Below are 57,671 nucleotides of genomic sequence, written 5' to 3' on the forward strand. Positions count from 1 at the left end.
GAACGTTTGGTAACGGGCATTCAGACAAATACAGAAAGACTGAGAACCTCCGGACACGGATTGGCGCTGGGGGTACTCGCTCTCAAAGCGTTACGGCAACGGCCGGAACTCATTACAGCCGAGATCGTGGACGGCCTGGTCCATGTATTGGAATTGACTACGCAGGACAGACAGAACCGATATTGGGGCATCGATAACTACTTTGAAGTAACCGAACCGGATGTCCGGCCATTTGTTCCCCCCTATCGAGACACTGTCGATATGGCGCAACGTGCATTTGAAGAGCTTCATACAGTATCAGCAGGAAGAAAGATCGATGGCGTCATGTACCATTTCGCCGGAGAAACCGAGCACAGCATTACGTTTGCGCAAGCACTTACCGACCTGGAACGCTTCGGTTATAAGGACTTGGTCGATGCAGGCATGATTAACCACCGCATACAAATGTACCTCAATCGCCAAATGCCTGAGGAGGTACGAAGGGACCAAGTGCATGAACCGGAGTTTTCATCTGTTCTTGCACCGGAATATTGGGAGAAGACATACGAAGATCCGCATGCGTTAAAAGTGCCTTACGCCGCGCTCGATCTGTTGAAGCGAATTCCCGAGGGGGACAGGGAGAAGGCTGAGTATGGGGTTTGCAAATTGTTGACCATCATGAAATAATAAGGTGTACGGGATGTGCTGCGGAATCGGCACATCCTTTTTCGATGGATAAAAGCTATGAAGGACTTTTGCCTGCCTATCAGAAAAAGCGCTTTTGTTTTTGCAAGGATCACCCGATGCCGGTATTTAAAAAAGCCTCGGAAATCAAAGGAATGTATCGGAAAGCAATGGAATGCATCGGATTGTACCAGAAAATCCAGCCCCATCCTGTACTGGAGAATCATACTATGGCGGCATGACTTATGCAGGTCCACAAGCAAGCTATTATATGTTACCATGATAAAAATTTATGCTTTTCTGCTTACGGATGGCAGGCACTGTCCACAGAAGGGAGGTTGTTGACCATGATAAATACGAAAGTGTTAGTCGCGGACGACGATCCAAATGTGTGCGAAATTATCCGTCTGTTCTTTTCCAAACAACAAATTGATTTAGTCGTGGCAAACGACGGGAAGCAAGCCTTGGAGCTTGTGGAAAAGGAGATTCCCGATCTCATCGTTCTCGATGTGATGATGCCCCATATGGATGGCTTTGAAGCGTGCAGAGAAATCCGCAAGAAATGGGATACTCCGATTATCATGCTGACGGCCAAAGATGAAGAATTCGACCGGGTGCTTGGCCTCGAGCTGGGCGCCGATGATTATGTAACCAAACCGTTCAGTCCCCGGGAGCTTGTGGCCCGGATCCGGGCGATCTTGAGACGGACGCAGCCGAGAGAAAAGCAGGAAGAGGATACGGCGAAGGTACTTACCTTTGATCGGCTCATGATTGATATTGAAAAACGGGAAGTGCTGGCTGCAGACGAGAAAATCAGTTTTCGTCCAAAGGAGTTTGACCTGCTGGTGCACATGGCGAAGTCACCGGGCACCGTGTTTTCACGTGAGCAATTATTGGAACAGATATGGGGTTTTGACTATTTCGGAGATGCCCGTACGATTGATGTGCACGTCAAAAAAATCAGGCAAAGGCTCCAGGTGCTTCCTTATGAATGCATACACACCGTGTGGGGGATCGGCTACAAATTCGGAGTGGATGAAGCATGATGGGGATGTCAAAAAGCATCTTCCGCCGTCTGCTGTTCAGCTTTTTGGCTACGGTCCTCATCGGCTTGGGCTTTTCCGGCATCCTGATCTCCTTTCTCGCAAAGGAGTACATTTACGGTGCCCAAAAAGAAGAGATGCTTCGTCAGGCGAAGCGAGTGAATGCCGCCATCCAAGACAGCAATGTAATCAACCCGGCACTGCTTGGAAAATTGGCCTCGCTCGATGAGTCCTTTAACATGCGCATCTGGCTGTTTGACCAAAAAGGCAAGATTGTGGCGACTTCTATGAAGGATGAGGTATTTACGGGAAAAGCGGTTGCCCACTCCATTGCCGATTCCGTATTAAAAGGAAAGAATGCGGTTACGGAGTTAAAGATGGAAGGCTTGGAAGATCCGATGCTATCCGTATCTATCCCTTGGGGCAAAGGGGAAAAGGTGTACGGGGGGATCATTCTGCATGCGCCGATTGAGGGAGTGGAGCGGACCTTTGCCCAGATGAGGGAAACGATTCTCTGGGCGACCTTGTTTGGCGTGCTCTTGTCTACGGCGATGGTTTCGTATTTGTCCTGGTCCATTTCCAGGCCGCTCAGAAATATCGAACGGACGACAGCGGAGATCGGACGGGGGAACTACTCCGAACGTGTACAGGTAGACACTGCCGACGAGATTGGCGACCTGGCCCAGACGATCAATACGCTCGCCGGCAAATTGGAGCGTGTAGAACAGGAGCGGCAGCACCTGGAGCAAGTTCGGAACGATTTTCTTGCGAATGTCTCGCATGAATTGCGGACGCCGCTGACGGCGATGCAAGGCTTTTTGGAGGCGCTGCAGGACGGGCTGGTCGAGGAAGAGGAATCCCGTCAGAAATACTACGCGGTCATGTATTCGGAGACCTTGCACATCAGTCGGCTGGTCGATGATCTGATGGACTTGATGAAACTGGAGAACAATGAAGTAACGCTGGCGAAATTCCCTGTTGATGTGGAAACGCTGATGAACAAGGTGGCGTTTTCCTTCAGCCCGGAAGCCGAGGAAAAGGGCATTGAGATCATCGTAGAGCAGCCGAAGGGCCTTCCCAAGGTGTACGCCGATAAAGACAGGGTCGCACAAATTTTGAAAAACCTCGTGAAAAATGCGATCAAGTTCACCGATGAGGGGACGATTCGCCTCTCGGCCCGAAGCAATGGACAGTGGGTGGAAATCTCCGTCAGCGATACGGGGATCGGCATCTCGCCGGACGATCAGGAGCGGATCTGGGAGCGCTTTTTCAAGGTTGACCGCGGCCGTTCCAAAAAGAACAAGGGGACAGGGCTTGGACTTGCGATCGTCAAAGAATTGGTTGAGCTGCACGACGGACAGGTAACACTGGAGAGCGAGCCGGGGAAGGGAAGCGTGTTTATCGTCCGGCTGCCGGCACTGAACTGCGAACGGTCGGTTTCCTGACAGTCTGACAGTTTGAGAAGGTCATCGTTTTTTCATATTTTGTTCATGGTTTTTTCCCACTCTCCTCACAGGATGATCATCTTTCCCAGCTACGATATACATGTGGCCGAAAGAAGTCACAAAGTAAAGACAGGAAAGGGGAGTTCAATCATGAACAAACGATGGATATCCTTAGCGGCAGTCGCACTTCTTCTGTCCGGCAGCTTGGTGGCTTGCTCCAGCCCGACCAGCAACCCGGAACCAGCGACACAACAAGACGGAAGCGCAACGACCCCTGGGTCTTCCTCCACAACCGAAACTGATCAGTCTACAGATAGTTCTGTTTCCCAAGATCAATCGACTCCTGACGCGTCGACGGGAGCTTCGGATTCCACACCGGGGTCTTCTGATGCGTCGACTGGATCGGATTCCACAACCGATTCAACGGATGCGTCGAAAGGTTCTTCCGATGCATCGACAGGTTCGGCTGATTCTCAGTCCGGAGATGCTGATGCAAGCAAAACTGAAGGTGGTACAACCGACCCAGCTGCTTCAACGGGTTCCGGCAACTAAGCTGTACATCTAGTACGACATAACGTTCAAGTCGCGTCTGAGTGCTTTCAAACTACTTCCCTCCCACATTGATATACGGGGTGGCCTATGCCACCCCTTTTTGTTGTCTTCATAAACGAAGAGAGGGCACCTGTGAGATTTATCACAATCTCCTGCTCCAAATTCAATTACCATGAGGGTGTAACTTCCTCAAGGAGGATGAGTGCTCATGGTAAAGAAAATACAATTGCCGCTGCAGACCGCCAGTCTGGTCGTCGGGTTTATGGTCTGGGTGATCCTATCATCATTGATGCCATTTATGAAAGAAAGCTTGTCGCTCGAACAGGGGCAAATCGCCTGGATTACGGCCATTCCGGTTTTGCTCGGTTCCCTTTTGCGGATACCGGTCGGCTATCTGGCGAACCGTTACGGGGCGAGGCTGCTGTTTGCCATCAGTTTTTTGATCCTGTTGGTCCCCGTGTATTACATCAGCGAGGCTACGAGTGCAGCCGACCTGATGATCGGAGGACTGTTTCTGGGCATCTCGGGAGCGGTCTTTTCAGTCGGGGTGACGTCGCTTCCCAAGTATTATCCAAAGGAAAAGCTGGGCTCCGTCAACGGGATATACGGAATGGGCAATATCGGGACAGCGATCAGCTCTTTCGGGGCGCCTGTCATCGCAAGCTATTGGGGATGGTCGGCAACGGTTCAACTGTACATGGTGCTGCTAGCCGGATTTGCGGCGCTGAATCTCTTGCTCGGCGATAAAGCGGAACCGCGGGTAACCGTTTCCTTGAAGGAGCAGATCAAAAGCGTCTACAAAAACGAAAGACTCTGGTTTTTAAGTCTCTTCTACTTCGTTACGTTCGGCTCGTTTGTGGCCTTTACCGTCTATTTGCCTAACTTTTTGGTCGCCCATTTTGAACTGGACAAAGTGGATGCGGGGCTGCGCACAGCAGGATTTATCGTCCTCGCTACGCTGGCCCGCCCGATAGGCGGGTGGCTCGGTGACCGCTGGGATTCGTTCAAGGTGCTGCTGGTCGTCTTTGCCGGAATGACCGCTGCGGGCATACTGCTGTCCTTCTCGCTGTCGATCCATTTGTATACAGTAGGCTGTCTGGTGATTGCGGCCTGCGCGGGTATCGGAAACGGAGCCGTCTTTAAACTGGTGCCGATGTATTTTTCCAAGCAAGCGGGAATTGTAAACGGAATTGTCTCCGCCATGGGCGGTTTGGGCGGTTTTTTCCCGCCGCTGATGCTGACCCTGTTGTTCAATCTGACCGGACATTACGCGATCGGCTTCATGGCGCTTTCCCAGGTGGCGCTCTGCTGCTTCATCATGGTGATGTGGATGTACTACCAGGATCGGCTTACGCTCGCCCTCAGCATCGTGGAAAACACGGTCGAGGCGATCGTCGTTACGGATAAAAAAGGGACGATTACGTTTGTGAATCCTGCATTTGAACAAGTGACCGGTTACAAAAAAGAGGAGGTCATCGGCAAGAACCCCAGCATACTCAAGTCCGGCAAACAAGATCGGGCGTTTTACGACAGGATGTGGAAAGCGATTGAGGAGCAGGGATATTGGGCCGGGGAGATATGGAACAAGCGAAAAGACAACGGTCTGTTTTTGGAATGGCTCACGATCAGCGCGATCCGCAATGACGTCGGTGAGGTGAAATACTATGCCGGGATGTTTAGCGATGTGACGCAGCAAAGAGCAGAAAAGGCTTCCGGGTAGAGGCGGCAGGTGAGGACAGAAGGTGAGGACAGAGGATGTGTAAAGCTGGGCGAAAGAACGATACAGCTTCCATGGAAGAAAGATAAAGCGGTGACAGACAAACAAACAAACAAATACAGGCAGGCGCATACAGGCGGTCGTATGTGCCTGTCTTTTTTCATGTACGGACTTGCAAGTACGAGCCGACCGGTTTGTGAAGAAGTGATGACAAAACGAGCAGGATTCGACAAAAGAGGCCGTCCCGGGCCGACGCAAGTGACAAACATCACAACCGGCAAAAGGCCGGGTTGATAGAATGAAGCCGTCAAGAGAACGAACGCTTTCCCGAAAGAGAAGGAGGGTTTCCCGTGAATCACGCGTTTGCTTCCACATTGGCTCAAAGGGCATTTGTCATCGTCTGTATCCTGTTTGTGTTGAGCTATCTGGGATCTCGATTCTTTACGCATATCGACCTGGCCCTGTACGGCTACATCGTCGGGACGCTGGTATTTATCGGCGGGTTTCTGTACCGTTTCTCCGCCTGGGCGGAGCGGCCGCCCACCAAGCTGATCTTGAAAAAGGGCTTGAAGCTGCTGTTTCGCCGCGGTACGAGCAAAACGTCGGCGGAGCATCTGCTCACGTACCGCTTCATCTGGAATCGCGGCTGGTTTCGCTGGACACAGCATTTCCTGGTGGGGTGGGGCTGCATCCTCTCAGCGCTTGTCACATTCCCGCTGGTATTTGGCTGGATGTACTTCACGATGGAAGACAACGGCTATTACCACGTCGTCGCGATGGGCATCGACGTGATGAAAATCAAAGCAGACGGTCTGCTCGCCTACCTGTTTTACAATGCGCTGAATATTTCCGCCTTCATGGTCATTGCCGGCGTATGCATGGCTCTGTACCGTCGCCTCAAGAACATGCAGGCTCGGGCGGAGCAAACCTTCTTTTACGACTTCCTGCCGCTTTACATGCTGCTGTTCGTCAGTGTGACCGGACTTGCGTTGACCGGCGTCAATATGTTTGCCGGAGGGTTTGGCCATCCGGTGCTCACGATCATTCACCAGTTTGCCGTGATCGTGACGCTGATCTACCTGCCGTTTGGCAAACTGGCGCACATCCCGTTCCGTCCGATGAGCGTTCTCGCCCGCAACTACCGGGAGCATTACGGTGCGCTGGAGCAGAAGGCGTGCAAGGCATGCGGCACAGGCTTCGTTTCGGCCGAGCAGTCTGCCGATGTGGTTGAGGTGCTTGCGAAAAACGACCTTTCATTTCGGACCGAGCACGGGTACCATCTGGCCGAACTGTGCCTCCCCTGCCGACGCAAGTACCGCATGTTCCGGTTTACCGGTATTCCGACACACCAGATAGACGCCAAGGAGGCGAACCAGCATGCAAACGGATAAATTTTTCAAAGAGATACAAAATGTCGTGCATCCTCATGAAAAGCTGGTGTCCACGCATTGCTGCTACTGCGGAATGCAGTGCGGGATGAAGCTGAGGGTGGATACGAATACAAATACGATCGTCGGAGTGGAGCCGCGCTACGACTTTCCGGTCAACCTCGGCAAAATGTGCCCCAAAGGCGTGACGGCTTACCAGCAGGTAAACCATCCGGATCGGATCAAACGTCCGCTTGTGCGGAAGAATCCGGCTTTAAAAGGAACGCCGGATGGCTTCGAGGAGGTCTCGTGGGAAGAAGCGCTCAGCCTGATCACAGACCGGTTCCGGGACATGCAGGGGAAATACGGCAAAGACACCCTGTCTGTCTTCTCCGGCGTTTCCATGACAAATGAAAAGTGCTATTTGACAGGAAAATTCGCCAGGGTCGCGCTGCAAACCCGCTATGTCGATTACAACGGGCGATTTTGCATGTCGTCGGCAGCAGCAGGCCTCAACCGCAGTCTGGGCATTGACCGGGGCTCTACCGTTCCCTGGACCGACCTGCATCAGACAGACTGCCTGTTTATCGCCGGCTCCAATGCAGCGGAATGCCATCCGACCAGCATGTTTCGCATCTGGGAGGTGCAGAATCGGGGCGGCTACCTGATCGTCGCCGATCCGCGCGAGACTCCGCTTGCCCGCCGGGCGGACATCCACCTCGATCTGCGTCCCGGAACCGATCTGGCCTTGGCAAACGGAATCGTCCATCTGCTGATCAAAAACGGCTACGTAGACGAGGAATTTGTGCGCAACCACACCAATGGCTTCGCGGAGACAAAAGAGCTGTTGGAAGCCTACACACCGGAATACGTCAGCGGCATTACCGGGATCGCCACAGAGAAAATCATCCGGGCTGCCGAGATCTACGGCAAGGCACCGGAAGCGATCGTCATGTTCTGCCGAGGAGCCGAACAGCAATCCAAGGGGACGGACAACGTATCGGCCTACACCAACATGGCGCTCGTGACAGGAAAGATCGGCCGGCCGAAATCAGGCGTGGCCACGTTTACCGGACAGGGAAACGGCCAGGGCGGACGCGAGCACGGGCAAAAAGCGGACCAACTGCCCGGGTACCGCAAGATGGACAACCCGGAGCACGTAAAAGAAGTGGCTTGCGCCTGGGGGATCCCCGTGGAGGAGATGCCGCAAAAAGGAGTTTCCGCCTACGAAATGTTCGGGCTGATGCTGGACAAAACGATTCGCGGGCTGTACCTGCTCTGCTCCAATCCGGCCGTAAGCGCGCCCAACCAGAACCACGTCCGGGCCGCACTGCAAAGCCTCGACTTCATGGTCTGCTGCGACTTCTATTTATCCGAGTCGGCTGAATACGCCGATGTGGTGCTTCCTGTGACGACATGGGCCGAAGACGACGGCACGACGACCAATCTCGAGGGACGCATCATCCGCCACGTAAAGGCCCAGGAGTGGTACGCCGAGTCAAAGCCGGACTGGTGGATCCAGATCGAGATCGCCAAACGAATGGGGCGGGGGCAGTATTTTGAACATCTGAAGGACCCGCGGGATATTTTCGACGAGCTGCGTCGCGTCTCCAAGGGTGGGGTGGCCGACTACTCCGGCGTCACCTATGAGAAAATCGAGAAAAACAACGGGGTCTTTTGGCCGTGTGTCTCCGAGGAAGACCAAGGGATGCCCCATCTGTTTTTGGACAAAAAGTTCTACCATCCGGACGGAAAGGCGAAGATATGCGCCCTGCCGTACCGTCCCCCCGCCGAGGAGCCGGATGAGGACTATCCGCTTCGCCTGACGACTGGCCGTGTCGTGTACCATTACTTGTCGGGAAACCAGACGCGTCGCATTCCGTTTTTGCATGCCATGTACCCGGACCCGCTGCTGGAAATTCACCCCGAGACCGCTGAACGCTACGGCCTCCAAAACGGAGAGACGGTTTTGCTGAAAACCCGGCGGGGAGAAGCTCCCTACAAAGTGAAAGTCATCGCGGCAATCCGGCCGGATACGGTCTTTGTCCCTTATCACTGGGGCAAGCATGAATCGATCAACTTATTGACCAATCCAGCGCTTGATCCGTACAGCAAGATGCCGGAGTTCAAGGCATGCGCCGCACAACTCATCAAGCTGGGGAGGGAGGAGCGCCGCCATGGGTAAGCAAGTGCTCTACATTGAAATGGACAACTGCATTGGCTGTCGAAGCTGTCTGGCTGCCTGCACGCAGTGCGGAGGTCATGACAATCGCAACCGCAACTACGTAATGGACGTCGATCCTTTTCACACGCGGCAAACGATCCCGCTGATGTGCCTGCATTGCGTCAATCCGGCTTGTGCCCGCAGCTGTCCGGCGCAGGCAATCCAGATCGCCGACAACGGCGCTGTCCTCTCGGCGCTGGTCGAAAAGTGCATCGGCTGCCAGAATTGTACGATCGCCTGCCCCTACGGTATCCCGAAATTTGATCAGGAGCAAAACCTGATGTACAAATGCGATCTTTGCTACGACCGTACAAAGGACGGCATTCCGCCCATGTGCGCATCTGTCTGCCCGACCAACACCCTGCAGTGGATCGACGAAGCGGAGCTCGCACGGAAACAGGAGCAGCACCTCCTGTCCAACGGCAAATGGGTTGCAAGCCAGCCGTTCAATCCGCTTGAGGGCGAAACAAACGTGAGGATCAGCTTGCCAGGCATTCTGCAGGGAAGGGAGAAGCTCTTTTAGCCGCATGGTGCGGTTCGCGGTATAGGCGACAAGACGACAAGCGCTGCTTGAAGTCCTTGAGTGCGGCGGCTGCCAGGCAACAGAGCCGAACGGAACGATTGCTTTGAAAAGGGGGAAGGACAGGATGAGTGACGACAAAAGAAGGAACGTGCCGGAGCGGGACGACAATTATACGCACAATATCCATCGGTCGAATGAACGTTCGCTGGACCGCAGGGCTTTTATGAAAACGGTGCTGGGCGGTGTCGGATTGTTCGCAGTCTCCACATTGCCTTGGGGGACGCTGGCTGCCAAACAATTGCTGGCGCCGGGAAGCGGGAAATACCCCCGGAAAAAGATCGTCGAAGCGGAAGCTGTGAAAACAGGGGAGGCAGTGGAATTCTTCTATCCAAGCGACCACGAAGGGGCATTGCTTGTACGGGTAGGAGAGGACGAGTGGAGGGCCTATCAAAATGCCTGCACTCATTTAAAATGTCCGGTTTTCTGGAGTACAGAAAAAAACGAGCTGCTTTGCCCGTGCCACCACGGCAAATTTGACGTCATGACCGGCGAGCCGTTAGCCGGGCCGCCGAGAAGGGCGCTGCCCGAAATAGAGCTGGAGATCGAAGGGGGAAGTATTTACGCAATCGGGGTGAAACCGTATGAAACATAATGTCAGAGGCATCATCCTGCTGGCTTTGGTGCTTTTGGGTAGCATCATTTGTACACAGTATACGGTGAATATGTACTTCGCCGAGCGATATGAAGTGAGCGTTATGCTTTCAGTTGTCAATCTTCTGCTGTTTCCGCTTGCATATATGATTTATCGGCGAGAGCGGGGGCGGGAGTAGGAAAAAGAGTCAGAAGTGAGTCAGTTTAGTGAGTCAGAACTGAGTTAGAATAGGTCAGAACTGAGCCGAAAAGTGCGTCAGTAGAGAGTCGCAAGAGACAGACAGCGGCTTGCCAGGCAATCGAACACCCTGCCAATGGAGACGGCAGGGTGCTTTTTGCTTGCAGCTATATTTGGCAAATTTCCGGCGGGCAATCGTCACAGCAAATCGTTTCCTTCAGATAGGTCAGATCCTTGATCAGGATATGTCCATGCGGCAGCAAATCAATCACTTGCTGCTTCTTCAGGTCTGACAGCATCCGGTTTACGCTTTCTCTGGTCAAGCCGATAAAATGAGCAAGGTCACGGTTGGTCAAAGAAAGATTGATATAAATGCCCTCGGACCGCTCTTCTCCGTAAGTATTGCACATGCGAATCAACGTGGAATACAAGGCGCCGACTTTTCCGTTCAACAACAGGTCGCGGAATTTTGATTGCATGCGCCGGTTCATGATTCCCATCCAACGCATGAAGTCTACGCAATACTCCCCGTTTTTTATCAGAATCTGTTCCAGGCCAGCGCGCGGGATCACTCGGACCGCTCCGTCTTCCAGTATGGCCGCGCTGGCAGTGTGGACCAGCTCTGCTTCAAACAAGCCGGCCAACCCGACGAGCTCGCCTGAACCGAATACTTGCAGGGTAAGCTCTTTTCCATCAACCGTGGTCTTCGTCAGCTTTACTTGCCCGGACGAGATGAGATAAAGGTATTCAGCAGGGTCGCCATCCATGTAGAGAACGGCTCCGGCCGGGAAATTTCTCTCCGTGGCGAGAGTATACAGCCTCGCCAGGAAGTCAGGCGAGATCTGCTGGACAAAGGTAAGGCTTTTAGCCAATCGCGCTCCCCCATTTCATACGAGCAGACGTCGATACTTGTTGAGTAGTCCAAACCATTCTATCGGATGGAGCTGTGGAAATGCAGTGACTACAGTCACATTTCAAGAAAAATCATGTATTTTTGAGCAGATTGTGACGATCCTCACTATGGAGGCGAGGAACGGGGTCTATCATGAATGTTGTGGAAAGGGGGGAATGTGCGACATTGCTGCGATATTTTCGCGGGGAACACGACCATTTGTTGCAGCAGCTAGAAACACTGAAAAAACTCCTATACTCCGGTTCCAATTGGGATGCGGAGAAGGAAGAGCAGATTGTGGCCCTTACAGCCGACCTGGTGCAAAATATGCTCCACCACTTTACGGAAGAGGAAGAGATTTTGTTTCCTCTGATCACACAAGCGAACCTTACCCTTGTTCACCCGGTCTCTGCAATGAAAAAGGAGCACGAACGGATTCGCGCCACCCTTCTGCAGCTTCAATCTGAAACGGAATGCTGTCAAAAGACCAAACAGAGCAGCCACCGGCTGATTGCCTTGATGCGTGAGGCGTGGCAGCTCGTTTTGGACCACCTGAGCAAAGAAAATCTGATGTTAATTCCGATGGCCAATCAATTGCTGCATGAAAACGAAAGGGAAGCCGTGTTGAAAAAGGTAGGCAGAAAATAACGTGAGATGATACAGGTTGAATCAGCCCGTACCGGTTATGCAAGGGACGGGCTTTTTGCCGTTATTCATAAGAGTCGCAAGCAGGGTACAGGAGATTGTCGGAGCTGTTCGAAGAAAATAATGTTGCAGACTCGGAAAGATACTGGCGGAACCGAGGAGTAAATGGTATGGCATTATAAACGAAAAGTGCAGACAAAGGCCTTCATAACAAAATGAATCATCCAACATTTTGTGATAATGAAAGCGCAAGATCTTGAAACGTAAGTTCCCCTATACTAAAAATGCAAATTTGAATGGCAATGAGTTGTGACGAAAATGGGGGAACGAGCATGAGTAACAAGGCAGAAGGATTGTTAACGAACACAGATTTTCGCAGGCTCTGGATTGGGCAAACTGCATCACAGTTTGGGACTCAGGTAGCATTATTAGGAATGCCATTAGTGGCAGCTCTCTATTTAGGGGCCAGTCCCATGCAAATGGGGTTGCTTGGTTTTGCCGAGTATGCGCCATTTATCATTTTCGGTTTGCTCGCTGGTGTATGGATAGACAGATTTCCCCGGCGACCCATTCTTGTCGCCGCTAACTTTTTCAGGGGTGCATTACTGCTCATTGTGCCGCTGACAGCCTTGATTGGATTCCTGAATATGACAGTTCTATATTTGGTAGCCTTCATAGTGGGTATCTGTACTGTCTTTTTTGATGTTGCCTATACATCCTTTTTGCCTTCCGTCGTGAGCAAGGAGCAGCTTGTTGATGGAAATAGCAAACTAGAGACAAGTAAATCTGCAGCACAAATTGCTGGGCCGGGTTTATCAGGTGGATTGGAACAGGTAATCACCGCTCCTTTTGCAATATTGTTCACGTCGGTATTCTTTTTTGTATCCGCTGTGTACATAGCCCGGATTCGCAAGTTGGAGAAAGTCGTGACAGATGCGAAAAAACCAAAAAACATGTGGCTGGAAATGAAAGAAGGGCTGCATACGGTTTACACAAAACCGTTGCTGTGGGGAGTGGTGCGCTGCTCAACAGTCTTTAACCTTTCCTGGAATGTTATTTTTAGTGTTTATGTTCTATATGCATCGCAGGAACTCAAAATCAGTGCGAGCATTCTCGGCATCATTTATGGAACGCTAGGAGTAGGGTACCTATTTGGCTCTCTGCTTGCCCAAAGGGCTGTACATCGTTTTGGAGTAGGTCCGACAATTGTGGGTTCCGCTACGATCGCAGCAAGTGGCGGTTTGCTTGCTCCATTAGCAGTAGGATCAGAATTAAGTATTGCGTTGATTATGATGCTCGGACAGCTTCTTTTCGGAATGGGGGTCTCAATGTTTAGCATTAGTACCATCAGTTTACGTCAAGTAATTGTACCCGATGCCCTGCAAGGTCGCGTGAACGCTACATTTCGATTTATCTCGTGGGGTTCTTTACCTCTTGGTTCGTTAATGGGAGGGATGATCGGGGGAGCAATGGGTTTACGGTTCGCTTTATTTGCGGGTGGCATTGGATTGTTAGCTTCGGCTTGTACATTATGGTTCACCCCATTTTTACAGCTACGCGTGAAATCATTTCACGAATTAACATTGGAAAAAGATGTGTCTATAAAGAGCCAAGGAGTGACGTAAGAAGTATCCAACCAACGGGATCGATAGCTTTAATAAAGCTGCGGGAGTCTGGGACTTTGTTTTCTGGTCCGTGGCTTCCGCTGTTTTATTTGGGAGCAAATCAACGGATACAGTCTAAAACTTTATTTTCTGCGAACAGAAGCAGAATACAACAGCTCCTGCCATAATTTAACATGGTCAAACTTTGCCTATATCCTTTATAATATGTTTTCGTATTCAACGGCCCCGACTTTCTTGCGAGGAGAAAGTCAATGTGTTTTTCGGCAAAATCAAAAGCTTGAACGAGACTCGGAAAATTTAGCAGAAAAGAGGTCATGCATTGATTACTTCACAACTGAAAAAGACTTGGCTATGCAACCTGCGGGGTGATGTGCTCGCGGGAGTGACGGTAGCTCTCGCTTTGATTCCTGAAGCGATCGCCTTTTCGATCATCGCCGGAGTCGATCCGATGGTGGGTTTGTATGCGTCGTTTTGCATCGCCTGTGTGATCGCATTTACGGGTGGGCGTCCAGGGATGATCTCCGCTGCGACAGGCGCAATGGCGCTGCTGATGGTGACGCTGGTCAAGGACCATGGCATCGAGTACCTGTTTGCCGCGACTGTGCTGACAGGGGTTCTCCAGTTCATCATGGGCGTGTTCAGGATCGGCCGGTTTATTACCTTCGTGCCGCACTCTGTCATGATCGGCTTCGTCAATGCGCTGGCGATCCTGATATTTATGGCGCAGCTTCCTCATTTTGTCGGCGAATCTTGGATCATGTACGCAATGGTCGCGGGAACATTGGCCATTATTTATTTGCTGCCTCTCGTCACGAAAACGGTGCCGGCTCCATTGATCGCGATCATCGTGATGACGGTTCTGGCCATCTGGGCAGGTCTGGATGTGCGGACAGTAGGTGACATGGGGGAAATAACGCGGACCCTGCCGGTATTTCATGTTGCAGATGTCCCGTTTAGCTGGGAGACCTTGACGATCATCTTCCCGTATTCCTTTGCACTTGCTCTCGTCGGGATTTTGGAATCGCTTTTGACAGCGACCATCATCGATGAGATGACGGAGACGAAAAGCGACAAGAACCGGGAAGTAAAGGGCCAGGGCATCGCCAATATCGTGACCGGATTTTTTGGCGGAATGGCCGGATGCGCGATGATCGGCCAATCGGTGATCAATGTGAAATCGGGAGGCCGCGGAAGACTGTCTACACTGGTGGCTGGACTGTTCCTGCTGTTTTTGATCATGGTGCTGGGCGACGTCGTCAAGCAGATCCCTATGGGAGCGCTCGTTGGCGTCATGATAATGGTCTCCATCAGCACGTTTGACTGGAAGTCTCTCGTCAATTTGCGCCGCGTGCCTTTCAGCGACGCAGTCGTGATGATTGTCACCGTAGCGATTGTGGTCGCTACGCACGATCTGTCCAAAGGCGTTATCGCCGGAGTGGTCATTAGCGCTCTCGTATTTGGCTGGAAGATGGCTCGCTTGAAGACAAATGTCCTGTACGATAAAAACGGTGTGAAGGTATACACCGTCTCCGGACAGATGTTTTTTGGAACGATGAGTCATTTTGTCGAACAGTTCGATGTCCAGTCCGACCCTGAGCGGGTGGTAGTGGACTTCCGCCATTCTCATGTGTGGGATCAATCGGCGGTAACGGCCATTTCCAAGGTAGTGGCTGCTTATCGGCAGGCCGGCAAAGAGATTGTGCTCGAAGGACTGAATGAAGAAAGCCAAAAGCTGATTGAGCGGATCGGGCTCGCTTTGCCGTCTGGGCACTAGGAAATGTATCAGGACGTAAACGAATTTGGAAAAGCTTTGGAAGAAGCTAAGATCACGAATAGTTCAAAAAACCGGCTCTTTGGCCTGCACTATAACCCACAAGACGGACACTTTAAAATGTGCACCTCTTGCGGGTTATTTTTTTATTAAAGTGCCTGTATTAGTCGTAATGGAAAATTGATGACTTATGTTTAGAAAAATTTATGAAACGGTGTGGTTACTCATTCCGTCTTTTTAAAAAAGAGAGTTAGGTGAAATGGTTCATAAATAATATTTTAAAATAATAGTAATAACTTGAATTATATGGTATATAAATGTATCTTTTATGGGAATAAAACAACCCTTTTTTTAGGAGGAGAAGTTTTGTGAAAAAAACTGCTATTTCGACATAGCTATGTACTCTGGCCTTTGCAGCTACGACATACACAGCTAATGCGAATTTTACCCAGTATGATCCTAATAATTACCCTGATCCATGGGGAGACAACAATAGAACTGTTACTGGTGAAAGAAAAACTTATCCGGAGTTTTACGCTGAAGGAATAACAATCATCTCAATATAATGATTTATACGGTATGGTTTATGTTGGGATCTATAGAGATGGAGCTTATTACCAACGGAGAGTCGAGCAAGGTGAATCTTGGGAGGGGAGATGCAACAAAAAAATATACGCAGCTAAGTCATCTAAAGGTGACAATGAAATTACGGCTTTCTCTTACCATAATGGTGGGACGACTCAGGGAAGTTAGTTGCAGATGGGGATACATCTGATTGTTACCCACATTAATCATACGGGAGGATTTCGATATGATGAGTAAATAATCCATCGCATCTTTTCTGGTTTTGAGTGCAATAATAACAAGCTCAACCGGCGCCTATGTCTATGCCAATAAAGACGAACACAAAGTCAATCTTGTTCAATCTAAGGACAGCATCGTGCACAAACGCTCTGACAAATTGAACAAGAAGCTGACAGCTTCATGGGAAGAATCAGCTAAAAAGTTCGATGTTGACATGGAACAATACACTCAGTACGATTACTTCGACCAAGGCATTTTGCTTGATAAATTTCCTTTAGATGATCGGGCGGAATACAGGGACGTCATGTTGCATACGCTCAACAGCGTCAGAGAACCCGGGGATTTGGTGCCGATCCTTTTTTGTAAAAGAAGATTTAAGTGAAACCATTCTCCTTTTTCAGCGAGACGAGGGTAAGGGGAAATCAGTAAAGGTAGTCATCAAAGAAGTAGAGGAAAATACCGCCAAGAAACAGTTATCCTCTCCGGAAGGTATATCCAATACCTCTCAAAGGGATTGGACAGTAGCTTCAGTTGAAGAAAAATAAACCAAATCGGTCACTTGCAGATGGTTCTGCGGGGACTGTTTTTTGTTTGCGCTCACAAGGAGTGGCTCGTCGGAAGAAGAATTGATTCTAAAAAGAGGATACCCTCTAGCTGCATTGAATCCTGCATTTTAGGCACTTCCTGTATTGCTGATGAAACTACTGTCCTTTCTTTGCTGGCATTAAAATTTGTACCCCCTAAAGTCATCATCGGTAAAACGCGGGGGTTTTTCCAATGGGGGACATACATGTGTCGTTATGCAACGATTCCCCGTTCCAGAATGAATTGAACCGCGAATTTGTCAAAGAGGAACCACTGGAAACCGTTGTGAGTGATTTGACTTACGTTCGGGTTGCAAACAAATGGCACTATTTTGCTTGCTCGTGGACTTGTTGAACCAAGATGCAGTCGTGGAGGCTACCTTTAGGCTGATCAAAGCTGAGTTTGTAAAGAATCGACAGTTTGAGTTGTTGGCACAATTAAAGCTAGAACTAGAAAAATCAAGTATATAATTACTTTTTCACCCAAGCACAGAATAGATGACTTGTCGTGTCTCGTAATGAGTTTTGAAGACGATGACTTCATTAATTTGATGTTCAGGATTCAAATTATATAATTCAGTATGAGAAAGATGTTGTTATTTATTCACTCTATTCGGAGTATTAAGTGTATTTTTATGATAAATAACAAGCTCAATACCTCAAGAGGTACTGAGCTTGTTCCTTTGCAAAACTCTAGTAATATAGACGTTTTTTTGTGAAACCGTTTAGTCTTTTGCCTATTTAACGCTGTAACGAAGGCCCATTTCGATAGCTTTGCGAGCGTAGTACTCCCATTCTTTAGAACCAGTGTATGAAACCTCAAATCCGGCTGCGGTTAGTGCCGATGCACTAAAAGATCCTGATGCACTTGAAGAATTAGTACTTGTATACGTAATTGTAGCACTTCCGCTAATCTCAACTGTGTGAGTTGGGAATTTGTCGGTAGTTGAGATTGCCACTACATCTTTGTCTTCTAGCGTAGCTGAATTAGAATTGGTGATCTTCATCTCTGTACTCTCAATTGAATTAATTTGTTTAAAAGAGCCATTAGTGTAGATTTTCAACTTTGCGGACAATTGCGTATTTACTGGACCATCCTTTCTTTCCTTTTTAGTAGTTACAATAGTATAAGTTCCATCAGATGCAAGGACATTCTTTCCTTTGCCAGACGCGGGGATCACTTCTTCGATTACCTCAGAATATGAAGTAGTTACTTCACCAGTTTGTTTGTCAATTAATTCAATTGTTGCAGAGTTTTCAGTTTCGCTCCGAACCATTTCAACTTCAGGGGTCAGTTCAATTTCAACAGAGGTCAATTTAAGTTGGACTTTTTGAACACCATCTGCTGCATGAGTAGATAATCCAGCAGCAGATAAAACTAATGCACCACACAACAAACTTGCAAAAAGCGATTTGAATTTAGTGAGTCTCATAATGCAATACACTCCCAACTTTTTTACATAATTTCCACTCATATGGTATAATTTGGTGGTAGCCCGTGTCAACGAAAATTTCAAATAACTCCCAAATTTTTTAAAAAAAGGATGGTTATCATGGGAAAAAACGAGATTGATTTTACAAACCTACACCAGTATTTGAACGCTTTTTCTGCAAGTATTCGGGAAGCAGGAGACAAAACAAGTAATTCGTTATTAGAAGTTAAAAGTGAAATTGCTTCTTTGAATTCGAACTTAAATACAACGAATTACTTGCTCATTGGATTGCTTATTTTAAATACTGCTTTGCTTATTTTCACTTTGTATAAAAATAAAAAAAGATAAAACTCCAAGGGGAGTTGAATGATCAGTAGCGTTTTGGCATAGTAAAAGAAGTAGCCGCCTTGATCTGAAGATCTAGGCGGCTAACTTATTTATCTATTCTGTTGAAACCCAAAGTTTGTAAATGACTTCATTGTTTACTTCTCTTCCGGGTAAGTGAATGAAGTGAATTCGATTTCAGGTACTCTACGACTTTTGATAGTGCTGAGAATGGAGAAAACGTAACAAACCGCTTCTATGCTTCTATAGACTGAACAACATATTTTTTGTTAACTGAAAACATTTTCAGTTGTTAGAATATAGTCAATATTTTATAATTAAACAAGATCATATAATTGTTATGAAGAGGGGGTCATTTTTTGGAGGCGTTCGTTAACTGGTTAAACGGCATTATTTGGAGCCAGGGATTGATTTATCTTTGCCTGGGAGCCGGCTTGTTTTACTCGCTTGCAACCCGCTTCATGCAGGTCAGGCACATCAAGGACATGGTCAAATTAATGTTCGATGGAAAAAGCTCAGAGGCAGGGGTTTCTTCCTTCCAGGCTTTGTCCATGGCCTTGTCCGGACGTGTCGGTACCGGTAATATCGCCGGTGTTGCAACCGCTATCGCTTACGGGGGTCCAGGGGCTGTCTTCTGGATGTGGCTGATCGCCTTCCTCGGGGCCGGATCAGGCTTTGTCGAAGCGACGCTCGGCCAAGTGTACAAGACAAAGCAAGACGGACAATTCCGAGGCGGTCCTGCTTACTACATTGAAAAGGGTCTCAAGCTGAAGTGGTACGCAGTGTTGTTTGCCATCGTGACGGTTTTTGCTACAGGCATGCTTTTGCCTGGCGTTCAGGCGAACAGCATTGCCGCAGGGATGGAAAACGCTTTCGGGATTCATCCGGCAATTACAGGCATTTTCCTCGTTGCTGTGCTTGCCTTCATCATTTTTGGCGGTGTGAAACGGATTGCAAACGTTGCCCAGATCGTAGTGCCTTTCATGGCTCTCGGGTATATTTTGGTTGCCTTAATCATTGTCATTCTCAATATTTCTCAATTGCCAGCTGTTCTGTCTTTGATTTTTTCAAGCGCTTTCGGAGCGGACGCGGCCTTCGGCGGCATCATCGGTTCTGCTATCGCCTGGGGGGTAAAACGCGGAATCTACTCCAACGAAGCCGGACAGGGAACGGCTCCTCACGCAGCGGCTGCGGCGGAAGTGTCGCACCCGGCGAAGCAAGGGCTTGTTCAGGCTTTTTCCGTTTATGTCGATACCCTTTTCGTCTGTACTGCAACCGCTTTCATGATTCTTTTTACCGGGATGTACAACGTAACGCCTGAAGGTGCTCCCGCGATTGTAAACAACCTGGGCGATGTGGAGCCGGGGCCGGTTTACACCCAACAGGCTGTCGAATCGGTGCTGCCCGGATTTGGGGCTCCGTTCGTCGCGATCGCCCTGTTGTTCTTCGCATTTACAACGATTATGGCTTATTACTACATGGCCGAGACCAATCTGGCCTACTTGAACCGCACGGTGAAACGAATCTGGTCGGATTACGCATTGAAGATCGTGATTCTCGGCGTCGTTTTCTACGGAAGCGTGAAATCGGCCAGTCTTGCCTGGACGCTTGGCGACATCGGGGTAGGAAGCATGGCCTGGCTGAACGTCATCGCCATACTTCTTTTGACGAAGCCGGCGCTGAAGGTGCTGAAGGATTACGAGGATCAGAAAAAACAAGGAAAAGACCCTGTGTTCGATCCGGTAAAGCTGGGAATCAAGGATGCGGATTTCTGGGAAAAGGAATACAAATACCACGATGCGTCTGAGCCGAAGCGGAAATCTTCCTGATGGTTTAGCACGCGAAAAACTGCTCGCTTCTTTGCTTGGGAAAACATCGAATCGTTTGCTGGCATTGCCTCGTGCGATGCCAGTTTTTTGGTGCGCCCAGCATGGGCGATAGCTATAGGGTGAAAGTCCCGAACGGGGGTTGGCTGTACCAACCGTTAGCTCAAGGCAAGGGTGTCGACCGCGAGGTCGAATCTGAAGGAAGCCGGCGGCAAAATCCCGACCTGAGGTACACGAACCCAATTTGAGGCTGTTGTATCCGGGCGAGTCTGCCAAACAAGACAAAGCCCCATACAGCCAAGGGATACAGTAGTAAACTTGGGCAGGTACATGGGATGAAAGTTATCGTTCTTACCTGGGGAGGTCTGCATGAAACGCCTTCAACTGTTGGTAACCGTCTCCGTAAGGAGACGCTGAACATGCAGAAGTCAGCAGAGGCCATAGTACCCGAGTAGAGGACGCTTGAATGGGGAAGGGCCGAACATCAAGCCAGCATGCGATCCATGTCTTTTGATACGGTACGTCGAAGCAGAATTCTGTCAAGGAACTACTTTTGAAGAGCAGGGGTGAAGCCCCGAGGGTACAAAAGAGGGCTGAGTATCGTACAGCAAGCACGGAGTCCGCATGTGCGAAGGAAGGAACATCATTATGGATTTGCTGGAAAAAGTCTTATCACGGGAAAACTTACGGATGGCACTCCAACGAGTGGAGGAAAACAAAGGTGTCGGTGGAGTCGATGGTGTTTCAACCGAACAACTACGCGATTATCTACGTGAACACTGGCAAGCCATCCGCGAGAAGATGGAAAGGGGAACCTATAGACCTTCACCTGTTCGCAGAGTCGAAATCCCGAAACCTGACGGTGGTGTAAGGTTATTAGGCATTCCCACCGTGGTAGACCGCTTTATTCAGCAGGCCATCCTCCAAGTGTTAACGCCGATCTTCGACCCCACCTTCTCGGAATCTAGCTATGGGTTCCGTCCAAAACGTAGCGCTCACATGGCAGTAAGGAAAGCGCAAGCGTATATCTCCGAAGGATATCGTTTCGTGGTGGACATCGATCTAGAGAAATTCTTTGATCGCGTAAATCATGATATTCTAATGAGCCGTGTGGCTCGAAAAGTTCAGGACAAGAGAATTTTAAGACTGATTCGTTCCTACTTGAATGCGGGGATCATGATAAATGGCGTCTGTACAACATCAAGTGAAGGAACACCGCAAGGTGGGCCGTTAAGCCCACTTTTGGCAAATATCCTACTTGATGATTTGGACAAGGAACTCGAAAAGAGAGGCCACCGTTTCTGCCGCTACGCAGACGATTGTAATATCTACGTGAAAACAAAACGGGCAGGGGAACGAGTAAAGAAGAGTATTCAAAACCACTTGGAGAAGGTACTAAGGCTAAAAGTAAATGAGGAGAAAAGCGCGATAGACCGACCATGGAAACGAAAATTCTTGGGCTTTAGTTTTACCTTTGCAAAACAGACAAGGATTCGCATCCACCCCAAATCCCTCCTCAAGCTAAAAGAGAAAATCCGCACGATCACGAATCCGGTGTGGAGCATCTCGATGGAGAAGCGGATTGAAAGAATAAATCAGTACCTCATGGGCTGGATTGGATATTTCGCCCTTGCAGACGCGAAGGGCATTCTACAATCCATTGAGGAATGGACAAGGCGCAGGCTCCGTCTTTGTTTGTGGATGCAGTGGAAACGCGTGAGAACCAGATATCGAGAACTTCGTTCTCTTGGCATATCTCACGTAAAAGCCATTGAAATTGCAAATACCCGCAAGGGTGCATGGCGTACCACAAAGTCTCCGCATATACACAAAGCCCTCGGCATTGCCTACTGGCAACAACAAGGGCTGAAAAGCTTAGTGCAACGATATTCTCAAATTCGTCAAGCTTGGTGAACCGCCGTATACCGAACGGTACGTACGGTGGTGTGAGAGGACGGGGGTTAGTCGCCCCCTCCTACTCGATTGTCTGATTTTCCAACAGAATGCAGCTGTGTCATTTCCGTGTCTCGTGCTCACAGCGGGTAAAATTGTGGTTTAATAGAGATGAGAAACAGGATACAGAGGGATGATCTATGGAGAAAACATTGGTGCCCGAAGTACTGCAAATGATCGGAGAGGTAATACCGGACGGCGTTTCTGTTGCGATTTCGGAAGGCGGACGCTATATCTACTATCAGCCGAGCGCAAGCATTGATCTGAAAATCAAACCGGGAGATCAGGTGCGAGAAGGGTCAGCGACGTACAGAGCGTTGACGGCCAGGCAAAAAGTATCGGAGTATGTGGAAAGCGGTGTTTTTGGCATCCCGTACTACGGGGTTTCCCTTCCGTTGCTGCGCAGCGGCCGCGTAGAAGGATGCATTACAGCGATCTACCCCAAGCAGTTCATGCCGCAGCCGAAAGTGCTGATCGGCAAAGGAGAGGATGGCTGGCTGCCCATTCCGATATCCGATATCATGTACATCCGCTCCCAGGAAGGGAAGACATTGCTGCATACAGCGACGGATTCGTATGCAAACCGCTACAGCCTGTCAGAGCTGGAGCAAATGCTGTCACCCGCCAGCTTTATTCGCTGCCACCGCTCTTTTCTGGTCAATCTGGAGGCGATCGGTTATATCCACCCTCACTTCCATTCAACCTTTCTATTAGAGATGAAAGATAAGCAGCGCACCCGCGTGCCTGTCAGCCAGTCGTATGCGAGTTCATTTCGACAAATATTGGGATTTTAAACGGCAAGCCGGTCATCGGCTTGCTTTTTTACATTCAGGTTGAGGGTGCCTCTCTCGCTGATATCGCTGCAGAAGTGGGGATTAAAAAACCGTCTATTTATAATCACTTCAAAGGCTTATCTGCTGTTGCCGGGGGGATTATTTTTAGCTTCATTTGTTTGACTTTTTCAATGAGAAGTCTTCCTATGGGTACGGCTTACGCGATATGGACGGGGATTGGTACTGTGGGAGGCGCTTTAGTTGGCATGCTTTTCTTCGGTGAATCAAAAGAATGGCGTCGTATCCTGTTCATGGCCATGGTGCTAGCTGCTGCCATCGGACTGAAACTCATCTCTTAAACGTTTGTTTTTCTCTGATTGAAGAAAGCATGAAAGACAATACAAGCTGTAGAGATGAAAAAGCAGAAAACGCGAAAGTCTTTGGGACACCGCCCAGGCGGAACGGAAAGAGCGGAACACGCTCTCAGCGTCCAACTCTGAACAGCTTCCCCCGAAACCGCTGCTTTTGGACGCGGTTCCGCTTTTGGAGTGCAGCCGGACAGTGTTACCCGCAGCAAGTGTCCCACCGTACTGGAGCGTTTTCTGCTTTTTCATCTCCTCCACTAAAGTCCGACCCACAGGCAATAAATGAAACAGCAGAGAGTAATGACAACCAGTTCCGGAATCTATCATTCACCAGCCGAACAACTAACTGCCAAATTTTCTGTTTCACCGCGAATTCTTCTGCTTCGACCCAAATCGAGTGCCCGCTCAGCGACCGTGTGATACTGTAAAGAAAACAAGATCGAAAGTGGCAGGTGGTCATACATGGTATGGGAGCGCTTACGCGATAAACGCCTTCACGATAAAATTGTTCAAGCAGAAGAAGCAGCAAGCTGGATCGAAGACGGCATGACATTGGGTTTGAGCGGCTTTACCCGGGCGGGAGATGCCAAGGTAGTTCCGGTCGCGCTGGCCGAACGGGCAAAGCGGGAAGGAAAACCGTTTTCCGTCAATGTATATACAGGGGCATCGCTCGGTTCCGATGTAGACGCCGTTATGGCCGAGGCAGGCATTGTTCGCAAGCGGCTGCCGTTTCAAGCAGATCCGGTCATGCGCAAAAAAATCAACAGCGGCGAAATGATGTTTATCGATCAGCATTTATCCCACACTGCCGAATGGATTCGTTCCGGCGTGCTGGATCCGATTGATTACGCCATTGTGGAAGCGGTTGCAGTAACCGAAGACGGATACATCATTCCCGCCACGTCGGTCGGGAACTCCAATATATTTGTCGAGTACGCCAAGCATGTCATCATTGAATTGAACATGGTGCAATCTGCCGCTTTGGAAGGCTTGCACGACGTGTATACGCCGGGAAAACAGGGCGAGCGCGAGCCAATCCCGCTGACCAAGGTAGACCAGCGCATCGGCCAAATCGGCATACCGGTAGATCCGGCGAAGGTAAAAGGAATCGTTATCACCAATCAAATGGATTCTCCGTCTACCATCGTCGAACCGGATGAGGAGACGGCGGTCATGGCAGGCCACCTGATCCGCTTTTTGCGCGAAGAGGTGGAAAAGGGCCGCTTGCCGCGCAATCTCGCTCCGCTTCAATCGGGGATCGGAACGGTTGCAAACGCGGTGTTCAACGGATTTTTGGATTCCGAGTTTTCCGACTTGACGGTGTTTTCGGAAGTGCTGCAAGACGCTGTATTCGACCTTCTGGATGCGGGCAAGATCGCTTTTGCCTCGGGCTGCTCCATCACGCTGACGGCTGAAAAAATGAATCACGTCATGGAAAACCTGGACCAGTATCGCGACAAGCTGCTGCTTCGGCCGCAGGAGATCACCAACCATCCCGAACTGATTCGCCGCATGGGCTTGATCTCCATCAACACGGCTCTGGAAGTGGATATCTACGGCAACGTCAATTCGACCAACGTATCCGGCACACGCATGATGAACGGCATCGGCGGATCGGGCGATTTTGCCCGGAATGCCCGCCTCGCCATCTTTGTCACCAAGTCGATTGCCAAAAACGGACACATCTCCAGTATCGTTCCGTTTGTATCCCATGTGGACCACACCGAGCACGACGTAGACATCATCGTGACCGAGCAAGGGCTGGCTGATCTGCGCGGACTGGCTCCCCGCGAGAGAGCCCGCCTGATCATTGAAAACTGTGCGCATCCGCTGTACCGGGATCAGCTCCGCGATTATTTCGAGGAAGCGCTGACCCGCGGCGGCCATACACCGCATGTACTCGAAAAAGCCTTTTCCTGGCATACGCAATATGCCCAGGAAGGCAGCATGCTTGCAAAAGAGACAGCTTCCTCCCGTTAATCGGGGGGAGGCTTTTTTTATGCCAGAAAAGACGGAGCAGACCCCACGCAGGTTATTTTTGCTGAATATACTGTTCATCTTTCATAAACATCCGCCAGAAGAAAACAAACCCGGGGATGAGGATGGCGAAGCCGACCAGATAGCTCACGAACAAAGCCCGGAACGTGTTGGGGTGAGTAAAACCGGATTCGATCGTAACGGTAGGGTACACGATATAGGGCAGACGGGCGGCTCCGTAGGCGTAGCTTGCCAAGAGATATTGAATAATGACGCCGACAACGGCAAGTCGCGGCGCATAGGCAAGCCGTTTTTGCTCCGGCGGGATCAACAGAGCGATATAACCGACCAAAAACCACGCGACGGAAGCAATCAGCCACGGGAGATAGGCAAGCAGCCTCTCATAGAGCCAGCTCGCCTCCGTTTTCATCGTGACGACTGTCAAAACGGCGGCAAGCAAGGTGAGGGGACCGATGAGAATGGCGTCGCGACGGTAGACGCGAAAGGCTTGCTGTGCGTTGGCTACGCGGGAGTAGTCCGCGAGCAGCAGCGAGGAGAGAAAGAGGGTGCTGCTCACAGCCAGTCCTACATAGGCGTATACATGCGGACTCGTCAGCAGCGCTCCCCAGTCCAGTCTTTCCACCCCATCGATCGTTTGAATAAATCCGCCCTGCGTCAGCGGCAGGACCAGGATCAGCAGAGCCGGGATGAAAAGGCCGCTGATTCCGGAAAAGAAGGCGAGCGTTTTATCGTATTTGCGGACGAGATGGGAGAAAACCATAAAGGCGCTGCGGATCAAAATCAGCAGGAGGATGAGGCTTCCGGGGATGAGCAGCACGGTGCCGAGCGTGTAGGTGGCTCCGGGAAAAAACGTGACCAGCCCGACGACGATCAGCACGATAAATACGTTGACAACCTCCCATGACGGGGACAGGTAACGGTTGGCGATGCTTGTCGCCTTTGTATCTATGCGGTTTACATAAACCATCGACCAGAAGCCGGCGCCGAAGTCAAAGGATGCGGCTACTGCGTAAATCACCACAAAGATCCACACCAGCGTAATCGCCAAAATCGTGTCCGTCATGAACAGAAGCCTCCTTGGATCAAATTAGGGGGCTGTTTCTCCCGACGGCCGGTCCGTTGGATGAAGCTCCAGCGGGTGGCGGCCAAAATAGCTGCGAAAGACCAGAATGGTCACGATGCCGAGAAACAGGTAAACGGCGAGAAAGGTGAAAAACAGCGGGCCGATCCCGGCTGATTGGGTGACAGAGTCGGCCGTGCGCATCACCCGGTAGATGACCCAGGGCTGGCGGCCCGTACAGGCAAAGATCCAGCCGAATTCGATGCCGAGCAAAGCCAGCGGGCCGCTAAGGACAAAGATGCCCAGCACCCAGCGCGGAAACACGGAGCGGCGCAGCAGTTTTTTCCAGGCAAAGCCGAGCAATCCGACGACGATCAGAAGGGAGCCGATTCCCACCATGCCGTTAAACAAGGTGTGGATATAGAGGGGAGGCCAGTACTCCCGAGGGAAGTCATTGAGCCCGACCACCACCTCGTCAAAGCGGTTTCCCGCCAAAAAGCTGAGCATCCAGGGAATTTCGATTCCGTATTTCACTTCCTGGGTTTCCGGATCGGTAAAACCTCCGACGGCCAGCGGGGCATAGGCCTGGGTCTGGAAAAGACCTTCGGCTGCCGCCAGCTTCTCAGGCTGATAGCGGTGCAGCAGTTGGGCCGATTCGTGGCCGTTCAAGGCGGTGAGGAGCGAGAAAGACCCGCCGACGATCAAGCCGAGGAGCAGCGCTTTTTGGTGGAAGGCGTATTCCCGGCTCTCCTGATCGGACTTGATCATTTTCCAGGCAGCGACGGATGCGATGGCAAAAGCGCCTGTCATAAAGGCGGAGACGACGACATGGCCCGCAGTGACGAAAAAGCTCGGATTAAAAAATGCCGCCCAGGGGTCCACATCCACGACCTCTCCGTTTTCAATGCGAAAACCGGCGGGCGTACCCTCAAAAGCATGGACATTGGTGATGAGAACCGCTGAAGCAGCAGCCCCAAGCAGGATCATAAAAACGGAAACGAGCCGCATCAGCGGGGTCAATCGATCGGCGGCATAGACGTAGATGGACATGAAGAGCGCCTCCAGGAAAAAGGCGAAAATTTCGATTTGAAACGGCAGGGAGATCACTTTCCCGACTACTTCCATAAAGCCGGGCCACAAAAGGGACAACTGTACACCTGCGATGGTGCCGGAGGGAATGGCCACACCGAGCAAAATGGCCTGTCCTTTTGTCCAGCGTTTGGCCATCAGCTCGTAGTCGCGGTCCCGGGTGCGCTGGAAGAGAATTTCGGCCAGCAAAATCATCAGGGGCAGCCCTACGCCCAAAGTGGCAAAGATGATGTGAAAGGCCATCGTAGTGCCAAATGTGGCTCGCGCCAGTACAAGATCGTCCACCGTATAACGTCCTTTCACTGTGATGCTTTGTCAAACATTCCCTTTTATTGTCTCTTGGGAGGGGCCGGAATATGCAAAGGCAAACAAACAGGCCGCTCCAGTCAGCGGAGCGGCCTGTTCAATCGTACGGTTTGGAAGGTTGCCTAGTTGTTTACTTTCGGTATAGCGGGTAGTCCACCTCTGACGGCACCTGAATCGCAACGAGGCGGAGCGATTCACCGGAAGGGGCGCTAAACCGGAGCTCTCCGGCCTGATCCGAGGACACCACGGCAAAATCGCCGCCGTGAAGGCCACTCGCTCCTTCTGCCAAATGCAGCTCCCCTTTGCCCGAAACGACAACTGCTGCCAGGGAATACCCCTTTGGAAGCTGCCAACGATAGGAATGATTGGCCGGGATGATGATATCTCTCATCAAAGAGTCGGTCACGAGAGAAATCGGCGCATCCGTACCGATCACCCGTTTCACCTGTACGCCGTCAATCACATCGAGCGGAAACTCTTCATGATTGTACTGGTTGTAAGTGGGCGGCACCTTGACCGCCTGGGAGAGATGAGGCTCAAACCAGATTTGAAACATTTCCGTGCCTGTACTCATTTCTTCGGCGTGATAAGCTCCTGATCCGGTCTGCATTACTTGCGCTCCGCCGGTGGATACTTGCTGCAAATTGCCTAGTGTATCGCGGTGACCAACCGTTCCGTTTAGCACGTACGAAACGATTTCAAAGCCGGAGTGCGGATGCAGCGGTATTTCAAACGTCGTCAGCGATTTGGCCCAAGCCCAGTAAAAGAGGGGGCCGACGCGCTTGACAGCCGTTTCCTCGTGGGGAAAAGCAATCGGTTTGCTCTCCACGATTTCGCCATTGCCGAAATGGCCTTTTCCTTGTTGGTCCGGTGTATAGATGGAAATGTGCATAATGGCCTCCTTGTTATGGGACATATATGACATAGAAAGTAGCTTCTATGCTAGCTGTTGTTTTGCATAAGGGCAAGGCATAACATGCTGATTGTTTTTGATTAGAACAGCGTATAGGCACCAGGACCGATCAGAGCAACGCCCAAAGCGACAGCAATCAGGGTCAGATTGTATTCGTAGCCGTTTTGTGTTGCCCAGTATCCGTTAGGGCCGTGGACTTTTACAATCGCTACAAGCATCGTGCCGATGATCAGCACAGCGCCTACCCAGGTGCCGACTCCGGCAGCAAACAGCAGTCCGCCAATCAGTTCACTCAAACCAGCCATCAGAGCCATGGCGACGCCGGGCTTCATGCCGATGGATTCAAACCATCCGCCCGTACCCTTTAATCCGTGACCGCCAAACCAACCAAACAATTTTTGTGTACCGTGAGCTGCAAAAGTAAGACCGACAACAAGACGAATGATCAACAAACCTACATCTACCATCATACATTCACTCCTTGTAAAATAATTTTAAATTAGAGTATTTTGAATTTGAGATATTAGTCCAAAAAAAGGCCGGCGGGCCTTAGAAGGACTCCGCCAGTTTTGCAGCCTTTTCAATGCCTTCTTGAATAAGTGCTTCCGCTTTGTCAGGGGACGCATTGTGGCCTTCTACGATGACAGTGGACATGTCTTTCACGCCCAGAAAGCCCAGAATGGTTTGCACGTATTTAACAGCCATTTCAACATTGGCAGCAGGACCTTCGGAGTATACGCCGCCGCGTGCGTTCAGCAGAGCCACTTTTTTGTTGTTCAACAGCCCAACTGGACCTTCTGCAGTGTAGCGGAATGTTTTGCCTGCTTGGCACAGGTAGTCGAAATACGTGTGAAGGACAGCAGGTACAGTGAAGTTCCACAGCGGGAATGCGATCATCACTTTGTCGGCTTCGATAAACTGGTTCAGATATTTGTTAACCAGCTCAGCTGCTTTTTGATCTTCAGCAGTCATTTCCATTCCTTTGCCTTGTTTGAACATGGCATTGATTTTTTCTACATCGTAGTATGGCAGGTTTTCTGCGAACAAATCCAGTTCTACGATCTCGTCTTGTGGATGGGTCTCCTTATAAGAGTCCACGAAAGCTTGGTACAGCTTTACGCTGACTGCTTGCTCCACGGGACGGTTGTTGGCTTTGATAAATAATACTTTACTCATGCTTTTCTTATTCCCCTTTCAAAAGGAAAGTATATAACCTTGAAATAGTAAATCTTGATTTTAAGATTATTACGTATCGAGGATCTTGTCAAGAGTTTTTACACTTCCATGTTTTTTTATTTATGAAAGCGCTCTTGAGCAGAATGCCCCAACTTTTTTAACAGCTCGATTGCGCTTCTCTTTTCCTCCGGATTGAGGCCACTGACGGCTTGCTCAATGGCTATTTTATGGGAGGGAAAGATGGAAGCCAGAAACTGTTGACCTTTTTCCGTCAGTTCTGCGTAAATAACCCGCCGGTCTTCGGCACATGGCTTGCGGACCAGAAGCTGCTTCTTTTCTAGTTTGTCCACGACGTACGTAATGTTACCGCTCGAGATCAGGATCTTTTCGCCAATTTGCTGGAGAGGCTGGGGACCTTTATGGTACAGCACCTCAAGTACGCCAAACTCGGTGGGATTCAACCCATGCTGGCGGATTTCCCGCGTGGTATGTGCCGTTACCCAGTTATAGGCACGGGCCAAAACCACCATCAGCAAAAGCGAGTCGTCACGATGTTGCTGTTCTTCGGGCATGCGTGCACCCCCTGTAGGATTTAGTTCAGTACATATCTCAAATTTAAGATAATTATACACCTCTTAGTGGTGCTTGTCAAAGAAGCGGACAAAACGGCAGCAACGTATCCCGCATCGCAATGTAGAAAGGGAAAGCAGGAAAAAGCTCCGGCCATTTGTTTTCATAGCCGGAGCCGGTTCCAGGTTGATTTTAATATTCCACTTTTGTTACCTCTTCCAGAGGTCCAAGAGGATTTTCGTGACCTTCCTTCAATTCCTTTTCCAAGAGCTTCTCATGGTGCTCGTCTGACAGATCAAAGTAGAAGAACTCGCCTTCCTGCTTGTCTTCGCCTTTTGCCTGCGCGTTGTTGTATCGTCCGTCTGTTTGATTCGACACCATCATCCCACCCATTTTTTTCGGTAGTATGTGCCGATGGACAGCAAATCATCCTTTCGCCGGGGGAATCGGCAAGCGGGGACAGCTTCCAAGACTTTTTCAGCAAGATGCAGACAGAGGGCGTTCAAACATGACCATGTCCCATGCCCGGATCCCGTTTTCAATCACGGGCTCGGGATAGGAACAGAAAAAATCCTTGCGAATTTCTGTCATGCGGAAGCCCGCCTTTTGGTAAAAAGCCAGATTGTCGATGCTGGAATTGGCGGTGCCTACTATGATCCGTGAAAAGCCTTTGGAGGCGAAGCGGCTGCAAAGCTCTTCAATTATGGCCTTCCCCACTCCCTGTCCGCGGAATTCCGGCCGGACGGCGAGGTTCTTGATCTCCGCTTCCTCGGGGGACAAAGCGTGCATCAGACAAACGCCCAGCACTTGGTCCTGCTGATCCTGGGCGATATACAGCTCTCCTTCGTACATGTACTGGTCAACGGCCTCGGCCCAGTCATCTGCCAAAAGCAAAAGAGAGCGGTATGCCTTTCTTTCTTCATTCGACTCAATCAGGGAAAGCTTTAGCGAGGGTTTATTCATCAGTCGTCTCCTTTGTTTGCTTTTTCCAGTTGGCGTGCTACCTCATGCATGGGTCTGAGCCAGTTTTGCGTCATCGCTTCGACAGCGGCCGCCGCATTTTTGTCGCGGAGGGCCTGAATCAGTAGACGATGCTCTTCTACTGAAGTGCGGGCAGGCAAAAAATGCTGGAAGAAGACAAATTTTAACCGGCGCAAATGCATGTGCAAGAGGGAGGTAAAGGATGATATGTACGTATTTCCGGCCGTTTCGTGGATCAGCTTGTGAAACGCCTCGTCCAGCTCCATGGCGGCATATGACTGGCTTGTCTCGATCGCTTCGGAAAACTGCCTGTTCAGCTCGGTCAATTCGTCCAGCACCGCATCGGTGATCTTGGGCACGACCAGCTCCGCAGCCAGCGCTTCCAAGGCGATGAGCGGCCGGTAGATGTTGGGGACGTCTTCGGGAGCCAGCTTGGTCACTCGCGTCTCCACACCGGGCTGCATCTCTACAAAGCCCTGCAGCTCCAGGATTTGCAGCGCCTCCCGTACAGGCGTCCGGCTGACTCCTATCGCGTCGGCCAGCTCCGTATCCAATATTTTTTCGCCCGGCTGCAGGGTACCGTCTATGATCCAGGTCTGCAGCTGCTGCAATACCTTGTTTTTCGCGGAGGTTCGTTCGACCTTTCGCAAATTGGGGGGAAGAGGCATGGCAAGTCCTCCTTAGAAGGCGTTTTGGTAAAAGAAGCATCTTCTTGTATTTTACAGCAGAATGCGATATATTGCATAATATATTGGATGGGAGAGGAGAAAAAACACCATGTTTTCTTCATTGCGCGTCCGCGGCTTTACAATGGTGATTGTCGCTTCGATCTTATGGGGAGTCTCAGGCACCGTGGCCCAATCGCTCATGCAGCATTATCAGTTTCAAACGGATTGGCTGGTAGCGTCACGGTTGCTCGCCTCCGGATTGATCCTGCTCGCGCTGTCATTATGTGGGCCGCATCGTCAGAATGTTTGGCGGATTTTGTTCTCCGGCGGTGATTTGGCCCGGCTCCTGCTGTTTTCGATCGCAGGCATGCTCGCGGTCCAGTATACGTATTTTGCCTCGATCGAAGCGGGCAATGCGGCGACTGCGACGCTGCTGCAGTATTTGGGGCCCGTTTTTCTGGTTGTGTATCTCGTCATCAAACTTCGGCAGTTGCCTTCAGCAGCACAGGTGACGGCTCTGATCCTGGCTCTCGGGGGGACGTATCTGCTCATCACGGGAGGAAATCCGGGGAAGCTGACGATTTCCGCTGCCGCCGTTATTTGGGGGCTGGCCTCGGCGCTGGCGCTTGCTTTTTACACCGTATACCCGAAGCCGCTTTTGGGGCGCTGGGGGTCTACAGTCGTCCTTGGCTGGGCGATGCTGATCGGGGGCATCGGTCTTTGCCTGGCAAAACAGCCTTGGCAAGCAACTGACATGATCTGGTCGGTTCCATCGGTTCTGGCTGTTGTCTTCATCGTCTTGTTTGGGACCTTGATTCCCTTTTATCTGTACGTAGACAGTCTGAACTATATCCGCCCGACAGAAACCAGCCTGCTTGCCTGCGCGGAACCATTGTCTGCCGTGATTACGACCGTTGTTTGGCTGCATGTGTCGTTCGGGATGTTTGAGTGGATCGGCGGTTTGTGCATTATCGGGACGATTTTTGCCCTGTCCCGCCATCGGGAAAAAGCGAAGGAGCCGGCGCTGCAGAATGCCGTAGGATCGTAAAAAAAGGCGGGCATAGAGGTCGGAAAATGCAGGCGATCAAAAGCGATCAACCATGGATTAGCAAAAAAGCAACATAACACAGCATAGCCGTTATAGAAGCGCATTCTTGTGACCATCTTTTCGCGGATGGTCAAAGAATGCGTTTTTTCTTGCGGCACCATTATTTTCTCTTTGAAAACTTTTGTCTATGTGATAAACTTTTGTTTGTAAAGAGAAGCAGTTCGAGTTGCAAATGCTACTAAGGCAGAAAGGAGGAGGGCCGTGGACAAAGAAAAACAAATCCTCCGCTACATTCGTGAAAATCCGTTCGTCAGCCAACAGGAGCTGGCTGACAAGATGGGCATTTCCCGGTCGGCGGTGGCTGGCTATATCGCGCAGCTGACCAAGCGCGGCGAAATCAAAGGACGGGCCTATATTCTTCGCGACGAAGAGCTGATCGTCTGCATCGGCGGAGCCAATCTGGACCGGAAAGCGCGGGCCAAGCAGCAAGTACGGCTCCACTCATCGAATCCGGTAACCATCTCTGAATCATGCGGAGGGGTCGGCCGCAATATCGCGGAAAATCTCGGTCGGCTTGGCTGCAATGTCTCGCTGATCAGCTGTGTCGGGGAAGACAAGGAAGGCGACTGGATTTTGCAGGAAACGAAAAAGCACGGGGTCGATATCAGCCAGGTGTGGCGGTTGCCCACTCAGCGAACCGGTACGTACACGGCGCTTTTGGACAAGGAAGGCGAAATGGTCGTCTCCCTGGCGAATATGGATATTTACGATACGCTCACGCCGCAAATGTTTGCGGAACGGTGGTCCCATATCGCAGCCGCCCGGGCCGTTTACCTCGATACGAACCTTCCTGCAGACTGTTTGGCATACGTGATCGGACGCTGCCGGGATGAGGGCATCGCGCTGTTCGTCGATCCGGTTTCTTCTGCCAAGGCGGAAAAACTGCCCGAGCGTTTGGACGGAGTCGAAGCAATCCTGCCGAATCGAGAGGAAGCCGAGCTTTTGTCAGGCATGGAGATCAAAACCATGCAGGACTGCGAAGAAGCGTGCCGGAAAATCAGGGCACGAGGCGTGAAAAGTGTCGTGGTGACGCTCGGCGAACAGGGCATTTATTATCAATCGGAGGACCAGGCGGAGAAGCTGGCCCCCTACCCGACAGAGGTAGTGGACGTGACGGGAGCGGGCGACGCTTTTGCCTCCGGTCTTTTGTACGGGGTCGTAAACGGTGAGCCGCTGGGCAGAGCGTGCCGGCTCGGCATGGCTGCTTCGGCCTTGACGCTGCAGACCGAGTATTCGGTATCGCCGCTGCTGAAGCCGGAGGAACTGGAACAAACGATAAACCAATACGAAGAGGAGCGATAACGGATGAAACAATACCTGACTTTTACAGATGAAGTGCGCCATGCATTGGACAATAACTTGCCAGTTGTAGCCCTGGAAACAACAATCATTTCCCACGGGATGCCGTATCCGCAAAATATCGAGATGGCGAAGGAAGTCGAGCAGATCATCCGTGACAACGGCGCGGTACCGGCAACGATCGGGATTATGGACGGAAAAATCAAGATCGGGCTGTCGGAAAGTGAACTGGAAGAGTTCGCGACGAACAAATCCGTTGAAAAAGTAAGCCGACGCGATTTCCCGTACATTCTCGCCAGCGGCAAAATCGGGGCGACGACGGTAGCCGGTACGATGATCGCAGCCCAGCTGGCAGGCATCCGCGTTTTTGCCACAGGCGGCATCGGCGGTGTTCACCGCGAAGGCGAAATCACCTGGGACGTGTCTGCTGACCTGACCGAGCTGGCGCAAACGGGCCTCGCAGTCGTATGCGCCGGATGCAAGTCGATTCTCGATATCGGCCGTACCCTCGAATACTTGGAGACACAAGGGGTGCCTGTCGTCGGCTATCGCACGGATGAGTTCCCTTCCTTCTTCGCAAGAGAGAGCGGCTTTGGCGTCGATTTCCGTCTGGATGCTCCAGAAGAAGTCGCAACCGTGATGGATACGAAGTGGAAGCTCGGTCTGGACGGCGGTCTTGTCATCGCCAACCCGGTACCGGAGAAGGATGCGCTTGATCACGGCAAGATCGAGGCAGTCATTCTGCAAGCGCTGAAGGAAGCGAAAGAAAACGGAATCGCCGGCAAAAAGGTAACGCCGTTCTTGCTCTCGAAAGTAAAAGAACTGACAGAAGGCAAAAGCCTGCAAACCAATATTGCCCTGGTGAAGCACAATGCAGCCGTGGCTGCGCAGATTGCCGCCGCTTATCATAAAAAGCAAGGGTAAATAAATACGCAAGGCTAATGAATATGCAAGGCTCAAAAGCAAATGCGGGAAGCCCTGTTCCGAATGGGAGGAGCAGGGCTTTTTGCCATTTCAAAAAGGTGACAAACTGACAACAACGGGCTTGCGATTTCAAGGAAGAGGGTCCGAAAACATTTACAAGTGAACCTTGCAGCTTTATGATGTAGCGGAGTACGTCTGCCATGCTGATCGCCCGTGACGGGGTCGCATGTGGCATACTAAGAAAGCAGAAGGCGTGAGAGTGTGTTAAAAGATTTCGGTACCAATCTGGCTATCTTGATTTCGTGCTTCTTGATCATCGGTCATATTTACAAAGGAAAGCTGGTCGTACCCCAGTCCCCCATCCGCATCCGTCTGGTGTATGGCGGTTTGCTTGGCATGGTAGGTGTCTTGCTGATGCTGTATGCGATCAGAGTCTCTCCTTCTGTGGTGGCGGATTTGCGACATATAGTGATTGTGTTGTCAGCTTTTTTCGGAGGGATGCCTGCGGCCCTGGCTTCAGCCGTCATCATCGCGGTCGGACGGGTGGGATTGTATGGTGTAAGTGCCGCCTCGCTGACTGCTGCATTTTTTGCCATCCTGATCGGAATCGGGTGTGGCGCCCTGTCCTATTTCCGAATGCAGCCCTGGAGCAGGATTATCCTTTTGAACTTCTACGGCATTGTCGTGGCCACATCTTCTCTGTACATGAATCTTCCCGATACATCTTTGTTAATGCAAGTGGCGATGTATCAGTGGCCAATATCCCTCATGGGGGGGATCCTCAGTTATTTGGTCATGACGTATATTCGCCGGACCAATCACCTGCTTTACGAGCTTGAGGAGAGCGAGGAGCGCTACCGGCGCTTGGTGCAGCTCTCTCCAGACGGAGTCCTTGTGGTGTCGGAAGGCAGAGTTGTGTTGACCAACGACGCTGCTTTAAAGCTTTTGGGACTGGAAAAAAGGGAGCAGCTGCTGGGAAAACCGCTGTATACCTTTACGAAAGAGGAGTGGCGAGCCGAAGCCTGTCGCGATACGTATGCGCATAAGCATATGGAGTCTGTCACGGATCTGATCGAGACAAGGTTTCGCCGCCAGGATGGCAGCGAGGTCGATGTCGAGACGGCGAGTACATGGATTTCCTATCGAGGCGAGCCGGCCCAATTGATTCATTTTCGCGACATTACGCTTAGGAAGCGGGCAGAGGAGCAGCTGATGTCAGCCAACCAGCTTTTGCGCGATTTGACCAATATGGACGGATTGACTGGCGTAGCCAACAGGCGCTGCTTCGACGAGCGAATTCGCGCGGAGTGGGAAGCATGTCAATCGAGTGGGGTTCCGTTCTCGCTCATTATGTTTGATCTCGATTATTTTAAAATGTACAACGATACCTACGGGCATCAACCGGGAGACAGGTGTTTGCGGGAAGCAGCAGGAGCAGCTGCAGCAGCCGTATCTGCGCTGAAGCTTCAGGGAGCGATGGTCGCCCGTTATGGTGGAGAAGAATTTGCGGTGCTGCTGCCGGGTACAGACGCAGATCGGGCCCTTGGAATAGCGGAGGATGTGAGGGAGCGAATCGTATCTCTGGCCATTCCGCACAGCGGCTCAAAGGCAAGCAGTGTGGTGACGGTGAGCGTAGGCGTCTCAACGCTCCTGCCTGCCGAGGCAATCTCCCCGGAAAATGCCATAGAGCGAGCCGACCAGGCTCTTTATGAAGCAAAAAAAGCAGGGCGCAACTGCGTTCGGATGGCTTCGCAGACCCCGTTTTGCTGAAATGGACAAGCGGGGAATTTTTTTTTGAAAAAAACGCTTGATATACCCTATGGGGGTACTGTATACTGAAGTTGCGATAAGAAAAGACGTAAGGGGAATACTAATAAAAATATACCCCATATGGGTATTTGGTTCGGAGGAATCAACATGAGCGGCAAAGTAAAAGAAGCGACAGTCGCCATATCCGGCATGACATGTGCAGCGTGTGCCATTCGGATCGAAAAAGGTCTGCAAAAGCTCGAAGGCGTCGAGTCCGCAAGCGTCAACCTCGCCCTGGAAAAATCGACAGTTGTCTATGACGCCGAAAAAATGAGCTTTCAGGACATCCAGAAAAAAATCGAGGATTTGGGGTACGGAGTGATCACCGACAAGGTAGAGCTCAACATCTCGGGAATGACCTGCGCTGCCTGCGCGACCCGGATTGAAAAAGGGCTGCAAAAGGTACCGGGCGTCATCCAGGCGCATGTCAACCTCGCCTTGGAAACAGGCTCTGTCGAGTACGACGCGAGCCAGGCGAGCGTCGCCGACCTGATCAGGCAGGTGGAAAAGCTGGGGTATCAGGCCGTACGCAAGGATGAGCAGTCCGAGGCGGAAACGGCGGACCGCCGGGCCCAGGAAATCGAACGGCAGACCGGAAAGTTTCTCTTTTCCCTGATCCTTTCCCTGCCGCTTCTGTGGGCGATGGTGAGCCACTTTTCCTTTACCTCGTTCATCTGGCTGCCCGATATGCTGATGAACCCGTGGGTGCAGCTGGCTTTGGCGACACCGGTTCAGTTCGTTGTCGGTAAACAATTTTATGTTGGAGCATACAAGGCTTTGCGCAACAAAAGCGCCAACATGGATGTGCTGGTCGCACTCGGCACCTCGGCCGCTTACTTCTACAGTTTGTACATGGCGATCCAATCCATCGGCACAGGGGCCCACATGATTGAGCTGTATTTTGAGACCAGCGCGGTATTGATTACCTTGATCCTGCTCGGCAAGCTGTTCGAAGCCAAGGCAAAGGGCCGCTCCTCGGAGGCGATTCGCAAGCTGATGGGCTTGCAGGCCAAGACGGCAGTGGTCATACGGTACGGAGAGGAAATGACGATTCCGGTAGACGAAGTGCGCCCGGGGGACATCGTCTATGTAAAGCCAGGAGAAAAGGTGCCGGTAGATGGCGTCGTTTTGGAAGGACAGTCGGCTGTCGATGAATCGATGCTGACTGGTGAAAGCATTCCGGTGGATAAGACTGTCGGAGACAACGTGATCGGCGCGACACTGAACAAAAACGGTTTTCTCCAGATTCAGGCGACCAAGGTCGGAAAAGAAACGGCACTGGCTCAAATCATCCGCGTAGTCGAGGAAGCGCAAGGCTCCAAGGCTCCGATCCAGCGCCTGGCGGACAGCATATCCGGCGTGTTCGTTCCGGTTGTAGTCGGGATTGCCGTCCTTACCTTCGTGATCTGGTACTGGTTCGTTTCGCCGGGCGATTTCGCCTCGGCATTGGAAAAGGGAATCGCGGTGCTCGTCATTGCCTGCCCGTGCGCATTGGGACTGGCTACGCCTACTTCGATCATGGCCGGTTCGGGCCGCGCGGCAGAGCTGGGCATCCTGTTTAAAGGCGGAGAGCATCTGGAAACGGCGCACCGATTGGATACCATTGTACTGGACAAAACGGGTACCGTAACGAAAGGCGAACCCGAGCTCACGGACGTCTTTGCTTATGACATGGACGAAAGCGAGCTGCTGGCACTGGTCGGAGCCGCCGAGAAAAATTCGGAGCATCCGCTGGCCCAGGCGATTGTCAAAGGGATTGGCGAAAAAGGAGTTTCACTGGGGGCTGCTGAAGCGTTTGAAGCGATTCCCGGATTCGGGATCCGCGCGGTCGTAAACGGCAGGGAGGTTCTCGTCGGAACGCGCCGCCTGCTTGCCGAAAAATCGATTTCCTATGAACAGGCCGCAGATGTCATGTCTTCCTTGGAGAAGGAAGGAAAAACAGCGATGCTCGCTGCTGTCGATGGACGCCTGGCTGGTATGGTCGCCGTGGCAGACACGATCAAGCCGACTTCCCGCGAAGCGGTAAAGCGGATGAAGGAAATGGGCCTGACTGTCATCATGATGACCGGGGACAACAGGCAGACGGCAGAAGCGATTGCCCGTCAGGCGGGGATTGACCAGGTGATTGCCGAGGTGTTGCCGGAAGGAAAAGCGGACGAAGTGAAAAAGCTGCAGCAGCAAGGCCGCAAAGTAGCGATGGTGGGAGATGGCATCAACGATGCGCCCGCACTGGCTACAGCCGACATCGGCATGGCCATCGGCACCGGAACGGATGTGGCGATGGAAGCGGCGGACATCACGCTGATGCGCGGAGAGTTGACCAGTGTCGCCGACGCGATCGTGATGAGCCACAAGACAATCCGCAACATCAAGCAAAATCTGTTTTGGGCATTCGCCTACAATACAGTCGGGATTCCGTTCGCAGCACTCGGTTTTCTCGCGCCGTGGCTGGCCGGGGCCGCAATGGCCTTCAGCTCTGTCTCTGTCGTGCTGAACGCCCTGCGCCTGCAGCGGGTGAAATTGTAATGGGAAAGGGGAAACGAGGATGAATCTCAAAACAAAATGGGCGCTCTCGGCAATCGTCTATCTGCTGCTCGTCATCGGCGGCTATCAGCTGTACACAGTCTGGGCCGGTCCCGACGAGGCTCCTCACCAGCAACCGGCTGGCCATGCCATAGAACAAGGCAAGACCCATCTGTCTCATCCCCAGGGTTGACCTTGGGAGCGGTGAGGCGGCATGGTTATCATATAAAAAGGAAAATTGAGAAGGAGAGATCATGATGCAAAACGTAACGCTGAAAGTAGAAGGAATGTCCTGCAACCACTGCGTAAACTCGATTGAAAAAGCGCTGAAGGAGCTGGGTGCGGCAGGCAAAGTTGACCTGGCGGCAAAAACGGTCGAGGTGTCTTTCGACGAAGGCAAACTGACTGTGGATGCGATCAAGGAAGCGATTGAAGATCAGGGCTACGATGTTGTAGCGTAAAACGGTTTTTGGAAGTAAAGAAGCCGCGTATCGGGTGATGGCAAACGTCACTCGCATACGCGGCTTTTTTGTATTTTTGGGGTGGATGAACGCTGCTGTGACAAACCTCACTTGCTTCCATTGCCATCTTCCACGGGAATATAGGCGTCATAACCGATGCTGTCCACAGAATCGGAAATAAGCGTCTGCCGGTCATACTTCCGCAGTGTCCACAGGATGTAAACATCGCCAAAGCTGCCGGCTATCATAAAAAAGCTCCACAAGTACCAAAAAAGCGAATGTCCCATAAGGGAAAGACAAAAAGGGACCAATCCCAAGATCAAGCCGGGCAGCAGTACTGCGAACCGGTAGCGGGATACCGCAATCGGTTTTGCGCAGCAGCAGTAGAAAACCAGTTTCTTCGGTACAAATCCAAAGCGGATGTCGGAGAACGAGACTTCCCTGCTGAGCAAAAAGCCAATCCCGTGCAAGCATTCATGGACGACAATCCCGGCGACCACCAATAGCAGAAAGAGAAAAAGACCTTGGATCGACACGGAAAACGTCACCTCGCCGCCGTACAGGAAAAGGGCAGCGATGAAAAAAGCGATGGAAAAGAAGATACTGTAAATGTTTGCTTTCAGAGGATCGAGCACCACCTGCTGCCTCCGATACTTTTCGTTCAAGCTTTGTTCCCTCCAAACGGCGATGACTCACTAGAGTTTAGCTTTTCATGTCCAACAGCGCCTTCTCCAAATCCTTGTTCAGCACGTAAACCTCGATCCGCTCGCCCATTTTTGTGCTGATATCGCTGTGGCTGGAAAGCACCCTGCAGCCGGTGATGGTTTCGACGATCTCCTCGCACTCCTTGCTGTACATCTCGCGCAGGACCTCTCGCATTTCCTTGACCACGCGGCGTCCCTTTTCATGATGAGCCAAATGCTTTTCCTCGACAGTGAGGACGCCTTTGAAGCGGCAGATCACCATATCGCCGACGATGTACGATTTTCCTTCCTGCGGGCCGCGTCCGATCAGTTCGCGCTGAAACTTGATAAACGCTTCGCTGATCTCGGCTTCCATTTTCTTCTTGTGGGAAACAGCCAAACCAATTCCTCCCTATCTTGTCATTGAGCCCTATCTTACTGAGCGCCAGAGAGGCTGTCAACGCGAGAATGGAGAAAAAAGGAAACGGGAGATAACGGGCAAAATAATTTGATCGCTTGAGAGAATGAACGATTTATCCGTTTTCATTCCGATTTTTCTCCCAAAAGAATCGGAAATCGGTCAAAATCAGCCGTTCACAACCAATCGCGTCCGACTTATAATGACACATAACAACCAATTGCAAATCTGGCCTAGTCCCGGGGCGCCCGGGAGCGGAGGACCCAATCAGTAGGGGTTAATTCCACGGTTTTTGTGGAAGGGATGAGAAACTCTTTCGCCATCCTACCCGTCAGCTAACTTCGTCGGCTAAAGCGAGGGAGGTCAAAAGACCGCCTGTTCGAGGAGGCTTTTTTTGTTGCCCAAATGCGGCAGCAATCCGCCTGTTCGATCTGATTTGCAGGTCTTTTCGTTTTTCTGTCAGTAAAAATCGTCTGTTTTGGAAAAAGGAACAGGGAGACAGAGCGCAAAGAGGGCAATGGATTGCCGGCTGGGCGTTAGGTAGACCAATGAGTACTTTTTCCCCGACAAGGCAAAGCAAGAGACACAACCGGCGGATCGAAGGGAGAAGCGATTCTGGATGAATCGCCGTCCGGCCCGATCCGTTTGCGAGCGGCTGTTTTTTTGGCTGCCCGCAGTGGCCTGTGCTTGTTTGTCGCCTGGGGAAGGAGTAAGCATTGGTCTATTTTTTTACCCAAAGGCACCGCTCCGGGCATCGCTTGGGAGAGGGGCAGAGGCGTAAGCGAAAGAGTCCGCTCGGCTCATACACGACAAGTCAAAGGGAGGATGAAAGCAAGCAAGTATTCCGGGTGGATTGGACTATAAGCAATTTCCTGAGCATGGAGGGAGGCTCGAAGATGGACGCGGTTTCCGTATTGCTGATCGCCTTGTCGTTTGCGATTTTTTACGGCGTCGTCAAGTTTTGCGAGGCAGTAGCAGAAGAGCAGGAGGGGAAGAAGGAATGAGCGTTTTGCTGTTGATCGCCGCCGGGCTGATCGTATACCTGTGCCACGCCCTTGTTTATCCGGAGAAATACTAGAGTCCGTCTGTTTGAAACATGTGAGGAGGAGCTTGTTGTGGACTTCATCCAAATTTCGTTGTTTTTGGCCTTGCTGCTTGCGGCCGCCATCCCGATGGGCCGTTATCTGGAGAGGGCCTTTGCCCTTGAGAGGACCAGGATGGACAAAGTGTTCGGCGGCGTAGAGCAGGCCCTCTATAAGGTGTCCGGCATTCGGACAGGGGACATGAACTGGAAGCAGTATGTTGTGGCTCTGCTGGCCAGCAACCTGGCGATGGCCGCCATCTGCTATCTGATTTTGCGGCTGCAGGGGATTTTGCCGGGCAATCCGGCGGGCATCGGCGCGATGGAACCGCTGCTGGCATTCAATACCGTCACATCCTTTCTGACCAATACGAACCTGCAGCATTACAGCGGGGAGACAGGACTTTCCTATCTGTCGCAAATGGCTGTCATTATGTACCTGATGTTTACTACGCCAGCGACGGGAATCGCCGCCGTGATGGCATTCATGCGGGGAGTGACCGGCCAAAGTAGCCTCGGCAACATTTACGTCGACCTGGTGCGTGCCCATACACGGCTGCTGATCCCGCTGGCTGTCGTCGTCACGCTGGTACTGGTCAGCCAGGGAGTACCGCAGACGCTGGAGCCGGCGGCGACCGCCCATACGCTCGAAGGCGTGGAACAGCAGATCGCGCGAGGGCCTGTAGCTTCCCTGGTTGCGATCAAGCATCTGGGAACGAACGGAGGCGGCTTTTTCGGCGTCAACTCGTCCCATCCGTTTGAAAACCCGACGCCGTTTACCAATGTGCTGGAAATGCTCTCGATGTTTGTCATCCCGGCCGCGCTGCCGATTGCGTTTGGGCACATGGCGAAAAGCAGCAAGCAGGGGTGGATTTTGTTTGCCGCTATGGGGCTGATGTTCCTTGCCTTTTTAACCATGGCGTACATCAGTGAAACGAACGGCAACCCGGCTCTGGCAAAAGCGGGCCTCTCTCAGGAGATGGGCAGCATGGAAGGAAAGGAAGTGCGCTTCGGCATCGTGCAAAGCGCCCTGTTTACCGCAGTGACCACAGCCGCCACGACCGGCACGGTCAACAACATGCACGACACCCTGACGCCGCTGGGCGGCCTGGTTCCGCTCGCGCAGATGATGCTCAACTGCGTCTTTGGCGGCGACGGAGTCGGCATGGTCAACATCCTGATGTACGCCTTGCTGGCGGTGTTTCTGGCCGGGCTGATGGTCGGGAGGACGCCCGAGTTTCTGGGCCGCAAGATCGAGGCAAAGGAGATGAAGCTGATCGCGCTCACGCTTCTCGTCCACCCGTTGATCATTTTGGCGCCGTCCGCCGTGGCTCTTGCCACCGGGATGGGCAGCACCGCCATCTCCAATCCCGGCTTTCACGGCATTTCGCAGGTCGTCTACGAATTCACGTCCTCGGCTGCCAACAACGGCTCGGGCTTTGAAGGGCTGGGGGACAACACGCCGTTTTGGAATATTTCGACCGGCTTGGTCATGCTGTTTGGGCGGTACATCTCCATCATCACGATGGTTGCGGTAGCCGGGTCGCTGCTCAGAAAAACGCCGGTGCCGGTGACCTTGGGCACGCTACAGACCGACAGCAGCGTCTTTTTGCTTATTCTCTTGGCGACAGTCCTGATCGTCGGGGCGCTGACCTTTTTCCCGGTCGTTGCGCTGGGTCCAGTGGCCGAGTGGCTGACGATCCGATAGACACGTGTATGTAATTGATATGGCTGACCTTGGATTATTGCCGACCCGGAGTATAAACAAAGCGGCTCCGGGGGAAGGAGACTTTCGATGAGTACACAGCGCAAAACCGCGCTTTCCCATGATTTGTACAAACGGGCTCTGCTGGATTCATTCCGGAAGCTGGACCCGCGCGTGATGTGCAAAAATCCGGTGATGTTCGTCGTCGAAGCAGGATTTTTGATCACGCTGCTCTTGGCTTTTTTTCCGACCTCTTTTGGCGGCCAGTCCGATCCGGGCTACAATGCGGCCGTCAGCTTGATCCTGCTGTTCACGATCCTCTTTGCCAACTTTGCCGAGGCGCTCGCCGAAGGCCGGGGCAGGGCGCAGGCGGACAGCCTGAAAAAAACGAAACAGGATGCGGTGGGCCGGCTCGTCCAAAAGGATGGAAGCGTCAAAGCGATCCCGGCCACCAAGCTGCGAAAGGGCGATCTCGTCATCGTCGAGGCGGGCGAAATGATCCCGGGCGACGGCGAAATTGTCGAAGGCGTCGCGTCGGTGGATGAATCGGCGATCACCGGAGAGTCCGCCCCCGTGATCAAGGAGGCGGGCGGGGATTTCAACTCGGTCACCGGCGGAACGCGGGTCGTCAGCGACACGATCAAGGTGCGGATCACTGCCGATCCGGGCGAATCGTTCCTGGATCGCATGATCAGTCTCGTAGAAGGGGCCAAGCGGCAAAAAACGCCGAACGAAATCGCATTGAGCACGCTCCTCGTCACGCTGACGCTGATTTTTCTGATCGTCTGCACGACGCTTTTGCCGATCGCCGGTTACGTGAATGCAGCTATCCCCATGGCGACGCTGATCGCGCTGCTGGTCTGCCTGATTCCTACCACCATCGGGGGGCTTTTGTCAGCCATCGGCATCGCCGGCATGGATCGCGTCACGCAGTTCCATGTGATCGCCAAATCGGGGAAAGCGGTAGAGGCCGCAGGCGACATCAACACGATTATTTTGGACAAAACCGGAACGATTACGTTTGGGAACCGGATGGCCGCGGCCTTTTTCCCGGTCGGGAATGCGAGCGAGGAGGAATTGAGCCTGGCTGCGGCGCAAAGCTCCATCTTTGACGAGACGCCGGAGGGAAGGTCTATTATCGAACTGGCAAAGCGGCAGGGAGTTTCTTCGCCTGTTCTGGATATCCCTCGGGCAGTGGGAATCGAATTTCGGGCGGAGACGAGAATGAGCGGCACGCTGCTTCCGGACGGGCGTGAAATACGCAAAGGAGCTGTCGATGCGATCAAGGCGCATATCGCAGAAAAAGGCGGTCAGATTCCCGCGGAGCTGGAGGAGAAAATGCGGCTGATCGCCACAGAGGGCGGCACGCCTTTGGCTGTAGCCGTGGACGAACGCATCCTCGGGCTGATCTATCTCAAAGATACAGTCAAGCCGGGTATGCGGGACCGCTTCGAGGAGCTGCGGCGGATGGGCATCCGCACCGTCATGTGCACGGGCGACAATCCGCTGACGGCGGCGACGATTGCCCGTGAGGCGGGGGTAGACGACTTCGTTGCGGAGGCGAAGCCGGAAGACAAGATTTCCTTGATCAAAAAAGAGCAGGCGCAAGGGAAGCTGGTCGCTATGACGGGAGACGGCACCAACGACGCTCCGGCGCTGGCCCAGGCGGACGTCGGGCTGGCGATGAACAGCGGTACCGTGGCGGCGAAGGAAGCAGCCAACATGGTGGATCTCGATTCCGATCCGACCAAAATCATCGAGGTGGTAGCGATTGGCAAGCAGCTTTTGATGACCCGCGGAGCATTGACGACGTTCAGCATCGCCAACGACGTCGCCAAGTATTTCGCGATCATCCCGGCGATGTTCATGCTGGCAATTCCGCAGATGTCGGCGCTCAACATCATGCAGCTGGCTACACCGCAAAGCGCCATACTGTCCGCGCTGATCTTCAATGCCGTCATCATCCCGATCCTGATTCCGCTGGCGATGAAAGGGGTCAAATACGTCCCGATGAGCGCAAGCAGGCTGCTTGGCCGCAATCTTGCCTTATACGGATTGGGCGGAATCGCCGCTCCGTTTGTCGGCATCAAGCTGATCGACTTGGCGCTGGTCTCGCTGAGCCTGGTCTAAATCGTCACGACACCCATAATGGAAAGGAATAGGTGAATGTCCATGCTGCAAAATGTTCGTCTCAGTGTCGTTCTGCTTTTGATCTGCGGGCTTGCCTACCCGCTGGCGATGACCGGCATCTCCAAGCTGGCGATGCCCGCCAAGGCGAGCGGCAGCCTGATCGTGGATGACAAGGGAAACGTGATCGGTTCAGAGCTGATCGGCCAAGCGTTTACAGACCCGAAGTATTTTGCGGGACGCATTTCTTCTATTGAATATAATGCGGCAAGCTCCGGCTCCAACAACTACGCCCCGTCCAATCCGGCTTTGGCCGGGCGGACGACAAAGGACATAGAGGCTTTTCTGAAGGCCAATCCGACAGTCAAGCGGGAAGAGATCCCCGCCGATCTCTTGACCAACTCCGGCTCCGGGCTGGACCCGCACATTTCCCCCGAGGCGGCTCGCGTACAGGCAGAGCGCATCGCAAAAGCGAGGAATCTCGATCAGGCTAGGCTGAACGCCTTGATTGACGAGTATACCGAGGAGCGGAGTCTGGGTGTCTTTGGACAGCCCCGGGTGAATGTACTCAAGCTGAATATTGCGCTCGACCGGATGAAGTAGAGGGCAGGCCAAAGGAGCTGGCAGACCAAAATGAACTGGCAGATAAAAATGAGTGGCAGGCCAAAATGAGCCGGCAGGAAAAAAGGAGCGGGAAAGACCGTGAAGTCTGCTTCTTTTTTCCTTCAGGAAAGCAGGCTTGCCAGTGACTTGCCGCAAGTCAGCTACCGTGTGCATTCCCGGAAGCTGACCCGGAAAGGAGCGCCAATTAAACGATCGATTAACAAGGCGGTAAGAGGCAGGCGGCGTTCCTCCATGATCGTTTCGTGAACAATTGCCGGTGCCACTCGCGCAGCCATCCAGCTTTTGCTACACTGGATATATTAGCGTTCGTTTATTTGATAAGGAGGAAACCGTCATGTTCAAAAAGTTGATGGCCAAATTCGGCGTAGGCGCAGCAACCGTGGATCTTCGGCTGGATCAGCCGGCTTATCGCCTGGGTGAAACCGTGACCGGACACATTCATATCGAAGGCGGGAACGTGGAGCAGCGGATTACAGAGCTGAGCGTTCTTTTGATGATGAACGCCCGGGTCAAAGGGCAAATCGTAACCCGTCAGGTGCATTCCGTCCAGGTTGCCCACAGCTTTAAGGTACTGCCAAAGCCTTACACAGTGGACATCCCCGTTTCCTTTGAGCTTCCGCAGGGGCTGGCGATCTCGTCGCCGTCTATCCAGTACGGCTTGCAGACAAAGCTGGACGTGGAAATGGCGCTTGATCCGACTGACATGGATCGGGTGGAGGTGCTGCCGCCGGAGCCGGTGGAGCGGGTACTGAACGCCCTGAACCGGCTGGACCTGCGGCAAAAGCCGGACTCCGGCGGTCTGACTCCTTATGGACAAGAGTTTTCGTTCTTTACAGGGCAGTCGCTGGGGATACCGCTGCGCGAGCTGGATGTCGTCTTTTTCTCCACGCCTGGCGAAATGCGGCTGCTGCTCGAGCTCGACTTGACCGTGCCGGGCATGCTGATGGGACGCCAGAAGGAGTACAAGGCAGAGCTCATCGTGCCGCAGGAGCTGCTTGCCGCAGAGAAGGAAGAGGAGCTGTCCCGTTTTTTGCTGGAAAAACTGCGCGAGTACGCGGAAAATCCGCAAGCCATCCCGTATGTTTCCATGGCTTCCTATGGGCAAATGCATGGAGGTCGTTCCGGCATGGGCGGCATGATCGGCGGAATGGCTGCGGGCCTCCTGGGAGGAATGCTCTTGGGCGAGCTCATGTCGGATGCGGGTGAGCTTGCCTTCGGGGAGTCGGGCGAAGAGTCCGGCGGCGATGAAGGCGGAGACGATTTTGACTTTGGCGGCTTTGATGATCTGTAAACACGCAAGTTTTTGGCCCGGGGCATACCCTCCGGGCTTTTCTTTTTGCTTGAAACATATCGTGTTTACAGATGAGCGAAAGCTGCGGGAAAACGCCCCTGGTCAAAAAGGGCACATCGGATAAGCGCGGAGCGTATTCTAAAGGGCAACGGGAAAGAGAGGTGATGGCATCATGAGCGGCTGGCTCTCGCTTCTTCTTGTGTCCCTGGCGATTAGCATGGATAGCGTCACCGTTGGATTGACATACGGTCTTCGGAATATGCGGATTCCTCTGATATCCCTTGCCGTCGTCGCCGGTTGTTCCTTTGCCGTGGTGTATACGGTAATGGCAGTAGGTTCGACGCTTGTATTCTGGCTGTCACCGGAGTGGGGCAAACAAATCGGAGCGGCTGTACTGATCGGGATGGGCTCATTTACCTTGTGGCGGCTGGTCTCTGCCCGTTCAGCCAAAAAGGACCAGACAAGTGCAGGCGAGTCTGAACAAAGCGGCGATCCGGCGCTCGTATCCCAATTCCGCATTTTTGGGCTGATCATCCAGATCCTCAGAGACCCCTCTTATGCGGATGCCGACAAATCGGGGCATATTACGGGCAGGGAAGCGGTTTTGCTGGGATTGGCGCTGTCGCTGGACGCTTTTGGCGCGGGGATCAGTTTGACATTCTTAGGCTATTCTCCCCTGACGGTAGCTGCATGTATCGCCGCGATGAGCGGTGGCCTGCTGTATCTTGGCGTGGTATTGGGGCAACAGGCCGGAAGGTGGAAGTGGCTGTCGCGGCTTACCTGGTTTCCCCCCATCCTGCTCATCTGTATCGGTTTGTTCAAAAGCTTCACGTGAGATCGTAAATCGACCCGTCCTTTCTGCAAGCAAGGACGGGTTGTTTGTGTGTTCCCCGGACAAGTGGGTTATTTTGGGGCCTGTCTGCATACATATGAGATGAAGTGTGAACGGGATGGAGGAGATTCAGGTGGACACAAGGCCCAATCAAAAATGGTACACGCTTGCGGCTGCTGATGTGACGAGAGCGCTGAACAGCGACGCCAGAGAAGGACTGTCCCAGAGTGAAGCGGAGCGCAGACTGGCCAAGATCGGCGCCAACCAGTTGGCCGCGAACAAGCGCAAGCCGCTGTTTACGGTCTTGCTTGACCAGTTTAAAGATTTCATGGTGCTGATTCTGTTCGTTGCCACGTTGATTTCTTATTTTCTCGGAGAGTATCTCGATGCCATCACGATTATCGCCATCATTTTCATTAACGGGGTGCTGGGCTTTATTCAGGAAGCCAAGGCAGAACGGTCCCTGCAGGCCTTAAAGGATTTGGCCTCCCCGATGGCCCGCGTGATGCGCGACGGCCAGCTTTTCCTGATCCCGGCATCCCGGCTCGTTCCCGGCGATCTGGTGCTGCTGGAAGCAGGGGATCGGGTCCCGGCTGACCTGCGTCTGTTTTCAGCCAATCGGCTAGAGATAGAGGAGTCGGCATTGACAGGGGAGTCTGTTCCGGTTTCCAAAACCGCGGGGGCGCTCTCGGCTGTGTCCGATGATGCGGTGCCGCTCGGAGACCAGAAAAACCTTGCATTCATGGGCACGATGGTGACCGGAGGGACCGGGCAAGGGCTGGTCGTCTCCACAGGAATGGATACCGAGATCGGAAAGATCGCCCATATGATGAATCAGGCGGAGATAGCCGAGACTCCTTTGCAAATCCGCTTGGAGCAAATGGGGAAAATCCTCGTAGTCGTCGCCGTTCTGCTCACGCTGGTCGTGATCGGAGCAGGGGTATGGCATGGGCATGAGCTGTTTACGATGTTTCTCGCCGGTGTGAGTTTGGCGGTCGCCGCGATCCCGGAAGGTTTGCCGGCCATCGTGACTGTTGCCTTGGCTTTGGGGGTACAGCGGATGATCAGGCGAAACGCAATCGTCCGCAAGCTGCCGTCCGTAGAAACGCTTGGATGTGCCTCAGTCATTTGCTCCGACAAGACAGGAACTTTGACGCAGAACAAAATGACTGTCACCCACATCTGGCATAGCAACACGACCTATCAGGTAACCGGCAGCGGCTACGAGCCGCATGGCGCCTTTCTTCTGCAGGGCAAGCAAATTGCTCCCGACCGCGATCAGGCGCTGGTTCAGTTGCTGCAGATCGCCCAGCGCTGCAACAACGCCCAGCTCTCCTGCGAAGAGGAGAAGGCGCGCAGACTGCTTGGCATGGGGAAAGCGGTGAAGCGGTGGCAGGTGGTGGGAGATCCTACGGAAGGCGCACTCAAGGTACTGGCGGCCAAGGGCCTCGGCTTCGATCCGGAGACAGGCAAAGGGCGTCAGGAGGGTGTTCGCGTAGACGAACTGCCTTTTGACTCCGACCGCAAAATGATGTCGGTCGTGGAGCAAAAAAGCGACGGAAGCTATGTCCTGTTGACCAAGGGGGCGGCGGAAGCGCTGCTTTCCAGATGCAGCCACATCATGTGGAACGGCCAGGTGCAGCCCCTGTCCGCCACGATGCGCCACCGGATTTTGGACCAGACAGAGGAAATGGCCGCCCAGGCTTTGCGGGTCCTGGGATTCGCCTACAAGCCGCTGCAAGGCTATCGCAGGGGTCAATCGGCCGAAATAAAGGAAAGCGACCTGATCTTTGTCGGACTGGCGGGCATGATTGATCCGCCGCGCGAGGAAGTGCGTCCGGCGATTAACCTGTGTCATCAGGCCGGCATCAAGACGGTGATGATTACCGGCGACCATCGCATTACCGCTGAGGCGATTGCCCGCCAAATCGGGCTGATGCGCGGCTACGGAGAGATCATGGAGGGGCGCGAGCTGGATCGATTGACCGACGAAGAGCTGGCCGAACGGGCCGAGCGGGTCGCGGTCTATGCCCGGGTCTCGCCGGAGCACAAGCTTCGGATCGTCCGCGCCTTGCAAAGCAACGGGCATGTAGTGGCGATGACTGGCGACGGCGTAAACGACGCGCCTGCGATCAAAACGGCAGATATCGGGATTGCCATGGGGATTACCGGTACCGATGTGACCAAGGAAGCCGCCGATCTCGTTTTGCGTGATGACAATTTTGCCACGATCGTTGCTGCGGTCGAAGAGGGCCGCAACATTTACGACAACATCCGGAAATTTATTCGCTATTTGCTCGCCTCCAACGTGGGTGAGATTCTGGTCATGTTCTTCGCCATGATTTTGGGGATGCCGCTGCCCCTGGTGCCGATCCAGATTCTCTGGGTGAACCTGGTGACGGATGGGCTGCCGGCGATGGCGCTGGGGGTCGATCCGCCCGAGGCAGACACGATGTACCAGCGGCCGCGCAACAAGCATGAGAACATTTTCGCCAGGGGATTGGGATGGAAGATTGTCAGCCGCGGCTTTTTGATCGGCCTCATGACGCTTCTGGCCTTCTGGCTGACCTGGCGGGAGAACCCGGATGACCTCGTCCACGCGCAGACTGTCGCATTTGTCACACTCGTCATGGCCCAGTTGATCCACGTCTTTGACTGCCGCAGCCAGCACAGCGTTTTCCATCGCAATATTTTTGAAAACAAGTATCTTGTATGGGCCGTGCTTTCCTCGATCGTGCTCGTGCTTGGGGTCGTGTATCTGGATGCGCTGCAGCCGATTTTCAAAACGACCGATCTGTACTTCCGCGATTGGGCACTGATTATCGTAGCGGCCGGCATACCTACATTCGTCGCGGGTATGGGAGGTGTGCTGCGGCGCGGACGTCCGCGCCCAGCGAACAAATCGACTGCAGGGACAGTGCGTTCCTGATCCCTCTGCAAGGCAGATGTCAAAAAGCCGGGAGAGAGCGAAATCGTGGTTCGCTATAGAAAAGGAGGCTGGCGGCGGAGGGGGAGACGATTCTTCCTGACGCTTGTCGCGCTGCTTATCGCGTTTATGGTCCTGTTCGTGATCGTCGAGAAACGGATCGAACCGACCTTGCTGTTGATTGCGACCCAGAAAGCGGATCAGGTGGCGAAGCTCGCGATCACGGACGTGGTTACCAAGCGGCTGACCCAGCAGGGAGTGGACTTCAACGAAATTATCGTCATGGAAAAGGACAACGAGGGAAACGTCAAGGCGATGAATTTCAATTTTGAACAGTACGCCCGGATTGTGGGGGAAACGACCACCCGGATTCAAAACCGGATGAAGGAGTTCGAGGAGGAGAACGTCAAGATTACCGTCCCGCTTGGCCTGGCGACCAAAAGCGTGTTTCTCGAGCATTACGGTCCTGAAATCCCTGTCTCTTTTGTCCCGGTTGGTTCGGTAAAGACCAGGCTGGAGACGGGGATGAAGCAGGCCGGAATCAACATGGTGCTGGTCACGGTCTACATCCAGGTGGAGGTTACGCTCAGGATTGTCATCCCTTTTGCCACCGAGGAAAAAACGGTAGTGACCCAGATCCCGATCACGGAAGCGCTCGTCGTGGGCAAGGTGCCCGATTATCTGTACAACAACCCCGCCGGCAAGCCGGATGTGCCGTATCCGCGGGCTCCGCAGGGCGTAGCAAACCCTTAAATCAGGGGAGAAGCTTGAACTATAAACACTCCGTTTTCAAAAATCGTGAAACGTTTTTTTCTTTGCTGTCGTCCCAATAGCAGGACAACATCCAAACAAGAGATGAATGGGAGATGACAGCATGAAAAAAATGAAATCTGTTTCCATAACTTTGTTGGCAGCAGCAGTCCTCACGATGAATGGAGTCAGCGCATTCGCTACGTCTGAGCCCGTACGCGAACTGTCCGTACAGGTAAAAGGACAGGAAATTGGCAAGCTCGCCATTGACGATAAGCAGCAACAGACGATTCTGGTACCGCTTCGGGAAGTAGCGGAGTCGCTCGGATATGAAGTAAGCTGGAACAGCCAGACCAAAGCGGCTGAAGTGAAAAAGGGGGCCGTTTGGAGCTATGCCAAAGCTGGCGAGGACCGTTATCCCTTTGCCCGCATGTACAAATCGGTGGGAGCGACGCCAAAGCTGATTAACGGCAACACCTATGTGCCGGTCGCCTTTGTGGAGCAAATTTTGCAAACACCGGTGCAGGTGTCCGGAAACTCTGTCAGTGTTGCGGCAGAAGAGGAGCAGGATTATACAAAGAAGGCGGGAACGATCACCAGTATCCGCAACACGGACGGCAAAGTATCGATTTTGCTGAATGGCTATCAGCGGGGCATCCTGCTGTATGTAGCGGATGAAACGAAAATCGTCACAGCGGACGGCAAGGAAGCCAAGGCAGCAGACTTGAAGCTGGGCATGGAAATCGAGGTTGTCCACGAGAAATTCATGGCGATGAGCCTGCCGCCGCAAACGGCGGCGAAAGAGATCGTCATCAAGAACAGCATGCAGACCGAGGACGTTCTCGGAACATTCGGGTCTGTCGCCAGTGTCGAGGACAACAAGGATGGCGGAGTGCGAATCGCTGTCGAGGGCGAGCGTCTGACCGACAATTCGTTTGAAAAGATCCACCTGCTCGTAAACGACCAGACGAAGATTGTCACTACAGATGGCAACAAGGCGCTTGCGATCGCGGATCTGAAAAAGGATGCGAAAGTATTTGCTTTCTACAGTCCAAAGCTGACCCGCAGCGCCATTCCGCAGGGCGTGGCAGAGAAAATCGTCGTGGAGCCGGCTGACAACCTGGTGACCGTGGAGCCGGCGGCAGCTGATGAGCCGAAAAAATAAGAGTGAAAACAAAGAAGCGGTCCAGCTTGTCATGCTGGCCCGCTTTTCTTTTTGGGGCTGAGAGGGCTTCCCGGTACGGTTTTTGAGTCGGATCAGTTAGGCACTGAAACCCCGCCAGCTAGGCACGTCTTTGCTGAGGAGCATGCCGACAGTATTGCCGATAAATTCAAACACAAAGATAAACAGCTCCATGCATCCCACCCCATTTTTTCCATTTGATGGAGAATGCGGAGGCCGCAGAAAATAGTTTCGGAAAATGGTGCAAGAAGCAAGATCGGTGATTGCAACATCGATTTTTCATACAAGGGCTACAGGGCTAAAGCCATGTAGTCTTCGTCCGAATAAACGCCGTTTTGCTTGAGGGCATTCTTTTCCGTGCCGAATACTTGAAAGCCCAAGGAGAGGTAGAGATGGCGCGCAGCCTCATTGTCGCTGGCTACGGTCAGATTGATCTGTTCAAGACCGTCCAGCTCTTTTGCCTTCTCGATAATGGCTGAAATCAGCTTTTTGGCGATGCCCTTCCCGCGCTGGGCAGGGGTGGTGTAAACGCCTGCCAGAGAAGCCTTGTGCCGCAGTTTTACATACGTTTCCCGTTTGAGCGTGGCTACAGCGACCAAGGTATCGCCGACAAATGCGCCCATCGTGAACAAATCCAGGGTGGGGGTCAAGCGGGTTTTCCATGTGTCCAACAGGTTTTTGTCCTGGATCGTTTCTTCATAGGTGGTCGAGAAAGCTTCCGGATTTGCTTTCAAAGCCTCCAGGCGCAAGGCTATGAATCGTTCGGCATCTTCTGGTCCGAGTGTTCTGATCGTGATATTATGTAACTCGCTCATCGATCTTCCTTCTTTCGAAAAGAATTTGCTAAATTATAACACGCAAAATACAGAAAAACAGATTTCATTTTTATAGGTGATCAGGGGGCGCATTCCTCACCTGTTTGCCTACAAATCCCATGCTCAACACTCCGGCCCCCAGCGCAAATCCTCCGCAAATCAGCGCCAGCGCAGTAAACCCCCATAGCTGATAAACCGGTCCGCCCAAATAAGAACCGAGCGTCATCCCGATGTACATGCCGGTAATGTTCCAGGACATGATTCTGCCCGTTTCGCCCGGATACTCATTGGACAAGCGCGATTGGTAGGACGGCACGAAGGCATACCCGACCAACGCCCACAGAAACAGGAGCGGATAAAGCCAATTTGACGAGGGAAGCGTACCGACCAGAGATAGAAAGGGGACGAGCACAAGCAGGCTGGCAGTAGAAACGGGACGCTCTCCAATCCAGTCGGCGAGCCTTCCGCCGCTCAAGCTCCCCAGCATCGCTCCGACTCCGTATGCCGTCAGCGATACGGCAAGCTGTGCGGACGTAAACTCGTTCTGCTGGGCAAGGGCCGTTCCCAAAAAGGTATACACCCCGTACATCGCCATCGACCACAATATGGTTACCACGACAGAGCGCAGGACATCGCAGAGAGGGCGGCGCTTTGTCTGGGGCATCAGAGTGTTTTTCCGCATCTTTGGCCATACGCGCCCATTCAGGAGTGCAAGCAGCAAGCTTCCTGCGGCTATACAGAGAAACGGCAAGCGCCAGCCTTCCCAGCCTGCAAGCAAAGTGCCGAGCGGCGTACCGACCCACAAGCCGGTGAGATTGCCGGAGACGACAACAGACAGCCATGCCGCCCGCCGGTTGGCAGGAGCGAGACCGCTGACAAAGGCGTAGACGGAAGGGGCGATAGCGGCCAGCGAAAGTCCGGCTGCCAACCGGCTGCCGAGCAGTAGCAGAAAGCTGTCGGCAAGCGCTGTTCCCAGATTGGCAAGCGCAAAACAGACTAATCCTGCCACCAATACATAGCTGCGCCTTTCCTGAAGCCTGTCAAATAATGTACCGGCCCAGGGAGAGCCGCATGCATACATGACCGCCATGACCGTTACCAGCCAGCCCGCGGCAGCCGGTGTCACACCAAATTCAGCGGATATAGCAGGCAGCAGCGGCGACATGATAAAGACATCGGTTCCGACCAAAAACAGAGTAGCGGCTCCAGTAAACAGCCAGATTGCTTGATTCCCTGACATGCATAGCTCCCCCGGTGTGCCAACGCACAGTTGTTTTTATCAGCTATATGGCGTGCAAGGAAGGAGGTGCCGGGTTGCTCATGTTTTCCCGCAAAGAAAGCCGCCCAGTTTTTGCTTAGGCAAGACAGTGGAGCGTCGCCCGGTGCATAAACCGTGCCTCCAGTCCCATTAACAGGTGGATGGAGGGCGGAGGTTAAGGGAATTCCCTGATACACTTTCCCCGGCCCACAGCCTACAATAGCAATATGGATGTTTGTCTGCGAGGAGGAACAAGGTGAACGCGTGGAAGGAAGAACGGGGTACGTCTCAAGAGACCGTCTCGCTGCTGCAGTCGATTTTTACGAACATCAGCGATGCTGTTCTCGTCGTCGATCACAGCGGGATGATCGTGACCGTCAATGCCGCTATGGAACGGATATCCGGATGGTCGCAGGACGAACTGGTCGGGAAAAAACATATATGCGAAGTATGTCTGGGCATGGCGACATGTCAGGAGGAGAGCACCTGTACAGACTGCTTTTTCAAACGCTCGCAAATGCCTTCCTTTGAGATGCGGCTCAGGACAAAAGAGGGCCGGGAATATCCCGTGGCTGCCAGTTCGACCAGACTTCCGGAAGGGGCGCCAGGCAAAATGGTGATGATCCTCCGCGACATGACTGATCAACAGCGGGCGGAAAAAGAACGGTACCAGCATAAGTTGACCAATTTCGTCATCCAGGCTCAGGAGGAAGAGCGGAAACGCATCTCCCGGGAGCTTCACGATGGCGTAGGGCAGGCTTTGTACAGCATTCTTGTCGGCTTGAACGTCCTTGGACAGAGCAAGCTGAGCGGGGCGATGAAGCAGCATGTCGCGGATGTCCAGCAACTGACGGCCAAAGCGATGGAAGAGGTAAAGCGGATGGCTCTGGAGCTGCGCCCCTCAGCCCTGGATGATCTCGGGCTTTTGCCGGCTCTGCGCTCCCTGATCAAACGGGTGGAAAAGAGCTTTGGCCTCACCGTGGATCTCCATGTGCAGGGTGCAAGGCGCCGCTACCAGGCAGCGATGGAAACAGCTCTCTACCGCATCGTCCAGGAGGCGATGACGAATACAGCCAAATACGCCCAGGCGGAAAAGCTGGGTATCGTCTTTGAAGACAGAGAAAAAGAAGTGGTGGTTACTATCGTGGACGACGGTGTCGGCTTTGACGTGGAAGCAGCCGAGCACAGAGGCTCCGGGCTGGGATTGTTCGGGATGAAGGAAAGGGCCCAACTGCTGGGAGGAAGCGTCGATGTCCGTTCTGCGATCGGGGAAGGCACCACTGTCATTGTTCGCATACCATTGCCAAAGGGGGAAGCAGAACATGGGGATACGCGTCCTGATCGCTGACGACCATGCCGTGGTCCGCTCCGGTCTGGGCATGCTGATCGACGCCCAGCCGGATTTGGAAGTCGTAGGCTATGCCGCAGACGGGAAAGAGGCTTTTGACAAGGCCTTGGAAATCAAGCCGGATGTGGTTTTGATGGATCTCAGCATGCCGCCGGGCGAGAATGGGCTTTCTGCCACGGGGAGATTGAAGGAGGCCGCTCCCGACATCCAGGTGCTCGTGTTGACCATGCATGACGACGAAGAGTACCTGTTCCGGGTGCTGCAGGCAGGGGCTGCGGGCTACATTTTAAAGAGCGCTCCCGATCTCGACCTGATCGCCGCCATCCGGACCGTGTCCAAAGGGATGGCGTACCTGTATCCGTCGGC

Annotated in this window: 51 protein-coding genes, 1 pseudogene and 1 riboswitch (2 of these 53 only partly in view); of the genes and pseudogenes, 37 read left to right on the forward strand and 15 right to left on the reverse strand. The window is 52.6% G+C overall.

Features of this window, described 5'->3' with window-relative positions:
* The 10 genes from NST96_RS02550 to NST96_RS02595 all read left to right on the forward strand — a co-directional run.
* Window positions 1-666: the 3' portion of a hypothetical protein gene (locus NST96_RS02550; protein ID WP_039070368.1), read on the forward strand. The gene continues 240 nt to the left of window position 1, outside the view; the window shows 666 of its 906 coding nt (coding positions 241-906); its start codon lies beyond the left edge, outside the window; the stop codon is at window positions 664-666.
* 344 nt (window positions 667-1,010) lie between these two features.
* Window positions 1,011-1,709 (forward strand): response regulator transcription factor, encoded by a 699-nt coding sequence (locus NST96_RS02555; protein WP_003389952.1) that lies wholly within the window; start codon window positions 1,011-1,013, stop codon window positions 1,707-1,709.
* The gene (locus NST96_RS02560) at window positions 1,706-3,151 is read left to right on the forward strand and encodes an ATP-binding protein (protein WP_172920771.1); all 1,446 of its coding nucleotides are present in this window, start codon (window positions 1,706-1,708) and stop codon (window positions 3,149-3,151) included. Before NST96_RS02555 ends, NST96_RS02560 begins: the two co-directional genes overlap by 4 nt.
* Window positions 3,152-3,539: 388 nt before the next feature.
* Window positions 3,540-3,716, forward strand: a complete 177-nt coding sequence (locus tag NST96_RS02565; RefSeq protein WP_155808001.1) for a hypothetical protein — start codon at window positions 3,540-3,542, stop codon at window positions 3,714-3,716.
* Between the two features lie 195 nt (window positions 3,717-3,911).
* Window positions 3,912-5,423, forward strand: a complete 1,512-nt coding sequence (locus NST96_RS02570) for a nitrate/nitrite transporter (RefSeq protein ID WP_172920770.1) — start codon at window positions 3,912-3,914, stop codon at window positions 5,421-5,423.
* 347 nt (window positions 5,424-5,770) lie between these two features.
* Entirely contained in the window at window positions 5,771-6,811 is a 1,041-nt protein-coding gene (locus tag NST96_RS02575) for a hypothetical protein (RefSeq protein ID WP_003389949.1), read from the forward strand.
* Window positions 6,798-8,972 (forward strand): molybdopterin oxidoreductase family protein, encoded by a 2,175-nt coding sequence (locus tag NST96_RS02580; RefSeq protein WP_003389948.1) that lies wholly within the window; start codon window positions 6,798-6,800, stop codon window positions 8,970-8,972. Before NST96_RS02575 ends, NST96_RS02580 begins: the two co-directional genes overlap by 14 nt.
* A complete protein-coding gene (locus NST96_RS02585) occupies window positions 8,965-9,534 on the forward strand; it encodes a 4Fe-4S dicluster domain-containing protein (protein WP_003389947.1) in 570 nt (189 codons plus the stop codon). Before NST96_RS02580 ends, NST96_RS02585 begins: the two co-directional genes overlap by 8 nt.
* 124 nt (window positions 9,535-9,658) lie before the next feature.
* Window positions 9,659-10,186, forward strand: coding sequence for a Rieske 2Fe-2S domain-containing protein (locus tag NST96_RS02590; RefSeq protein ID WP_031932617.1), 528 nt, complete (start codon window positions 9,659-9,661; stop codon window positions 10,184-10,186).
* Window positions 10,176-10,364 carry a hypothetical protein gene (locus NST96_RS02595; RefSeq protein WP_003389944.1) on the forward strand — a complete coding sequence of 63 codons (189 nt, stop codon included), beginning with the start codon at window positions 10,176-10,178 and terminating at the stop codon, window positions 10,362-10,364. The genes NST96_RS02590 and NST96_RS02595 overlap by 11 nt, the downstream gene beginning before the upstream one ends.
* 166 nt (window positions 10,365-10,530) lie before the next feature.
* Here NST96_RS02595 and NST96_RS02600 read toward each other — a convergent pair whose 3' ends face one another.
* Window positions 10,531-11,235, reverse strand: a complete 705-nt coding sequence (locus tag NST96_RS02600) for a Crp/Fnr family transcriptional regulator (RefSeq protein ID WP_003389943.1) — start codon at window positions 11,233-11,235, stop codon at window positions 10,531-10,533.
* A gap of 173 nt (window positions 11,236-11,408) precedes the next feature.
* Between NST96_RS02600 and NST96_RS02605 the strand changes: the two genes are divergently transcribed.
* The 4 genes and pseudogenes from NST96_RS02605 to NST96_RS02620 all read left to right on the forward strand — a co-directional run.
* Complete coding sequence (locus NST96_RS02605; protein ID WP_003389942.1) at window positions 11,409-11,903, forward strand: hemerythrin domain-containing protein; 495 nt, start codon at window positions 11,409-11,411, stop codon at window positions 11,901-11,903.
* A 329-nt stretch (window positions 11,904-12,232) separates the two neighbouring features.
* A complete protein-coding gene (locus NST96_RS02610; RefSeq protein WP_339167212.1) occupies window positions 12,233-13,525 on the forward strand; it encodes an MFS transporter in 1,293 nt (430 codons plus the stop codon).
* A gap of 322 nt (window positions 13,526-13,847) precedes the next feature.
* On the forward strand, window positions 13,848-15,299 hold the full coding sequence (locus NST96_RS02615; protein ID WP_338463493.1) for a SulP family inorganic anion transporter: 1,452 nt from the start codon (window positions 13,848-13,850) through the stop codon (window positions 15,297-15,299).
* 1,623 nt (window positions 15,300-16,922) lie between these two features.
* Window positions 16,923-17,053: pseudogene (locus NST96_RS02620) on the forward strand (IS3 family transposase); the annotation flags it as partial.
* Window positions 17,054-17,421: 368 nt separating this feature from the next.
* Here the strand turns inward: NST96_RS02620 and NST96_RS02625 are convergent.
* Window positions 17,422-18,117 carry a hypothetical protein gene (locus tag NST96_RS02625; RefSeq protein WP_024983042.1) on the reverse strand — a complete coding sequence of 232 codons (696 nt, stop codon included), beginning with the start codon at window positions 18,115-18,117 and terminating at the stop codon, window positions 17,422-17,424.
* A 120-nt stretch (window positions 18,118-18,237) separates the two neighbouring features.
* Here NST96_RS02625 and NST96_RS02630 point away from each other — a divergent pair, with 120 nt between their 5' ends.
* The 6 genes from NST96_RS02630 (at window position 18,238) to NST96_RS02655 (ending at window position 25,359) form a co-directional block, all read left to right on the forward strand.
* The gene (locus NST96_RS02630; RefSeq protein WP_024983041.1) at window positions 18,238-18,465 is read left to right on the forward strand and encodes a hypothetical protein; all 228 of its coding nucleotides are present in this window, start codon (window positions 18,238-18,240) and stop codon (window positions 18,463-18,465) included.
* A gap of 356 nt (window positions 18,466-18,821) precedes the next feature.
* The gene (locus NST96_RS02635; RefSeq protein ID WP_003389938.1) at window positions 18,822-20,291 is read left to right on the forward strand and encodes an alanine/glycine:cation symporter family protein; all 1,470 of its coding nucleotides are present in this window, start codon (window positions 18,822-18,824) and stop codon (window positions 20,289-20,291) included.
* Between the two features lie 645 nt (window positions 20,292-20,936).
* Window positions 20,937-22,202 carry a group II intron reverse transcriptase/maturase gene (gene ltrA, locus NST96_RS02640; protein WP_024985202.1) on the forward strand — a complete coding sequence of 422 codons (1,266 nt, stop codon included), beginning with the start codon at window positions 20,937-20,939 and terminating at the stop codon, window positions 22,200-22,202.
* A 179-nt stretch (window positions 22,203-22,381) separates the two neighbouring features.
* Window positions 22,382-23,035: a LytTR family DNA-binding domain-containing protein gene (locus NST96_RS02645; RefSeq protein WP_024983303.1), complete on the forward strand. Its 654-nt coding sequence runs from the start codon at window positions 22,382-22,384 to the stop codon at window positions 23,033-23,035.
* 20 nt (window positions 23,036-23,055) lie between these two features.
* Entirely contained in the window at window positions 23,056-23,373 is a 318-nt protein-coding gene (locus tag NST96_RS02650; RefSeq protein ID WP_081924363.1) for a multidrug efflux SMR transporter, read from the forward strand.
* Window positions 23,374-23,841: 468 nt separating this feature from the next.
* Window positions 23,842-25,359 (forward strand): acetyl-CoA hydrolase/transferase family protein, encoded by a 1,518-nt coding sequence (locus NST96_RS02655; RefSeq protein ID WP_342405534.1) that lies wholly within the window; start codon window positions 23,842-23,844, stop codon window positions 25,357-25,359.
* Between the two features lie 52 nt (window positions 25,360-25,411).
* Here NST96_RS02655 and NST96_RS02660 read toward each other — a convergent pair whose 3' ends face one another.
* The 9 genes from NST96_RS02660 to NST96_RS02700 form a co-directional block, all read right to left on the reverse strand.
* Window positions 25,412-26,440 (reverse strand): cytochrome d ubiquinol oxidase subunit II, encoded by a 1,029-nt coding sequence (locus NST96_RS02660; protein WP_003389932.1) that lies wholly within the window; start codon window positions 26,438-26,440, stop codon window positions 25,412-25,414.
* 24 nt (window positions 26,441-26,464) lie between these two features.
* On the reverse strand, window positions 26,465-27,811 hold the full coding sequence (locus tag NST96_RS02665) for a cytochrome ubiquinol oxidase subunit I (RefSeq protein ID WP_003389931.1): 1,347 nt from the start codon (window positions 27,809-27,811) through the stop codon (window positions 26,465-26,467).
* 151 nt (window positions 27,812-27,962) lie between these two features.
* Window positions 27,963-28,724: a pirin family protein gene (locus tag NST96_RS02670; protein ID WP_122958082.1), complete on the reverse strand. Its 762-nt coding sequence runs from the start codon at window positions 28,722-28,724 to the stop codon at window positions 27,963-27,965.
* Between the two features lie 101 nt (window positions 28,725-28,825).
* Window positions 28,826-29,212 (reverse strand): DoxX family protein, encoded by a 387-nt coding sequence (locus NST96_RS02675; protein ID WP_003389929.1) that lies wholly within the window; start codon window positions 29,210-29,212, stop codon window positions 28,826-28,828.
* An 82-nt stretch (window positions 29,213-29,294) separates the two neighbouring features.
* Window positions 29,295-29,921, reverse strand: coding sequence for an FMN-dependent NADH-azoreductase (locus tag NST96_RS02680; RefSeq protein ID WP_003389927.1), 627 nt, complete (start codon window positions 29,919-29,921; stop codon window positions 29,295-29,297).
* 116 nt (window positions 29,922-30,037) lie between these two features.
* The gene (locus NST96_RS02685; RefSeq protein ID WP_003389926.1) at window positions 30,038-30,493 is read right to left on the reverse strand and encodes a MarR family transcriptional regulator; all 456 of its coding nucleotides are present in this window, start codon (window positions 30,491-30,493) and stop codon (window positions 30,038-30,040) included.
* A 190-nt stretch (window positions 30,494-30,683) separates the two neighbouring features.
* Window positions 30,684-30,869 carry a hypothetical protein gene (locus NST96_RS02690; protein ID WP_024983307.1) on the reverse strand — a complete coding sequence of 62 codons (186 nt, stop codon included), beginning with the start codon at window positions 30,867-30,869 and terminating at the stop codon, window positions 30,684-30,686.
* 99 nt (window positions 30,870-30,968) lie between these two features.
* Window positions 30,969-31,454, reverse strand: a complete 486-nt coding sequence (locus tag NST96_RS02695; RefSeq protein WP_227277755.1) for a GNAT family N-acetyltransferase — start codon at window positions 31,452-31,454, stop codon at window positions 30,969-30,971.
* Window positions 31,454-32,140, reverse strand: coding sequence for a GntR family transcriptional regulator (locus tag NST96_RS02700; protein ID WP_003389923.1), 687 nt, complete (start codon window positions 32,138-32,140; stop codon window positions 31,454-31,456). Before NST96_RS02700 ends, NST96_RS02695 begins: the two co-directional genes overlap by 1 nt.
* A 109-nt stretch (window positions 32,141-32,249) precedes the next feature.
* On the opposite strand from NST96_RS02700, the gene NST96_RS02705 reads away from it, so the two are divergent.
* From NST96_RS02705 to NST96_RS02735, 7 genes are all read left to right on the forward strand, one after another.
* A complete protein-coding gene (locus NST96_RS02705) occupies window positions 32,250-33,188 on the forward strand; it encodes an EamA family transporter (protein ID WP_227277756.1) in 939 nt (312 codons plus the stop codon).
* A 261-nt stretch (window positions 33,189-33,449) separates the two neighbouring features.
* Complete coding sequence (locus NST96_RS02710; protein WP_003389921.1) at window positions 33,450-34,550, forward strand: carbohydrate kinase; 1,101 nt, start codon at window positions 33,450-33,452, stop codon at window positions 34,548-34,550.
* 3 nt (window positions 34,551-34,553) lie between these two features.
* Complete coding sequence (locus NST96_RS02715; protein WP_003389919.1) at window positions 34,554-35,471, forward strand: pseudouridine-5'-phosphate glycosidase; 918 nt, start codon at window positions 34,554-34,556, stop codon at window positions 35,469-35,471.
* Window positions 35,472-35,732: 261 nt separating this feature from the next.
* Window positions 35,733-37,241: a diguanylate cyclase gene (locus tag NST96_RS02720; RefSeq protein WP_122958079.1), complete on the forward strand. Its 1,509-nt coding sequence runs from the start codon at window positions 35,733-35,735 to the stop codon at window positions 37,239-37,241.
* Window positions 37,242-37,388: 147 nt separating this feature from the next.
* Window positions 37,389-39,806 (forward strand): heavy metal translocating P-type ATPase, encoded by a 2,418-nt coding sequence (locus NST96_RS02725; protein ID WP_003389917.1) that lies wholly within the window; start codon window positions 37,389-37,391, stop codon window positions 39,804-39,806.
* Window positions 39,807-39,825: 19 nt separating this feature from the next.
* Window positions 39,826-39,996: a hypothetical protein gene (locus NST96_RS02730; protein ID WP_155807946.1), complete on the forward strand. Its 171-nt coding sequence runs from the start codon at window positions 39,826-39,828 to the stop codon at window positions 39,994-39,996.
* Window positions 39,997-40,060: 64 nt separating this feature from the next.
* Window positions 40,061-40,264, forward strand: a complete 204-nt coding sequence (locus NST96_RS02735) for a copper ion binding protein (RefSeq protein ID WP_003389916.1) — start codon at window positions 40,061-40,063, stop codon at window positions 40,262-40,264.
* 107 nt (window positions 40,265-40,371) lie between these two features.
* Here the strand turns inward: NST96_RS02735 and NST96_RS02740 are convergent, their stop codons facing one another.
* Both NST96_RS02740 and NST96_RS02745 read right to left on the reverse strand, forming a co-directional pair.
* Window positions 40,372-40,929: a DUF3267 domain-containing protein gene (locus NST96_RS02740; protein WP_003389915.1), complete on the reverse strand. Its 558-nt coding sequence runs from the start codon at window positions 40,927-40,929 to the stop codon at window positions 40,372-40,374.
* A 37-nt stretch (window positions 40,930-40,966) separates the two neighbouring features.
* Entirely contained in the window at window positions 40,967-41,347 is a 381-nt protein-coding gene (locus NST96_RS02745; RefSeq protein WP_003389914.1) for a DUF2294 domain-containing protein, read from the reverse strand.
* Between the two features lie 238 nt (window positions 41,348-41,585).
* A riboswitch (cyclic di-AMP (ydaO/yuaA leader) is annotated at window positions 41,586-41,730 on the forward strand.
* 750 nt (window positions 41,731-42,480) lie between these two features.
* On the opposite strand from NST96_RS02745, the gene kdpA reads away from it, so the two are divergent.
* The 8 genes from kdpA to NST96_RS02785 all read left to right on the forward strand — a co-directional run bounded on the left by kdpA (window position 42,481) and on the right by NST96_RS02785 (window position 53,866).
* Window positions 42,481-44,154, forward strand: coding sequence for a potassium-transporting ATPase subunit KdpA (gene kdpA, locus NST96_RS02750; protein ID WP_342405535.1), 1,674 nt, complete (start codon window positions 42,481-42,483; stop codon window positions 44,152-44,154).
* A gap of 87 nt (window positions 44,155-44,241) precedes the next feature.
* Complete coding sequence (gene kdpB / locus NST96_RS02755) at window positions 44,242-46,281, forward strand: potassium-transporting ATPase subunit KdpB (protein WP_172920764.1); 2,040 nt, start codon at window positions 44,242-44,244, stop codon at window positions 46,279-46,281.
* 42 nt (window positions 46,282-46,323) lie between these two features.
* Window positions 46,324-46,881: a potassium-transporting ATPase subunit KdpC gene (gene kdpC / locus NST96_RS02760; RefSeq protein WP_172920763.1), complete on the forward strand. Its 558-nt coding sequence runs from the start codon at window positions 46,324-46,326 to the stop codon at window positions 46,879-46,881.
* A 355-nt stretch (window positions 46,882-47,236) separates the two neighbouring features.
* Window positions 47,237-48,193, forward strand: coding sequence for a sporulation protein (locus NST96_RS02765; protein WP_003389908.1), 957 nt, complete (start codon window positions 47,237-47,239; stop codon window positions 48,191-48,193).
* A gap of 172 nt (window positions 48,194-48,365) precedes the next feature.
* Entirely contained in the window at window positions 48,366-49,028 is a 663-nt protein-coding gene (gene ytaF, locus NST96_RS02770; protein ID WP_003389907.1) for a sporulation membrane protein YtaF, read from the forward strand.
* A 130-nt stretch (window positions 49,029-49,158) separates the two neighbouring features.
* Complete coding sequence (locus NST96_RS02775) at window positions 49,159-51,954, forward strand: calcium-translocating P-type ATPase, SERCA-type (protein WP_035990035.1); 2,796 nt, start codon at window positions 49,159-49,161, stop codon at window positions 51,952-51,954.
* Window positions 51,955-51,999: 45 nt separating this feature from the next.
* Window positions 52,000-52,704 (forward strand): sporulation protein YunB, encoded by a 705-nt coding sequence (gene yunB / locus NST96_RS02780; RefSeq protein WP_024983318.1) that lies wholly within the window; start codon window positions 52,000-52,002, stop codon window positions 52,702-52,704.
* Between the two features lie 121 nt (window positions 52,705-52,825).
* On the forward strand, window positions 52,826-53,866 hold the full coding sequence (locus NST96_RS02785) for a copper amine oxidase N-terminal domain-containing protein (RefSeq protein WP_031932605.1): 1,041 nt from the start codon (window positions 52,826-52,828) through the stop codon (window positions 53,864-53,866).
* 308 nt (window positions 53,867-54,174) lie between these two features.
* Here the strand turns inward: NST96_RS02785 and NST96_RS02790 are convergent, their stop codons facing one another.
* Both NST96_RS02790 and NST96_RS02795 read right to left on the reverse strand, forming a co-directional pair.
* Window positions 54,175-54,699, reverse strand: coding sequence for a GNAT family N-acetyltransferase (locus tag NST96_RS02790; protein WP_152562223.1), 525 nt, complete (start codon window positions 54,697-54,699; stop codon window positions 54,175-54,177).
* 70 nt (window positions 54,700-54,769) lie between these two features.
* Complete coding sequence (locus tag NST96_RS02795) at window positions 54,770-55,939, reverse strand: MFS transporter (protein WP_024983321.1); 1,170 nt, start codon at window positions 55,937-55,939, stop codon at window positions 54,770-54,772.
* 274 nt (window positions 55,940-56,213) lie between these two features.
* Between NST96_RS02795 and NST96_RS02800 the strand changes: the two genes are divergently transcribed.
* On the forward strand, window positions 56,214-57,305 hold the full coding sequence (locus NST96_RS02800; RefSeq protein WP_003389900.1) for a PAS domain-containing sensor histidine kinase: 1,092 nt from the start codon (window positions 56,214-56,216) through the stop codon (window positions 57,303-57,305).
* Window positions 57,280-57,671, forward strand: partial view of a response regulator transcription factor gene (locus tag NST96_RS02805; protein ID WP_003389899.1) — the 5' portion only. The gene runs 265 nt beyond the window's last position; 392 of the gene's 657 nt are visible here — the first part of the coding sequence; it begins with the start codon at window positions 57,280-57,282; its stop codon lies off the right edge, out of view. Before NST96_RS02800 ends, NST96_RS02805 begins: the two co-directional genes overlap by 26 nt.

The organism is Brevibacillus sp. FSL K6-2834 (genome assembly GCF_038592925.1).
Lineage (GTDB): Bacteria > Bacillota > Bacilli > Brevibacillales > Brevibacillaceae > Brevibacillus > Brevibacillus borstelensis.

Bases quoted from the DNA above. Each gene is read 5' to 3' on its own strand.
- kdpC (WP_172920763.1), top strand. From the start codon at position 46,324: ATGCTGCAAAATGTTCGTCTCAGTGTCGTTCTGCTTTTGATCTGCGGG.
- NST96_RS02730 (WP_155807946.1), top strand. From the start codon at position 39,826: ATGAATCTCAAAACAAAATGGGCGCTCTCGGCAATCGTCTATCTGCTG.
- NST96_RS02785 (WP_031932605.1), top strand. From the start codon at position 52,826: ATGAAAAAAATGAAATCTGTTTCCATAACTTTGTTGGCAGCAGCAGTC.
- NST96_RS02630 (WP_024983041.1), top strand. From the start codon at position 18,238: ATGGGAAAAAACGAGATTGATTTTACAAACCTACACCAGTATTTGAAC.
- NST96_RS02605 (WP_003389942.1), top strand. From the start codon at position 11,409: ATGAATGTTGTGGAAAGGGGGGAATGTGCGACATTGCTGCGATATTTT.
- ltrA (WP_024985202.1), top strand. From the start codon at position 20,937: ATGGATTTGCTGGAAAAAGTCTTATCACGGGAAAACTTACGGATGGCA.
- NST96_RS02585 (WP_003389947.1), top strand. From the start codon at position 8,965: ATGGGTAAGCAAGTGCTCTACATTGAAATGGACAACTGCATTGGCTGT.
- NST96_RS02735 (WP_003389916.1), top strand. From the start codon at position 40,061: ATGCAAAACGTAACGCTGAAAGTAGAAGGAATGTCCTGCAACCACTGC.
- NST96_RS02685 (WP_003389926.1), bottom strand. From the start codon at position 30,493: ATGCCCGAAGAACAGCAACATCGTGACGACTCGCTTTTGCTGATGGTG.
- NST96_RS02595 (WP_003389944.1), top strand. From the start codon at position 10,176: ATGAAACATAATGTCAGAGGCATCATCCTGCTGGCTTTGGTGCTTTTG.
- NST96_RS02695 (WP_227277755.1), bottom strand. From the start codon at position 31,454: ATGAATAAACCCTCGCTAAAGCTTTCCCTGATTGAGTCGAATGAAGAA.
- NST96_RS02670 (WP_122958082.1), bottom strand. From the start codon at position 28,724: ATGCACATTTCCATCTATACACCGGACCAACAAGGAAAAGGCCATTTC.
- NST96_RS02645 (WP_024983303.1), top strand. From the start codon at position 22,382: ATGGAGAAAACATTGGTGCCCGAAGTACTGCAAATGATCGGAGAGGTA.
- NST96_RS02555 (WP_003389952.1), top strand. From the start codon at position 1,011: ATGATAAATACGAAAGTGTTAGTCGCGGACGACGATCCAAATGTGTGC.
- NST96_RS02570 (WP_172920770.1), top strand. From the start codon at position 3,912: ATGGTAAAGAAAATACAATTGCCGCTGCAGACCGCCAGTCTGGTCGTC.
- NST96_RS02680 (WP_003389927.1), bottom strand. From the start codon at position 29,921: ATGAGTAAAGTATTATTTATCAAAGCCAACAACCGTCCCGTGGAGCAA.
- NST96_RS02660 (WP_003389932.1), bottom strand. From the start codon at position 26,440: ATGACGGACACGATTTTGGCGATTACGCTGGTGTGGATCTTTGTGGTG.
- NST96_RS02675 (WP_003389929.1), bottom strand. From the start codon at position 29,212: ATGGTAGATGTAGGTTTGTTGATCATTCGTCTTGTTGTCGGTCTTACT.
- NST96_RS02565 (WP_155808001.1), top strand. From the start codon at position 3,540: ATGCGTCGACTGGATCGGATTCCACAACCGATTCAACGGATGCGTCGA.
- NST96_RS02715 (WP_003389919.1), top strand. From the start codon at position 34,554: ATGAAACAATACCTGACTTTTACAGATGAAGTGCGCCATGCATTGGAC.
- NST96_RS02790 (WP_152562223.1), bottom strand. From the start codon at position 54,699: ATGAGCGAGTTACATAATATCACGATCAGAACACTCGGACCAGAAGAT.
- NST96_RS02610 (WP_339167212.1), top strand. From the start codon at position 12,233: ATGAGTAACAAGGCAGAAGGATTGTTAACGAACACAGATTTTCGCAGG.
- kdpB (WP_172920764.1), top strand. From the start codon at position 44,242: ATGAGTACACAGCGCAAAACCGCGCTTTCCCATGATTTGTACAAACGG.
- NST96_RS02560 (WP_172920771.1), top strand. From the start codon at position 1,706: ATGATGGGGATGTCAAAAAGCATCTTCCGCCGTCTGCTGTTCAGCTTT.
- NST96_RS02795 (WP_024983321.1), bottom strand. From the start codon at position 55,939: ATGTCAGGGAATCAAGCAATCTGGCTGTTTACTGGAGCCGCTACTCTG.
- NST96_RS02590 (WP_031932617.1), top strand. From the start codon at position 9,659: ATGAGTGACGACAAAAGAAGGAACGTGCCGGAGCGGGACGACAATTAT.
- NST96_RS02725 (WP_003389917.1), top strand. From the start codon at position 37,389: ATGAGCGGCAAAGTAAAAGAAGCGACAGTCGCCATATCCGGCATGACA.
- NST96_RS02765 (WP_003389908.1), top strand. From the start codon at position 47,237: ATGTTCAAAAAGTTGATGGCCAAATTCGGCGTAGGCGCAGCAACCGTG.
- NST96_RS02700 (WP_003389923.1), bottom strand. From the start codon at position 32,140: ATGCCTCTTCCCCCCAATTTGCGAAAGGTCGAACGAACCTCCGCGAAA.
- ytaF (WP_003389907.1), top strand. From the start codon at position 48,366: ATGAGCGGCTGGCTCTCGCTTCTTCTTGTGTCCCTGGCGATTAGCATG.
- NST96_RS02655 (WP_342405534.1), top strand. From the start codon at position 23,842: ATGGTATGGGAGCGCTTACGCGATAAACGCCTTCACGATAAAATTGTT.
- NST96_RS02625 (WP_024983042.1), bottom strand. From the start codon at position 18,117: ATGAGACTCACTAAATTCAAATCGCTTTTTGCAAGTTTGTTGTGTGGT.
- NST96_RS02580 (WP_003389948.1), top strand. From the start codon at position 6,798: ATGCAAACGGATAAATTTTTCAAAGAGATACAAAATGTCGTGCATCCT.
- NST96_RS02705 (WP_227277756.1), top strand. From the start codon at position 32,250: ATGTTTTCTTCATTGCGCGTCCGCGGCTTTACAATGGTGATTGTCGCT.